This is a genomic window from Homoserinimonas aerilata (assembly GCF_006716125.1).
In the GTDB taxonomy this organism is placed as follows: Bacteria; Actinomycetota; Actinomycetes; order Actinomycetales; family Microbacteriaceae; genus Homoserinimonas; species Homoserinimonas aerilata.
Genome location: NZ_VFOM01000001.1, coordinates 1,717,315 through 1,774,985, shown reverse-complemented (window position 1 = coordinate 1,774,985; position 57,671 = coordinate 1,717,315). Strand labels below are relative to the sequence as shown.

Genomic DNA, 57,671 nt, shown 5'->3' with positions numbered 1-57,671 from the left:
GCCTCTGCGGCTGTCACGGTCATCCGGTGGCCCCCGCGGTTCCTGCTGGCGCGGCGGCGGCTTCTGGCAGCACGGGCCGCGCACTGCGCAGTTCTCGCTCGAGGGCCGCGACGCGTTCGTAGGCGTCGCGGCTGCCGTCGTGGCCGAGGTAGCGCACCTCGTCGAAGTCGGTGGCGCTCGCGGCGAGGGCTGCGCCGTGGTCGGGAAAGACGGATGTCGCCCGGCCGGCGAAGTGCTGGGCGGTCGTGCCGGGGCTCATGGTGACGAGCGTGCGGTCGGAGAGCCCCCGGGCGATGGCGCGGAACATGTCGGCTGTGGCGTCGGCCCAGCGCCCGGCTGCTGCGCTGCGTTCGGCGTCGCGGCGCATGGCTGCCGCGTCGCGGCCGTCGTCCTCGCCGAAGATCTCGCCGGGGATGCGGCTGCGGCGCGATCGCGCGGGCGGCCCGAAGATGAAGAATGCGGCGACGATGACGGCGGCGACGAGCAGCAGCACGAGTACGACGCCGAGGCCCTGCCCGCCTCCTGTGCCGTCGAGGCTGAGCGAGGTGATCCACTCCCACAGCGCGGTCGCGAGGCGGTCGAACCAGGTGGGTTGGGCTTCCTGGTAGATCAGCTTGGAGAGTTCTTCTCGCAGCCATTCGCGCGCCTGCTCGGCGTCGGGGTCGAGGGGCGTGTCACCTGCGGCCAGCCCGAGGGGCCGGAGCAGGGCGGCCGCGGACGGCCCGAAGAGGAGTGCGATCATCGCCAGGGTGAGTCGATCGTTCCGGCGTCTGTCGCCTGCTGCTGCGTGGCGCTCTGGGGAAGGTACGGATCGTCGGCGGTCGGTGCGCCGGCGGCACGGTCGTCGACGTACCTGGCGAGGTCGAGGTCGAGCCCTTCTTTACGCATCCGCAGGTCGATGTAGATGAGACCGTTCGCTGACGACTGGATGATGGCGGCGATGGAGCCGAGTACGACGATGAGCGCGAGCATCACGAGCGTGAAGGCGACGATGACAACGATGGCGGTGACGTTGGCGGTGCCGTTGGGGTCGATGAGCAGGCTCAGCATGGGCAGCACGAGGGAGACGGGGGTGACGATCACCTGCACGGCGATGCCGAGGATGACGGAGACGAGCGCCTGCGTGCCGAAGGTGCGCCAGAAGTGGCCGTCGGTGAGCCGCCAGGAGCGGCGGATGGCGGCGCCGAGTCGCAGTCGCTCGATCATGAGCGCGCTCGGCACGAGTGACACCTTCGTGCCGAGCCAGACGCCGAGGACCAGAAGCCCGAGCCCTCCGAGGATTCCGATGGTGACGCCGAGGGCGATGCCGACGGCGCCGAGTGTGACGCCGAGGGCGATGGCTGCTGCGGCGAGCACTCCCATGGCGATGAGCATGGCCACCACGAGGAGGAGCATCCACCCGATGAGAGCCCACAGCCGACCTTTGGCGTGGCGCCAGAGCTGGCGCAGGCCGAGTTTCTCACCCACTGCGGCGCGGGCGACCTCGATGACGACGACGCCCTGCAGCAGTGCTGCGACGACACCGCTGGCGATGATGGGCACGATGTAGGCGATGACGAGGCCGAGGATCGCGCCCGCGGTGACATCGTCGACATTCTCGGAGGATGCGTTGTCGATACGGGAGAAGGCGAACCACGCGACGAGTGCGCCGAACCCTGCGGAGAGCAGCAGAACGCCGAACTGGGAGAGGAGAGCGAGGCCGAGTGTCGGCCGCGGGTTGCGCCGGAAGGCGCGGAAGGATGCGCTGAGCAGGGTGCCGAGGGTGAGCGGGTGCAGGGGGATCAGGCCGGGGCGCGGCGGGGGCGTCCACTGCTGACCCGCTCCTGCCGGCTGCCCCGGAACATCCGGAGTCGGATGCGGCGCAGCGCCGTAGGCGGGCGTGGCCCCGTAGGCCGGCGCGCTCGGGTCAACGGGCGGCTGCCACTGCGGGGCGCCGGTCTCGCCATCACTCACTGTTTCCCCCTCATGACGGCGTTCGGTTTCGATTACTCATGCTGGCATACTCGACTACTCTTGTGCGAAAGCCTCACCAAGCCGTGCGATCGCCCGACGCACAGGCGCCCCTGAACGAAGACGGGACGATGAACGCTCCTCGCATTCTTGTTGTTGACGACGATGTCGCGTTGGCCGAGATGATCGGCATCGTTCTGCGCGGCGACGGCTTCGATCCCTCCTTCTGCGCAGACGGGTCTGAGGCGCTGCAGGCGTTCCGCGACACGAAGCCCGATCTGGTGCTGCTCGATCTGATGCTGCCGGGCAGGAACGGCATCGAGGTGTGCGAGGAGATCCGGGCGGAGTCCGGCGTTCCGATCATCATGCTCACGGCGAAATCCGATACGACGGATGTTGTGAGAGGGCTTGAGAGCGGCGCCGACGACTATGTGGTCAAGCCGTTCAATCCGAAGGAGCTGGTGGCGCGCATCCGCACCCGCCTGCGTCCGACGCCGGAGTCGACTGCCGAGACGCTGCGTGTCGGAGATCTGAGTCTCGACGTGGCCGGCCACGAGGTGCGCCGCGGAGACACGATCATCAACCTGACCCCGCTCGAGTTCGAGCTGCTCCTGGCGCTGGCGATGAAGCCGCAGCAGGTGTTCACGCGCGAGATGCTGCTCGAGCAGGTGTGGGGCTACCACTACAAGGCTGACACGCGCCTCGTCAACGTGCACGTGCAGCGACTGCGCGCCAAGGTCGAGCTCGACCCCGACAACCCCGCCATCGTCATGACTGTTCGTGGCGTCGGCTATCGTGCCGGTGCCGGAAGGTAACAGCTTTCCGGTCGCCCTGTTCGCGGTGCGCCTGAGGCGTTTCCGTGACCGCCTGGTGCACACCTGGCGTTCCTCGCTGCAGTTCAGAACGGTTGCGATCACGGTCGTGCTCTCGGGCCTCGCCGTGACGATCATCGGCGGTTACATGTCGGCCGTGATCGGCGGCAACCTGTTCACCTCGCGCCGCGACACGGTCGAAGCGGAGCACGCCAAGGCGACGCTGCTCGCCCAGGACTACTTCAACAACGCGCTCGCCGCCGACGAGTCGAGCCAGGTCGACCTGGACCTTCTGAGCATCGACGTGCAGGCACGCATCCTGTCATCGACGACGAGCCCGGGAGGAACGGGCTTCGGGATGCTCAGGGTGCCGGGGCAGACGACGCAGCTGTCGATGCCTGCCACCCGCAGCGGCAGCTTCTCGTCGAGCCTGCTCACGCCGCAACTGCAGTCGCTGGTGCGCGACGACACGGGGCGCGTGTACCTGCAGTCGGTGACGCTGCCCGACGGCTCGCCCGGCATTGTTGCGGGGTCGCTTGTGACGGTGCCGTCTGCGGGCAACTACGAGCTCTACCTGGTGTTTGACCTCAGCGATTCGCAGCAGACGCTGGTGTTCGTGCAGCAGACGCTCGCACTGGGTCTGCTGTCGCTGGTGGTGCTGATCGGCGCGGTCACCTGGATCGTGGTGCGCCTCGTCGTCGCGCCGGTGCGTGTCGCGGCGGAGACAAGCGAACGGCTGGCCGCCGGCGAGCTCGACGAGCGCATCCCGGAGAGGGGCGAGGATGTCATCGCGACGCTTGCCCGCTCATTCAACGGCATGGCCGACAGTCTGCAGCAGAAGATCACACGGCTCGCCGAGGTGTCACGGATGCAGCAGCGTTTCGTGTCGGATGTCTCGCACGAGTTGCGCACGCCGCTCACGACGATCCGGTTGGCCGGCGATGTGCTCTACGACCAGCGCGCCGATTTCGATCCGACCACGGGTCGCACGGTCGAGCTGCTGCATACGCAGGTGCAGCGCTTCGAGCAGCTTCTCGCCGACCTTCTGGAGATCAGCCGTTACGACGCCGGCGCGGTCGAGTTGGAGTTGGAGCCCACCAATCTGGTGCGGCTCGTCGAAGACACCGTCGACTCGATGGTGCCGCTCGCGGATGAGCGCGGTTCCTCTCTCAGGCTGGTGGCGCCCGGCGGCTATTTCGAGGCGGAGGTCGACCCCCGTCGCATCCGTCGTGTCGTGCGCAATCTTCTGGGCAACGCGATCGAGCACGGCGAGGGCGGCCCGATCGTGGTCATGGTCGACAGCAATGAGACGGCGATCGCCCTCACGGTGCGCGATTACGGCGTGGGCATGTCGCCGGCGCAACTGGAGCGTGTCTTCGACCGCTTCTGGAGGGCAGACCCGTCACGCAAGCGGACCATCGGCGGAACGGGCCTGGGCCTGGCCATCTCGCTCGAGGATGCAGGCCTGCACGAGGGTCGGCTCGAGGTGTGGTCGGAGACGGGGGAGGGCGCCTGCTTCAGGTTGACGCTGCCGCGGCTGCGCGGAACCCCGATGGGTGAGTCCCCTCTCGAGTTGCCGCCGGAGGACGGGCCCCAGGTGGAGGTTCCCCGGGAACTTGCCGAGGAACTCGCAGAGCGCCTGCCCGATGATGGAAGGCAGCGACACGAGCAGGAGAACGAGGGGAGGCAGCCGGATGCGTAGCTCACGAATGCCTCGCAGGATCGCCGCCGTCGCGGTCGTCTTCGTTCTGGGCTCCCTGCTGTCGGCCTGTGTGGGCATCCCCAGTTCAGGCGGGGTGATGACGGGCGACGAGGTGAGCCAGCGGGATACCGGCGAGGATGCCGAGTTCGTGATCTCGGGTCCGGCGCCGGGCTCCGACCGGGAGACGATCCTTCGGGGTTTCATCGATGCCTTCAAGAGTTCGGGCGATTACGACGTCGCCCGCCAGTTCCTCAGCTCCAGCTTCGTGAACGAGTGGGAGCCGCGGGGCAGCGTGCTGCTGCGCTCGGGCCCGGAACGCTTTGTCACGATCGATGAGTCGACCATGCAGTATGTGGTCTCCACCCGCGCATCCGTCGATTCGGCCGGGGTGTACACGGCGTTCCCGTCGGCGCCGTCGACGCTGCAGTTCCAGTTCGTGAAGGAGGGCGGCGAGTGGCGCATCAGCTCGGCGCCGAGCGGGATCGTGCTGTCGACGAGCGCATTCGGGCGCATCTTCGGTGAGCACGCCCTGTATTTTCTCGATCCGAGCGGTACGAGCCTGGTTCCGGATGTGCGGTGGTTCCCGGCGGGGACGGCCGCGACGCGCATCGCCTCGGCTCTTCTGGCGGGCCCTCCGGCGTGGCTGCAGGGCGCTGTGAAGACGGCTTTCCCTGACGGCACGCAGCTGTCGTCGCCGAAGCGGGTGGTCGCGGAGGAGGATACCGCGATCGTCGATCTGACGTCGGCCGCGCTCACGGCGACGGAGTCGCAGCGCCAGCTGATGAGGCTGCAGCTGACGGCGAGCCTGGGCACGGTGGCGAGCCTGCCGAATGTGCGCATGTCGGTCAACGGGGCCCCCATGGAGTTGGGTGACCCGGGCACGGGGCTCCCGCAGGCGCATCCGCAGGTCGACAGCAGGCCTCTGCTGTTCCATGACGGCGAGTTCGGTTTTTACGCGAACGGGCAGATTTCTCCTGTCGACACCTTGAGCGCGAAGATCGCCGGCCTGTCGCCGTCGGCGGTGACGCTGGGCACGGGCGGCACCGCTGCGGCCGTGCTCGGCGTGGGCGGCGTGTCGGTTGTGCGCGCCAACCAGGCCTCGCCGGCGCCGCTCGATTCGCGGCCGGGCCTCATCGCTCCCGCTCTCGACAGCTACAACTACGTGTGGTCGGTTCCCGCCGACGATCCGACGGCGCTGCGGGCCTTCGACTTCGAGGGCAGCTCGTTCGCGGTGGCAACGAATCTGCCGGCGGATGCCCGCATCGTGTCGGTCGATGTGGCGCGCGACGGGGCGAGGGTGGCCATACTGCTGTCGACCTCGGTGGGGCCGCGGCTCATCGTGGCGGCGATCAACCGCGATGCGAACAATGCGCAGGCTCCGCTGGCACTGGGCGAGCCGATCGTCGACACCATCGCCTCCGAGGGCACTGCGCTGGATGCGACGTGGCTCGACGAGACGACGGTCGCGACGCTCACTGTGCTCGATGAGACGACGGTCGCGACCGCCTACAAGGTGGGTGGTGACAGGACTTCGCTCGGCAGCCCCGGGAATGCGGTGCAGATCGTCGGCGGCAACACGGAGTCCGGCCTGCGGGCCCTCGGCGCGGACGGCGTTGTGTCGGCGTTGCGTGACAGCGGCTGGCAGTCGACGCAGGCTCAGGCGCAGTTCATCGCGACGCAACGCTAGGCACTTCTCCTCGGGGTGCCGCGTCGCCGTGTGCTGTCCACAGATCGGGGCAACGCGTCGGCTGCAGCGATCATGTCGGCAAGGCTGGACGCGTGCCCGCTCCTCTCTTCGCGCTGCCCGCGCCCTTCTCCGCGATGCTCGCCGGCGCCGCCCTCGATGCCGCCGCCGTGCTCCTGCCGGTGGACTGCGCCGGCTGCGGTGAACCCGACCGCGGGCTGTGCCGCGACTGCCGTGTCGCCCTTCTCCCGGCGCCGAGGGGCAGCCTCGTCGGCGGCTCGCTACCGGTGACGGCGGCGCTCTCCTATGAGGGTGTCGTGCGCCGGAGCATCCTGGCGCTCAAGGAGCAGGGCCGCACCGATGTCGCCCGCGTGCTGGGCGGCGGGCTTGGCGAGGCGGTGCGAGCCGCGGCCCTCGGCACGGGCGTCGTCGAACTCTGCCCCATGCCGACGAGTGACGATTCGTGGCGGCGACGCGGCTACGACCCGGTGGGCCTCCTGCTGCGATCCAGCGGATTGCCCAGGGCGGGCCGGATGCTCCGCCACGCGCGGCACCACAGGCATCAGAAGGCGCTGGGCCGGCAGGAGCGTGCTGAGAACCTCGCGGGCTCCCTCGCCGCACGGCATGCGCTGGACGGCCGCCGCGTGCTCCTCGTGGACGATGTTGTCACCACCGGGGCCACACTGCTGGAGGCGGCGCGGGCGGTGCGGGCGGCCGGCGGGCAGGTCGTCGGCGCGGCCGTGCTGGCCGCCACGCCGCTCTATCTGCCCACTCACAAGGGGTTCGTGGCGAACACCCGGTAAACGCATCGTGACTTACTCGGGCGGCGGCATTACGGTGGGACAAAGAGGCGCGCAACATCGCCTGGTTCACGGGCGGCGCGTCGTCACGAACCGGAGGACGCCATGGAAATTTCCATCAACGGACGCAATGTTGGCATCACGGATCGCTTCCGTGATTATGCGACCGAGAAGGCCGACAAGGTCGATCACCTCGCACCGAAGGCCCTCGCCTTCGAGATCAAGGTGAGCCGCCACAACGAGAAGAACTCCCAGTCCGGAGATGACAGGGTCGAGTTGACCCTCGTGGGTCCGGGGCCTCTCGTGCGTGCGGAGTCGACGGGGTCTGACAAGTACGTCGCCTTCGACCTGGCGCTCGACAAGCTGGTGGAGCGTATCCGCCGCGCGAAGGATCGCACGAAGGTGCATCGCGGCCTGCATCGCCCCGTCTCCTTGCGGGAGGCATCCGAAGATGGATTCAGTGTGGTTGACATCACTCCGGCGAGCCCGGAGGTGATGGAGAGCGTCGCGACCGGCACGATTCCGGTGCAGGCGCCGCCGCAGCCGGGCGATGACGACTGGAGCCCTGTCGTCATCCGCTCCAAGGTGTTCCCGTCCACGTCGATGCGTGCGGAGGAGGCCGTCGACCACATGGAGCTGGTCGGACACGACTTCTACCTCTTCATTGATGCGGAGACCGATCGCCCCAGCGTCGTCTACCGACGCAAGGGCTGGGACTACGGAGTCATCAGCCTCGATTCGGAGAGCACAGCCGAGGAGGTGTCGCGCCGCAGGGCGCGCTGAGCCGGCGGCCCTGGGGCCGTCATCGTTGCGCCGAGGGCGAACGGGCTGAGGCCTGTTCGCCCTCGGGTCGTCGTGTCGAGAGGCCTGACAGCTAGGATTGCTACGGTTAACGGCCTCGCCTGTGCGCGGTCGCACGACGGGATGATCCGACGACATCAATGGGAGTTAATCGGTGGCCAATGTTCTAGAGCGCGTTCTCCGGGTGGGCGAGGGGCGCACGATGCGCCGGTTGCAGCGTTACGCGGCGGCCGTCAACCATCTTGAGGACGACTTCACGGAGCTCACCGACGACGAGCTGCGCAACGAGACCACCGAGCTGCGGGAGCGCTACGCGAACGGTGAGTCCCTCGATGATTTGCTGCCGGAGGCCTTCGCCGCTGTGCGCGAGGCCGCCAAGCGCACCCTCGGCATGCGGCATTTCGATGTGCAGCTGATGGGTGGCGCGGCCCTGCACCTGGGCAACATCGCCGAGATGAAGACCGGTGAGGGCAAGACGCTTGTCGCCACCCTGGCCGCCTACCTTAACGCGATCCCCTCGCGCGGCGTGCACGTCATCACGGTCAACGACTACCTGGCCAGCTACCAGTCTGAGCTCATGGGGCGCATCTTCCGCGCGCTCGGCATGACCACCGGCTGCATCGTGTCCGGCCAGAACCCGACCGTGCGGCGAGAGCAGTACGAGGCGGACATCACCTACGGCACGAACAACGAGTTCGGCTTCGACTACCTGCGCGACAACATGGCCTGGCAGGCCGCCGACATGGTGCAGCGTGGGCATCAGTTCGCGGTCGTCGACGAGGTCGACTCCATCCTCATCGATGAGGCCCGCACCCCTCTCATCATCTCCGGTCCGTCCTCGGGCGAGGCGAATCGCTGGTTCACCGAGTTCGCAGGGCTCGCGAAGCGCCTGATTCCGGATGTCGACTACGAGGTCGACGAGAAGAAGCGCACCGTCGGCGTGCTTGAGCCCGGCATCGAGAAGGTCGAGGACTACCTCGGCATCGACAACCTGTACGAGTCGGCGAACACCCCGCTCATCTCCTTCCTCAACAACTCGATCAAGGCATCCGCCCTCTTCAAGAAGGACAAGGACTACGTCGTCATGAACGGCGAGGTGCTCATCGTCGACGAGCACACGGGCCGAATCCTCATGGGCCGCCGCTACAACGAGGGCATCCACCAGGCGATCGAGGCGAAGGAGGGCGTTGCGGTCAAGGCAGAGAACCAGACGCTCGCCACGGTCACCCTGCAGAACTATTTCAGGCTCTACAGCAAGCTCTCGGGTATGACGGGAACGGCTGAGACCGAGGCCGCCGAATTCATGAGCACCTACAAGCTGGGCGTCGTCGCCATCCCGACGAACAAGCCGATGCTGCGCATGGACAAGTCCGACCTCGTATACAAGAACGAGAAGGTCAAGTTCGACCAGGTCGTCGAGGACATCGTGGAGCGCCACCAGAAGGGCCAGCCCGTTCTGGTGGGCACGACGAGCGTCGAGAAGAGCGAGTACCTGTCCAAGCTGCTGGCCAAGCGCGGGGTCAAGCACGAGGTGCTGAACGCGAAGAACCACGCACGCGAGGCGGCGATCGTCGCGCAGGCGGGTCGCGTCGGTTCTGTGACGGTGGCCACCAACATGGCCGGCCGTGGTACCGACATCATGCTCGGTGGCAACGCAGAGTTCCTCGCCGTTGCGGAGATGAACCAGCGCGGGCTGAGCCCCGTCGACACCCCGGAGGAGTACGAGGCCGCGTGGGATGAGGTCTTCGCGCGCGTCTCGGCGGAGGTCAAGACGGAGGCCGACAAGGTCATCGAGGTCGGCGGCCTGTACGTGCTCGGCACGGAGCGTCACGAGTCGCGACGCATCGACAACCAGCTGCGCGGTCGTTCCGGCCGGCAGGGAGACCCGGGCGAGAGCCGCTTCTACCTGTCGCTCACTGACGACCTGATGCGCCTGTTCAACTCGGCGGCAGCAGAGTCGCTCATGGGCCGCGGCAGTGTGCCGGATGACATCGCGATCGAGTCGAAGGTCGTGAGCCGGGCCATCCGCAGCGCCCAGTCGCAGGTCGAGGCCCGCAACGCCGAGATCCGCAAGAACGTGCTCAAGTACGACGATGTGCTCAACCGTCAGCGTGAGGCGATCTACAGTGACCGCCGCCACATCCTCGAGGGTGACGACCTGCAGAACCGCACGCAGCAGTTCCTGGAGGATGTCGTCACGGAGGTCATCGACGAGCACACCTCCGAGGGCCACGCAGACGACTGGGACTTCGACGTCCTGTGGACGGAACTGCGCACCCTGTACCCGGTCTCGATTACGCCGGACGAGCTGATCGAGGAGGCCGGAACGCGCGGCAAGGTCACGCACGACATGCTCAGCTCCGAGATCATGTCGGATGCGAAGCTCGCCTACGACAGGCGCGAGGAATCGCTCGGCAGCCCCGCCATGCGGGAGCTCGAGCGCCGCGTCGTGCTGTCGGTCATCGACCGCCGCTGGCGCGACCACCTCTACGAGATGGACTACCTGAAGGACGGAATCGGCCTTCGCGCGATGGCACAGCGCGACCCGCTCGTCGAGTACCAGCGTGAGGGTTTCGCCCTGTACCAGAGCATGATGGGGCAGATCCGCGAGGAGTCGGTCGGCTTCCTGTTCAACCTCGAGGTCGAGGTGACGCCCGCGGGCGGCACCGCTGCGGCCCCCGCGGTGGTGGCGAAGGGGCTGTCGGCTCCGTCGACGCCGAACCAGGGCCTCAGCTACTCCGCGCCGAGCGCCGACAACGGCGGCGAGGTGGAGGTGCGCAACCAGCGCGGCCAGATCGACCAGGCCTCGACGGCGCGTGCCCTGAAGGAGCAGCAGGATGCTGTGAGCCCCACATTCGCGGGCGCCCAGCAGGGCCAGCCGCAGCAGGGTGGCCAGCAGGGCCAGCGCGGTGCCTTCGGGCAGCAACAGGGTGGCGGCACCGCCGCGCCTGTGAACCGTGCGCAGCGCAGGGCCCAAGGCAAGAAGAAATAGCACGGGGCAAGAAGAAGTAGCAGCAGCCTGACCGGGGGCGCGGCGAGCGGATGTTCCGCATGCCGCGCCTTCGGCATCCGGGGCCTGTCACGTCTGCCGGGTGGCGGCATCCGGCATTCGTGTATGCTCGGCCCATGATCTCGTCTGTCGTGTTCGCGTGGCCCGCCTCCTAGGCGAGCTTCGGAACCGACACATCAACCGACCGCCTTCAGGGGCGGTTTTCTTGTTCCTGGGGGCGCACGACCCCAGGGAACGACCATGGACACTCTGCTCAGCCGGCTGCTCGCATCCGATGCGCCTCTCGCTCTCATCCGCCGTCATGACGAGCCGTTCGTGCACGTGCTCGGCGGCAGCATCGTCGACGTCGACTCGCTCGACGCGATCCCGCTGGCGCGTGATGGGGTGCCGGCCGATGTGCTGGCGCTGGTGCCGTTCCGCCAGATCGCGGAGCGCGGCTTCGAGGCGAAGGATGACGGCACGCCGCTGCGCTGCCTCCTGGTGGACGAGCGGGAGACGGTCGCCGTCGACGAGCTCCTCGCGCGCCTGGAGGCCCGACCGGGCCGGCTGCAAAACGGGGCATTCGATACCTCAGACGCCGACTACGCGCGCATCGTTCGTACCGTCATCGACGACGAGATCGGTGCAGGGCAGGGCGCCAACTTCGTGATCAGGCGCGACTTCGAGGCGACCAGCGAGCTGCCTCCGCGGGCCGCTGTGCTGGCGTGGTTCCGCGAACTGCTGCTCGCCGAGCGGGGCGCCTACTGGACCTTCGCGGTGCACGCGCCGGGCGGTCTGACCGCGCCGGCGGCATCCGTCTCCCTTGTCGGCGCCAGCCCGGAGCGGCACATCAGCGTCGAACCCGACCCTGCGGGCGGTGCGGCGGTCGCCACCATGAACCCCATCAGCGGCACCTACCGACACCCGGCGGGTGGCCCCGACCCGGACGGCTTTCTGCGCTTCCTGCAGGACGCGAAGGAGACGGAGGAGCTCTTCATGGTCGTCGATGAGGAGATGAAGATGATGAGCCGGATCTGCGGCGAGGGAGGGCGCATCCACGGGCCATTCGTGAAGCAGATGGCGGCGCTCACCCACACCGAGTACGTGCTGAAGGGCCGCACCCGGCTCGCCCCGGTCGACGTGCTGCGGCACTCGATGTTCGCCCCCACCGTGACCGGGTCGCCCATGCAGAACGCCTGCTCCGTCATCGCGCGGCACGAGACGAGCGGCCGAGGCTACTACGCGGGCGTGCTCGCCCTCTTCGAGGCGCAGCCAGACGGCTCGCACACGCTCGACGCGCCCATCCTCATCCGCACCGCCTATGTGAGCGGCCGGCCGGATGGCGGGAGTCGGGTGCGCGTGCCCGTCGGGGCGACGCTCGTGCGGCACTCGGACCCGGAGTCGGAGACGGCCGAGACGTGGGCGAAGGCCACCGGTATTCTGCGTGCCATCGGGGCGTTGCCGCGAGAGACGGATGCCCCGAAACAGACGGTGCCGCGCCTTGCGGATGTTCCGGGGGCGGAGGCCCTGCTGGCCGCACGCAACGAACGGTTGGCCGGGTTCTGGATGGCGCAGCAGTATCCGCGGCCCGGGGTCGGCGGCGCCACACTCGCCGGGCGCAGTGCCGTCATCATCGACGCCGAGGACGAATTCAGTGCCATGCTCGCCCACCAGTTGCGGGCGGCGGGGATGCTCGTGGAGGTGCGGTCGTGGAGGAGCGTCACCGACAGCAGTTTCGCGGGTGCGGACCTCGTCGTTGCGGGCCCAGGGCCGGGCGACCCGAGCGACCTCGCCGACCCCCGCATCGCGCGCATGCACGAGCTCGTGCGCGACCGTGTCGCATCCGGGCTGCCGCTGCTGGCGGTGTGTCTGAGTCACCAGGTGCTGTGCCTGCAGCTCGGGCTGCCGATCGAGCGACTTGCCTCCCCGCACCAGGGGCTTGCACTGCGCGTGCCGATGCCGGGCGGCCCGGCCACCGTCGGCTTCTACAACACGTTCACGGCTCTCGCGCCCGCCGGGGTGGAGCTGCCCGGCGTCGAACTGAGCGTCGACCCGCGCGGGCAGGTGCACGCCGTGCAGGGCGAGGGTTTCGCCTCCGTGCAGGGACACCTCGAATCGGTGCTCTCGCTCGACGGCAACGCCGTGCTCCTCGGACTGGTGGAGAGGCTGCTCGGGGTGCGGGAGGACGCCGTGGTGGGGTGACCGGTGCGTCGCCCGCGGGGCTTGTGGATAACTTTCGAGGCCGTTTCAGGATCTGTCGCATGATTGCGGCATGTCCCAAGCTGTGTCGATCATCACCGAGCGCGTGCGCGAACGCGTGCGACGGGAGGGCATCGACCTCGGCGGAGACCGCGAGCTGGCAGGCAGGCTCGTGCGCGACGAGGTGCGCAGCTACAGCGAGCGGGCGCTCGCCGGCACGCTGCCGATGCTCGCCGACGAGCAGGGCACGGCGCGCGATGTCATCGCCTCGATCGTCGGCCTGGGTCCGCTGCAGCCGCTGCTCGATGATCCGGACATTGAAGAGATCTGGATCAATGCTCCCGACAGGGTCTTCGTGGCCAGGGGTGGGGTCTCCGAGCAGACCGGCATAGTGCTGAGCCCTGCGCAGGTGCGCGATCTGGTCGAGAGGATGCTGCAGTCCACGGGCAGGCGCGTCGACCTGAGCTCACCGTTCGTCGACGCATCGCTGCCCGACTCCTCGCGACTGCACGTGACCATCCCCGACGTGACGCGCGAGCACTGGGCGGTGAACATCCGCAAATTCACGCGGCGCATCGCCCAACTGCAGGCGCTCGTCGAGCTGGGGTCGCTCACCCCACTGGCAGCCGAATTCCTGCGGATGTGCGTGCTCTCCGGTCAGAACATCGTCGTCTCGGGCGCAACCCAGGCGGGCAAGACGACGCTCCTCGGGGCGCTGCTGTCGGCGGCGCGGCCCTCCGACCGCATCGTCACCGTGGAGGAGACCTTCGAGCTCGACGTGACCGCGCGCGACGTCGTTGCCATGCAGTGCCGCCAGCCCAGTCTGGAGGGCACGGGCGAGATAACCCTGAGACGCCTCATCAAGGAGTCGCTGCGGATGCGCCCCGACCGTCTCGTCGTCGGAGAGGTGCGCGAGGCGGAGTCCCTCGACCTGCTCATCGCGCTCAACTCTGGCCTGCCGGGCGCGTGCAGCGTGCACGCGAACAGTGCACAGGATGCTCTGGCGAAGCTGTGCATCCTGCCTCTGCTGGCCGGGCGCAACATCGATGCCTCCTTCGTTGTGCCGACCGTCGCATCCGTCGTCGACATAGTCGTGCACTGCGAGCTCGACCGGCACGGCGCCCGCCGCGTGACCGAGATCATCGCCCCGACGGGCGAGATCGACGACGGGGCCATCCTCTCCACGGGCATCTTCTCGATGCGATCCGGTGAGCTTGCCGCCACGGGAGCCCTTCCGGCGCGGATGGCGAAGTTCCGCGCCGCAGGGCTCGACCCGGCCGTACTGCTGCAGCCGGGCACCGCGGCGGTGGCGCACGCGGTGACACCGGTGCCGGTGGAAGAGACGGGTGCGGCATGATCGACACCTCCCTCGAACGCCTTGTTCTTCCGCTCGCCTTGGGCATCGCCCTCGGTCTGGGGCTGCTGCTCATGGCCTCTCCGCTGCTGTGGCCGGAACGTCAGCGGCGCGACTCCGGCACGTCCAGGTTGATGTCCACGCTCGCGGAACGGCTCGCCCTCGCCGGTCTGCCCTCGGCGACCCCGGTGATGCTCCTCGTGGCGTCGGCGCTGCTCGCCCTTCTCTGCGGCGCGCTCGTGCTGGCATTCGTGCCGGTCATCGCCCTCGGGCTCGCCGCTGCGGTCATCGGCGGGATGGTGCCGATCTCGGTCGTGACCTGGCGGGCCCGCGCCCGACGCAGGGCCAACCGCGCGCTCTGGCCCGACGTCGTCGACCACCTCGTCTCGGCGGTCCGCTCGGGGCTCTCCCTCCCCGACGCGCTCGCAGCGCTCGCTCACACCGGGCCCCTGCATTCCCGCGCCGCCTTCGAGGAGTTCGAGCGCGACTATCGCAGCACCGCGAACTTCTCGCGCTGCCTCGACCGTCTCAAGCAGCGCCTCGCCGACCCCGTTGCCGATCGAATCCTTGAGACACTGCGGATGTCGCGCGAGGTCGGCGGCAGCGACCTCACCGCGGTCCTGCGCAACCTCTCCGCCTATCTTCGGCAGGAGGCCGCGATCCGCTCAGAGGTGGAGGCTCGGCAGTCGTGGGTCGTGAACGCGGCGAGGCTCGGCGCGGTCGCACCCTGGGTGGTGCTCCTGCTGCTCGCCTCGCGGCCCGAGGCGGCCCTCGCCTACAACAGCGCAGGCGGGGTCGCACTCATCGCGGGCGGCCTCGCCGTCACGGTGCTCGCATACCGCATCATGCTCGCCATCGGGCGGCTGCCGGAGGAGAGCAGGTGGTTCCAGTGAGCTCGTTCGCCACCGGGCTCGGCCCGTGGGCGCTCGCCTGCGGGATCGCCCTCGGCGTCGGCCTCTGGACGCTGCTCGGCATGGTGCCCCGCTTCGCCCGCCCGCGCCTCCTCGCCCGTGTCGCACCCCACGTCTCCGACGTCTCCGAAGAGGCCCACGCGATGCAGCGGGCGCGCAACGCCGAAGCGTTTCCGGTGCTGGGTGCACTCCTCGGGCCTGTTCTCGCGCGTCTGCGTCGCATCCTCTCCTCCGTACTCGGAGGGGGCGCGAGCGTCGAACTGCGCCTCCACCAGGCGGGCTCCCGCCTCACCCTCGAGGCCTTCCGTTCGCGGCAGCTCGTCTGGGGCGTCATCGGACTGGGAACAGGAACGGTGCTCGCGACGGTACTCGGCAGCCTTCGGCCCACCCCGCTGATCCTCGCCGTGGCAGTCGTGATCGTCGCCGGCGTCGCGGGTGTGCTGCTGTGTGACTGGCTCCTGCAGCGCCGGGCCGCCTCCCGCATCGCCCGCATCACCGCCGAGCTGCCGCTCGTGCTCGAGTTCCTCAGCCTGAGCCTCTCCGCAGGGGAGGGCATCCTCGACGCGCTCCGCCGGGTGGCGCATGTCAGCCGGGGCGAACTGTCCGGCGAACTGGGCAGTGTGCTGGCCGAGGTCAACACCGGGCTGCCGCTCTCAGAATCCCTGACGCGCTGCGCCCGGCAGCTGCAACTCCCCGCATTCACCCGCTGCGTCGAACAGGTCACCGGCGCGCTCGAGCGAGGCTCCCCACTCGCCGAAGTACTTCGGGCCCAGGCGCAGGATGCCCGTGACGACACCAAGCGCCACCTGCTCGAAGTGGCCGGCAAGAAAGAGGTGACGATGCTTATCCCGCTCGTCTTCCTCATCCTGCCGATCACCGTAATTTTTGCCATCTTCCCTGGGGTCTTCGTGCTCCAGCTCGGCTTCTGAGGCCCCGCATCCGCCGTACCCCTGCCACCCGCCCAACCCCCGAATCGCCGAAGGAACCATCGTGACGACACCCTCCATCATCCCCACCGGTCTGCGCCGCCGTGCCGCTGCAGCACTTGCCGCCATCCGCTCCGACGAACGGGGCGACGTGCCCGGCTGGGTGCTCATAACGCTCATGACGGCAGGTCTTGTGATCATCATCTGGGCGCTCGCCGGGCCGGCCCTCAGCGGCGTTTTCGAGCAGGCCATCCAGCGCGTCTCATCGTTCTGACCCCGGCAAGCAGGTGACCACGATGACTGGCCGTGTGCGGGCGCTGTTCCGCGCCGAACGGGGCTCCGCACCCGCAGAATTCGTCATGGTCGCTGCGCTGCTCACCGTGCTCACACTGTCGGTCATGCAACTCGCCCTCGCGCTGCACATCCGCAACACCGTGCTCGACGCGGCCTCTGAGGGTGCCCGCTACGCATCCCTGGCCGACAACGAACTCTCCGACGGGGCGCGGCGCACACAGGAGCTCATCACGACCGCCATCGGCCCCGGCTATGCGGGCGACGTTACCGTCACCTCGCAGACGCACCTCGGGCATCCGGCCGCAGTCGTCACGGTGCGGGCACCACTGCCCCTCATCGGACTCATCGGCATCAGCCACGGACTGGAGGTGAGCGGGCATGCGGCGCTGGAAACGCTGGAGTGAGGCCCTCGCGGCAGAAGAGGGTTCCGCCTCGCTCGAGTTCATCACCGCAGGCATGCTGCTGCTGGTTCCGCTCGTCTACCTGGTGGTCGCGCTCGGCTCGCTGCAGGCGGCGGCGCTCGCCGTCGAAGGAGGCGCCCGCCAGGCCGCCCGCGTGTACGTCGACTCCGTCGACAGCGCCACCGCACGGCACCGCACCGAAGTGGCCGTGCGTTTCGCGCTCGCCGACTACGGCATCGACGACGCAGCCGCCAGCGTGACCATCGACTGCCTGCCGCGACCGGATGCCTGCCTCACCCGGCAGGGCACGGTCACGGTGACCGTGTCGACCACCGTCGCGCTGCCCCTCATGCCGCCCGTGCTCGGTGGGGGAGGACTCCTCGCCGTGCCCATCGAGGCCAGCGCGGTGCAGCAGGTCTCGCGCTTCGGGCGGGAGAGGTGACACGGATGCGCCGGCTGCGGCAAGAAGAGACGGGCTCCACCCTCCTGCTCACCATCTTCTATTCGATGCTCTGCCTTGTGCTGGCGCTGCTGGTCACCGCCGCCACCTCTCTCTACCTGGAACGCAAACGGCTGTTCACCCTCGCCGACGGGGCCGCGCTTGTCGGCGCGGAGGCGTATGAGCTGGACGCCTTCCTCTCCGCGGCCACCGGCGGTGCATCCGCTGCTCTCTCGTCGCCAGCCGTGGCATCCGCCGTCGACGGCTACATCGCGGCCGTCCCGCACGACTTCGAGGGGCTCGCCGTCGTTCGCGCAGACAGCCGAGACGGGCTCAGCGCGACGGTCGGCCTCTCCGCCTTCTGGCGCCCGCCGATGATCACACTGCTCGTGCCGGAGGGTCTGCGCATCGAGGTCGAGACGACCGCGCGCAGCGTGCTCGGCTGACGCGCGCCCGCCCCTGACTCGCAGCGACCGGCCGCCGCCGCTACCCGTGCCTGACGAACAGCAGCGTCACGCCGATCGCAACGACAGCCCTGCGCTGGGCGCCCCGCCCCCGCGGAAGAGCGCGCAAACCACTCCCGCGCGACCCCCGCGACGACTGCCCGCTGGCCCTGCCGAAAACGAAGGAGATTCGCGCCGAAACGTCCCCGCGGGGCACATCTGTGGCACATTGGGCGCGAATCTCCTTCGTTTTCAGCAGAGCGCCGAGCACCGAGCACACCTCGCGCGGCGCCAGGAGGGGCGGCGGGGGAGCGCCGCCGTCAGCGCGCTCGGGGCACGAAGCGCGGGATGTAGCGCAGCAGCATGCCCGCGCCGACGAGCCCGAGAACACCCATGGCGCCCGCCGCGAGCGACAGCGTCGCCACCGCCGTGATGCCCGAGATGGCGAGCGGGGCCGCCGCGCCGCCGATGCTCGTCGTGAAGCGCCACGCGCCCAGGAACGGCGCAGGGTTGCGTTTGTCTGCCAGGTCGGCGCCGAGCGTCATCAGGATGCCGCTGCCGATGCCGTTGGCGAGCGACAGCAGCATGGCCGCCCCGATGAACCATTCGACGTTCGTCGGCAGCTCGTGTGTCGCCGCGAGCACGAAGTGGCCGGCGGCGAGCCCCAGGATGCAGGGCAGCGCGCTCCACATCCGCCCGAAGCGGTCCATGATCTGGCCGCTCGCATAGAAGAGGGCGAAGTCGACGCCGCCTGCAACGCCGATGATGAGGGCCGTGTCGGCTTCGCTCACCCCGATGCTGACCGCCCACAGCGGCAGGATGACGGCCCGGCTGGCGCGCAGCCCGCTCAGCAGTGTCACCCCGCTGCCGAGTTTCAGCAGCACCGAGCGGCTCGCCCAGATGGTGCGGAACAGCCCGCGCGCCTCGTCGGCGACGAGCGCCTCGCCCTCGTGCAGCCGGCGCCCGTCCTCGGCCCGCACCGTCTTCACGGCGACGAATGCCGCGCTGGGCTCCCGGCCGAGCGTGAGCACGGCGACGCTGGCGAGGCAGGCCACGATGTGGATCCAGAATGCCGTCTCGACGCTTCCGAAGAGGTGGATGACGCCGGCCGTGATGAACGGCCCCACGAAGTAGCCGCAGCGGAACACCCCGCCGAGCGTCGACAGGGCGCGGGCCCGGTGGCTGGCCGGCACGAAGCTGGTCATGAAGGCGTGCCGGGCGAGCGCGAACACGGCCGTGGCGAGGCCGATGAGGAACACGCCGAAGCTGAGCGCCCACGCGTTCGGCGACAGCAGGCAGATGACGAGTCCGACGACGGAGAGCAGCGCGGCACCGATCATGGCCGGCCGTTCCCCGATGCGGCTGACGAGCCATCCGCTGGGGATGTCGCCGAACAGTTCGCCGATCATGAGGATGCCGCCGACGAGCCCGGCGACGGCGAGGCTGGCGCCCAGATTGTGGGCGAAGATGGGGATGATCGGGATGATGGCGCCCTCGCCGATCGCGAACAGCAGCGCCGGCAGCAGGGCGGGTAGTGCGATGGCGCGCCAGCGGAACGGCGGCACAGTGCTCATCCTTCAACTGTAGGCGCGCCGGGTAGGCTGGTTCGCACAATGGATGAACTGGATATTTCGGCGCAGCTCGCCGCCCTTCGCGCCACATTCGTCGAGATTCGTGCCGTCATCGGCGTGGAGCGTCTCGAGGCTGACATCGTGGATCTCAGCGAGCAGGCTGGCGCGCCCGATCTGTGGGATGACACCGAGAAGGCCCAGAAGGTGACGAGCGCGCTCAGTCACCGGCAGGCCGAGCTGGCGAAGGTCACGAGCCTGCAGCAGCGCCTCGATGACATCGAGATCATGGTCGAGCTCGCCAATGAGGAGGGTGACGCGGATGCCGCGGCGGAGGTCCGCAGGGAGCTGGCCGACATCCAGAAGGTGCTCGGCGAACTCGAGATCCAGACGCTCCTCAACGGTGAATGGGATTCGTATCCTGCCGTGATCACGATCAGGGCGGGTGCCGGCGGCGTCGATGCCGCGGACTTCGCCGAAATGCTTCAGCGCATGTACCTGCGCTACGCGGAGCAGCACCGTATTCCGGCGCGCGTTCTCGACACGAGCTACGCGGAGGAGGCGGGCATCAAGTCGACGACGATCGAATTGGATGCCCCGTACGCGTTCGGCAAGCTGAGTGTCGAGGCCGGCACTCACCGTCTGGTGCGGATGAGCCCGTTCAACTCGGCTGGTAAGCGCCAGACGAGCTTCGCTGCCGTCGAGGTGATCCCTCTGATGCCTGAGGCCGAGGCCGTCGAGATTCCTGAGAACGACATCCGGGTCGATGTGTTCCGTTCGAGCGGTCCCGGCGGCCAGTCGGTCAACACGACCGACTCCGCGGTGCGCCTCACGCACATCCCGACGGGCATCGTCGTGTCGATGCAGAACGAGAAGAGCCAGATCCAGAACCGTGCCGCCGCGATGCGCGTTCTGCAGTCGCGCCTGCTGATCGTGCAGCGCGAGCAGGAGGCCGCCCAGAAGAAGGAACTCGCGGGCAACATCACGGCGAGCTGGGGCGATCAGATGCGCAGCTACGTGTTGGCGCCGTACCAGATGGTGAAGGATCTGCGCACGGAGTACGAGGTCAACAACCCCTCGAATGTGTTCGATGGCGACCTGGACGGCTTCATCACGGCGGGCATCCGCTGGCGCAAGCGCGACAAGGACTGAGCGGCGGTTTTCCCGTCAGGCCGAAGGCCCGGGCATGATGCCCGGGCCTTCAGTCTTCTTTCGGGGGTTCTAGCGGAGCGCGAGGCGTCGGCGCACGACGAGCCACGCGAGGGCTGCGGCCACGAGGATCGCGAGCACGATGAGCACGCCCGGCATCAGGCTGGCGGGGCTCACGCTGCTGGCGCCCGCGGCGAGCTCGCCTGAGCCTGCCGCGATCTTCTCGTTGCCGTCGCCGAGCTGGCTCATGCCGTCGCTGAGCGTCTTGGCTCCCGCGTCGAGCTTCTCGGCTCCGGCGGCGAGACTGCTGTTGCCCTCGGCGAGGCTGGCCGCGCCGGTGGCGAGGGTGCCGCTCCCGGCCGCGAGTGTTCCGGCTCCTGCGGAGAGGGTCTGCAGCCCGGTGTTGAGCTTGTTCGCTCCGACGGTGAGGCTGGCGGTGCCGTTCCACAGTGTTCCGGCGCCTGTCGCGAGCTTGGAGGTGCCCGCGGCGAGGCTGGATGCCCCGGCCGAGAGTGTCTGCGCTCCGGTGGCGAGTTTTGCTGTTCCGTCGACGGCCTTGGCGGTCTTCACCCGCGACCGTTCGGTTCCGTCGGCGACCGCCTGGGCCCCGGCCGCGAGCTGTGCGGATCCGGCGGCGGCCTGCGCGATGCTGTCGTGCACCTTCGAGGCACCGGCAGCGACGGCGCTGGCGCCGTACTGGAGGCCGGGCGTCGGGTCACCGGCGGTGGGCTGTTTGCCGATGCCGCCGATGATGGTCTCGGTGCTGGCGCGGGCTCCGGCGATCTGCTGGGCGACCCCGCCGTTCATGGCGTCGAGGGTGGCGATCCGTGTCTTCAGTTCGGTGATCTCTGCGGTTCCGAGGGTCGTTCCGGCGAGGGTTCCGACGTAGCTGTCGAAGTCTGCGAGGTACGCGTCGAGCTGCCCTGTCGTCATCGCGACGTTGGCGGCCGGCACCGCGGAGGAGCCGGTGAGCAGCCCGAGGTAGCCGGAGAGCTGGCCGAGGCCCGTGTTCACGGCGCCGACGCCGGCGCTGACACTTGCGGCGCCTCCCTTGAGCTGGGCGGCGCTCTGCGTCGCGGTCAGGCCGGTCGTGGCATCCGCGTCATTGAATCCGGATGCGAGCTGGGCAGCACCGGCGGCGACAGCAGCGGCGCCGTCGCGCAGGGCGATGGAGAGCTCGGATGAGGTGCGCCCGAGCGCGTCCTCGGGGTCGGGATCGTTGAACCCGGATGCGAGCTGGGCGGCACCCGCGGCGACGTCGGCGGCACCTGCGGCCACCTTTGCGGCGCCGGCTCCGGCGTCGGTGGCGCCCCTGCTGAGGGTTCCGGTTCCGTCGAGGAGGCGCGAGGCGCCAGAGGCGAGGTCGGATGCCCCGGTTGCGGCCGTTCCTGCACCGGTGGCGAGCGCGTCGGCCCCTGCTGCTGCGGTGCTGGCTCCTGCGGCGAGCTTGGCTGCGCCGTCGCTGGCGGATGCTGCACCGTCCTTGAGCGTGCCCGTCCCGGCGGAGAGGGTCTTGGCTCCGTCGACGAGCTTCACGGAACCGTCATGCGCGCTGCCTGCGCCGGTGGCGAGCTGGTTCGCTCCTGCGGCGAGTTTGTCGGTCGTCATGAAGAAGAACGCGAGCAGACCGATGAGGAGGATGCTGAGGATGGTGATGGCGACCTTGGAGCTGTGGTCGCGTCTGGCGGACATGGTGGTGTGGGCGGGACCTGTCATCTGGTGACTCCTTTGTCATTTTCAGGCGCGCCGGTGAGACCGTCGGGTGCTGCTGTCGTTGCTGTGACGGATGACCGGGCTGCTTCGAACATCCGACGCTGGAGTCCGTGCCGGGTCATCTCTCCGGGTGATTTGCGATGAATCTAACAGCGGCGAAGCGGGTCGCGACCCGCTCGGGGAATGTGTGTGGCAACTGTCAATACCCGACGGGCCGAGCTCAGATTATTTGGAGCTATCCCACCAAGCCTTGCGGGCATCCGCTTTGCTCGCATCCTCGGCCTGTCGCTGCTGCCCGGCCGCCTGCTCGCGCCTAGGCTCAAGGGGTCATGATTCGCTTTGATCAGGTAACCAAGCTCTATTCCGGCAACACCCGCCCCGCCCTCAACTCGGTGACTCTCGAGATTCAGCGCGGCGAGTTCGTGTTCCTCGTCGGGGCGTCGGGCAGTGGCAAGTCCAGCTTTCTGCGGTTGATCCTCAAGGAGGAGAACCCGACGAAGGGCGAGATCCATGTGCTCGGCCAGAATGTGGGCCGCCTGTCGAGCCGCAAGGTGCCGTACTTCCGGCGCAATCTGGGCGTCGTCTTCCAGGATTTCCGCCTGCTGCCGCAGAAGACCGTGTTCGACAATGTGGCGTTCACGCTGCAGGTGATCGGCAAGTCGAAGGGCTTCATCCAGGAGGCTGTTCCGGATGTTCTCAAGATGGTGGGTCTTGCCGGCAAGGCGAGCAGGTTCCCGCATGAGCTCTCTGGTGGCGAGCAGCAGCGGGTGGCGATCGCCCGCGCGATCGTGAACAGGCCGGCGCTGCTGCTGGCCGATGAGCCCACCGGAAACCTCGACCCGTCGACGAGCGCCGGCATCATGGCGCTGCTGGAGCGCATCAGCCAGAGCGGCACGACCGTGATCATGGCAACCCACGATGCGGGCATCGTCGACCAGATGAAGCGCCGCGTGATCGAGCTGGTGAGCGGCCAGATCGTGCGCGATGAGCGCCAGGGCGGGTATCTGACCCAGACGATTCCGATCCAGAGGCCGGCTGGCGATGTCGGCGACCAGCGCAGACCCGGCACGTCGGGGTCGGCCAGCTCGGGGTCGGGGGGTCTCTCATGAGGTTCGGTCTGATCATGTCGGAGGTGGGCCAGGGCCTGCGCCGCAACTTCTCGATGGTTGTCTCCGTCGTTCTGGTGACGTTCATCTCGCTCACCTTCGTGGGCACCGCCATCCTGCTGCAGATGCAGATCAGCGAGATGAAGGGCTACTGGTACGACAAGGCCCAGGTCGCCGTGTACATGTGCACGGAGATGACGGACACCGGCAATTGCGACTCGACCGAGGCGTCGGATGACCAGAAGGCGGCGGTCGAGGCGAAGCTGAAGTCGCCGGAGATCGCGCCGCTCGTCGACCACTACGTGTTCGAGAACCACGATGAGGCGTACGAGAAGTACATCCAGTTCACCGACAGCGCTGACGCCGAGTTCGTGACGCCGGAGTTCCTGCCGGAGACGTTCTGGGTGAACATGGTCGACCCCACGCAGGCGGATGTTCTGGTCGAGACGCTCTCGGGCACGCCCGGTGTCGACGAGGTCGCCGATCAACGCAAGTACCTCGACCCCATCTTCGACGCGTTGAATGCGGCCAGTTACACGGCCATCGGCATCGCGGCGCTGATGCTGGTTGCGGCGGTTCTGCTGATCGCGACGACCATCCGGCTGAGTGCGTTCAGCCGTCGGCGCGAGCTGGGCATCATGCGACTGGTGGGCGCATCCAACCGCTTCATCCAGACTCCGTTCATTCTGGAGGGTGTGATCGCTGCGGTGATCGGTGCCGCTCTGGCGGGCGCGGCGACGGTGGCGATCGTGCACTTCTTCGTGCAGGGCTATCTGGGGTCGTTGATGTCGTCGACGTCGTTCGTGGGAATGGCGGAGGCGCTGCTTGTGGTGCCGATCCTTCTCGCCGTGGGCATCGTGCTGGCGGGGATCTCCGCGAATGTGGCGATCAGCCGCTACCTGAAGGTCTGATGCCTGTGGGCATCCGTGCCCGTCGCATCCGGAGCTGTCGCCCGGCAGGATAGACTGGCTGGCTCCCCGCACGAGGCGGGGGATTGGTTTTGGAGATTATCGTGCCCAGGGAGAATGGCCAGAAGGTCGTCGCGACGAACCGTAAGGCGCGCCACGACTACACGGTCGAGGACACCTACGAGGCCGGCCTGGTCCTGACGGGCACCGAGGTGAAGTCGCTGCGCGCCGGCCGGGCGAGCCTCGTCGACGGCTACGCGTTCATCGATGACCGCGGTGAGGCCTGGCTGGATGCCGTGCACATTCCCGAATACACGGGCGGTTCGTGGACGAATCACCCGCCGCGGCGCAAGCGCAAGCTGCTGCTGCACAAGGCGCAGATCGTGAAGATCCACAACAAGGTGAAGGAGGGCGGCTACACGCTTGTGCCGCTCCAGCTGTACTTCTCCGACGGCCGTGCGAAGGTCGAGCTCGCGGTCGCGAAGGGCAAGCGCGAGTACGACAAGCGGCAGACGCTGCGCGAACGGCAGGACAACCGCGAGGCGCAGCGGGCCATGTCGTCGCGAAAGAACATGGGCGAATAGCAGCTGCGCCTGCGGCTTCTAGCTGAGCGGGTAGTCGGCACCCTTGCCTCCGAGCGGCTCATCGATGGGGCCGTTGGTGTCGTAGGCGAAGCAGAGGATCTCGCGGTCGCCGTCGGCCCAGCTGTCGGCGCCGGGCACGAAGTAGCTGTAGTAGAGGCTCGTGTCGAGTTCGGATGTTCCGACGAAGTCCTCGAATTCGGGCAGGCAGCTGAGGTCGGCTTCGCTCATGAGCGCATCCGCGTCGTATTCGGCGAAGTCGGCGTCGCTCACGTCGTAGAGGTGGTAGACCTCGTTGTCGTGGGTCTCGGTGCATTCGGGCATCTTCACGGAGGTGACCTCGTCGGCGTTCAGGTCGCCGTCGTCGAAGCAGTGGCCGAGAGTCAGCGAGAAGACGTCCTCCTTGCCTTCGGTGATGTCACTCAGCTGCTGCATCATGCTGCAGCCGCTGAGGGTGAGGGAGAGTATTGCGGCTGCGGCGAGCACGGCGGCGGGGGACTTCTTCAACAGGATGCGGGGGGACACTCGTCCTCTTTCTCTGAGGTCACGGGTTCGGGTTCGAGAGGGTGCTCGGCGTGACCGATGCCGATTTACCCTCAGAGATACTAGCGAGCATTGGCCCCCCATTCGGGTCACACATGTGGCCTCGGCGCGCCCCGGGCTCACGTGAGCTGTTTCCTCCTTCGCACTGGCGACATCCGCAGTTTCGACATAAGATAGGAGGCTGCATCGGTGACGGTGCATTTTGACAATTCAACAGCGCGCGACAACGAACCGCTCGTCGCGAGCACGCATGGGGATGATCGGTTTCGACATTGCCTGCGTGATTGTGAGAAGCGGGTCGAGGATGCAGCCTTATCTCGTAAACGATGGTTGCAAACTATAAGTGCCAATAAATCACGCACTGACTTCGCCCTCGCTGCCTAAGCGAGCGCACTAAAAAGTCCGTCAGCCCGGGGATGCTCTCGATCCGGTTCCTGACGTCATCTAGAGAGATTGCTCCGTAGTTACGCCTGAGGGCTACGGGGGACTTGCACTCTGGCTGGGCTTGTCGGTTTAGCTGTCAGTGGCAAATTCCGGAGCCGAGTAGAACGATTTCGCTGAATACACCCGTAGAAGGCATATGACCACAGCAGTGGACCGGGGTTCAATTCCCCGCATCTCCACCACCTGTGCTCGTGAGGGCCACGCTCGTCGTCGCGCGCTGTCGAATGCAGGGAGGGGTCGCCCGGTGGGCGGCCCCTCCTTGTCGTTGGTGGCGTGGAACCGGCCGGCGGGGCTGCTCAGCCGGCGATGAGGGCGCCCGCCCAGAGACCCAAGCCCGCGGCGAGTGTGCTCGCAGCCAGCATGCCGAGCCCGTTCGCGACGGCGGCGAGTGGGCGGCGCTGCTGCAGCATCCGCACCGTCTCGAAGCTGGCCGTGCTGAAGGTGGTGTAGCCGCCGAGGAACCCGGCGCCGAGAACGAGATGCCATTCGGCGGGGAGGGTGCCCGCGATCGCCAGCCCGGTCAGCAGGCCGAGCAGCAGCGAACCGGAGACGTTCACGACCCAGGTGCCGGCGGGCATCCGCTTCGAGAGCGGGCGCAGCGCGCCGTCGACGAGCAGGCGGCAGGCGGCGCCGAGCCCGCCAGCGACGGAGACGAGAACGAACAGCAGGGGAGTCACCGGGCACCTCCTGCGGCTGTGCGTCGCGCGCCCACGACGATCCCGGCCCAGGTGGCGAGCCCGCCGAACACGACGGTGGCGCAGGCATACAGCGCTCCCGTGCCCATGGTGGTGCCGGATGCGAGCAGCAGGGCGGTGTCGGTGGCGAGCGCACTGTAGGTGGTGAAGCCGCCGAGCGCTCCCGTTCCGGCGAACAGCCGCAGCCTCGTCGCGGTGGGCGCCGTCGCATCGGCGCGGATGAGTGCCTCGAGCAGCAGGCCCAGAAGGAAAGCGCCGATGAGGTTGGCGACGAGGATCGCGAGCGGGATCGATGCGACGACGGGGAGCGCAAGGGTGAGCCCCTCGCGGGCCGCCGTGCCGATGGCGCCGCCGACGGCGACGAGGGCGATGGAGGAGACGCGCAGGTGCAGCGGCCGGGGGTGGTCGGCTGGTGCGTGAGCTGTCATTCTGGCCTGTTCCGGGCTGCGGGGGCTGGCAGGGCACGGATGCCCACACGCCAGTATCGCAGGGCAGCGCGGCCGGGTGCGGTGTCAGGCGCGGCCGGTCGGCTCCACGTCGACCCATTCGGTGCCGAGCGGCTCCAGCCTGCCCGCCCCGGCCGTCGCGGCGGCCACGATCGCCGCGACCTCCTCGCCGTCGCCGGTCAGCCGCACGACGGCCCGGGAGCCGTACTCCGTGCCCAGCACGCCCACGCCGCGCTGGCGTAGTTCGGCCTCCACACGTCCGGCGTCGGCGTGCGAGAGCGGCAGCGCGAACAGTTCGCGGCGGGCGCGCTCGACGAGCCTGTTCGTGGCGTGCGCTTCGTCGACTGCGGTGAGCACCGCATCCGAATATGCCCGCACCAGGCCACCCGCACCCAGCAGCACGCCACCGAAATAGCGGGTCACGACGGCGACGCAGTCGATGAGGCCGCGGCCCGCGAGCGCGTCGAGCATGGGTGCGCCGGCGGTGCCGGAGGGCTCGCCGTCGTCGCTCGAACGGCGAATCTGGCCGGGGAGCACGGATGCGCCCAGGATGAATGCGGAACAGTGGTGGCGGGCGTCCCAGTGCTCCCTGCGCGCCAGCTCGACGGCGGCCCGCGCCGCCTCCTCCGTCTCGACGCGCACGAGGCGGCAGAGGAAGCGCGAACGCTTCACCTCGATCTCGGTGTCGACGCGGGCGCCCGCGCCGCCTCTGATCGTCGACTCCGCCATCCGACCATTCTTGCCTGTCGGGCGCATCACCGTGTCGGGGCATGACACGATGAATCCCGGGCTGCATCACAGGCCCGCTGAGGAGATGGCGCCAGATGGCATCTGAGCAGTCCGACGAGGAGCACGACGCAACCCAGAATGAGGCATCGCCCGGGCGCGAGCCCTCACCCGGGGTGAACCCCCCCTCCGCCGCTCGAGCGCAGCCGCTTCGGTGGCACCGAGCGGCGGCCATGTGCCGGAGCGGTCGTGGACTCAGCGACTCGAGCGGATGCGCGCATTCCCGTCACAGCGCCAGGTCGCGCAGTTCCTCGACCGCGTCGTGCGCCCCGCGCTCGACGATGTCGCCACCGAGTTCCGCAATCAGGGCTACCAGGTGGAGCAGAGCACCATGGCCGGCTCGACCGGTATCGAGGAGCCGGTGCTGCGGGTGTCGATGGACTCGTTCCGCGCCTTCCACTACCAGGTCGCCGTCGTCGAGGCACCCGTGCCGATGTTCACCGGCCGCATGTCGCGCGAGACCGATGTCTATTTCCGCCTCGAGGTGTTCACGCAGACCGGCTCAGGCGGCTACGACCTCATGGGGCTCACGAGACAGCAGGTGATCGACGATGTACTCGACCGATACGAGGCGCACCTCGCGTTCCTCACCTACTCGACGGAGACCGACACCGCATCGGTGCTCACGCCTCGCATGCCGCCGGCGACGGCCCCGCTGCCGGTCATCCCGGAGGACGCGGATGCCATAGAAGAGCTCGACGACGACCGCGACTGATGCGACCAGAAGAGATCCGGATGCGGTGTCGCATCCGGATCTCTGAAGGGTGAAGGCTCAGACGGTCTTCTGGCTCGACGTGATGAGCAGCTGGCCCTCCGCCACCGAATCGGGCATGATGTCGCGCTCGATGGTCGTCGCGAGCGGCTTCTCCTTCACGAAGAGCAGCAGCACGAAGGCGAGGATGGCGAGCGGCACCATGTACAGGAACAGCGGCGCGAGGGCCTCGTTGTAGCCCTCCACGATCTGCTGGTGGATGGCATCCGGCAGATGCTTGATGCCATCGGGTGTGAGCGAGTTGATGTCGGCAGAACCGGATGCCCCACCCATTCCCGCGAATCGGCGCGTCAGCTCATCGGCCAGGCGGGTCGTGAACAGGCTGCCCACGACGGCACCGCCGAGCGAGCCGCCGATCTGGCGGAAGTAGTTGTTCGACGCGGTCGCCGTGCCGACCTCACTGTTCGGGAACGAGTTCTGCACGATGAGCACCAGGATCTGCATGCTCGTGCCGAGGCCCATGCCCAGCACCGCAAGGTACAGGCAGAACTGCCAGATGGGCATGTCGGGCGTGATCGTGCTGAGCAGCGCGAGACCCACGGCGATGATGGCGGCGCCGACGATGGGCATCCATTTGTAGCGGCCGTAGCGGCTGACGAGGGAACCCGTGGCGACCGAGGTGATCAGCAGCGCACCCATCATCGGGATCATGAGCAGGCCGGCCTGCGTGGCATCCGCACCGAAGGTCATCTGCAGGTATGTCGGCAGGTAGCCGATCGCGCCGAACATCGCGATCCCGGTAAGAAGGCCGGCGCCCGTCGTCAGGTTGAAGTTGCGGTCCTTGAAGAGGTGCAGCGGCATGATCGGTTCGGCAACCCTGCGCTCGACAAGCACGAAGATGACAGCGGAGATGACCGTCGCGGCGATGAGGCCGAGGATGGTGATCGAGTCCCAGGCGAAGTCCTTGCCGCCCCAGGAGCCGACGAGCACGAGGCAGGTCGTGGCGAAGGCCAGCAGCGCCATGCCCCAGCCGTCGATCTTCGGGCGCACGGAGCGGTGCTTCGGCAGGTGGAGCAGGAACACTGCCGCGCCGAGGGCGAGCAGTCCGACGGGGATGTTGATCCAGAACGTCCAGCGCCATCCGACGCCCTCGGTGAGCCATCCGCCGAGGAGAGGGCCCGCAACGGATGACACGGCGAAGACGGCGCCCATGATGCCCATGTACCTGCCGCGCTCGCGGGCGGGCACGACGTCGGCGATGATCGCCTGCGACAGGATCATGAGGCCACCGCCGCCGATGCCCTGCACGACGCGGGCCGCGATCATCATCGTCATGTCGCCGGCGAGGGCGCCGATGACGGAGCCGACCATGAACACGAGGATGGCGGCGATGAGCAGGCTCTTGCGCCCGATGAGGTCGCCCATCTTGCCGTAGATGGGCATCATGATCGTGGAGGAGAGCATGAACGCGGTCATGATCCACAGCATGTGGTCGACGCCGTTGAGCTCGCCGACCATCGTCGGCATTGCTGCGCTGAGCACGGTCTGGCTGAGGGAGGAGAGGAACATGGCGAGCATGAGGCCGATGAAGACCAGCAGGAGGCTGCTCTTGCGCTCGCCGGATTGCGAGGTGGGGGCCGGAGCGGAGGTCTCGGCCGTTTCAGAATTTATTTGCACAAGCTGCAATAATACACGACTGCAGGAATTTTGGAGACAGCTGCCCAGACCGCTTCAGGATGCCTCAGCGCCGGTGGGCTTCACCGCCCGCCCATAGACTGGGTCGACTCCATGAATGACACTCCCGCCGCCCCGGCCGCACCCCAGACCCCCTCCGACCGCACGCGGTGGGAGGCCTTCGCCGTCTGCGCGGCCGTCGCCGCACTCACGATCATGGACCTGTCCAAGATCAACGTCGGGCTGCCCACCATCGAGCACTCGCTCAGCGGCGGCCCCACCGAACTGCAGCTCATCGTCGCAGGCTACGCCCTCGCCTTCGGCCTCGCGCTCGTGCCCGCCGGCAGGCTGGGCGACATCCACTCCCGCAAGGCCATGTTCGTCATCGGCCTGAGTTCCTTCATCCTCGCGAGCCTGCTCTGCGCCGTCGCACCCACCATCGAGGTGCTCGTGATCGGGCGGATCCTGCAGGGAGTGGCGGCGGGCATCCAGATGCCGCAGGTGCTGGGGCTCATCCAGCAGCTGTTCCAGGGGCGCGAACGCGGGCAGGCATTCGGCCTGTTCGGCGCCATCATCGGCCTGTCGACGGCCATCGGTCCGACCCTGGGCGGTCTCCTCATCGCGCTCGGCGGAGAGGCGGATGGCTGGCGCCTGCTGTTCTGGATGAACCTGCCGCTCGGCATCCTGGCCCTGATCTTCGCTGTACGTCTGCTGCCGAGTCATCAGCAGCACGAGCGTCGTCACACCGAACTCGACCTCGTCGGCATCCTCCTCCTCGGCGCCGGCGTGTTCGGGCTCATGCTGCCCTTCGTGCTCACCACGGGCGGCCCCGACGACGACCCCAAGCGCTGGTTCTGGCTCGTGCTCTTCGTGATCGCCGCCGTCGCCTTCGTCATCTGGGAGCGCCGCTATCTCGCCCGCGGCAAGTCACCCGTCGTCGACTTCGGGCTGTTCCGGCTGGGCTCGTACCGCAACGGCATCCTCATCGCCACCGCCTATTTCGCCGCGACCCCCGCGATCTTCCTGCTCACGACGCTGTACGTGCAGCAGGGCCTCGGGCTCGCCGCCGTCTTCGCCGGCATGATCAGCATCCCCTTCGCCCTCGTCTCGGCGTGGACGTCATGGATCGGCGGGAGGCATGTGCACAGGCTCGGGCGCAAGCTCGTGCTGTTCGGATTGGCGCTCGTGTTCGTGGGATTCGTGCTCGCGCTCCCCGTCGCCGCCTACAGCCCGCCCGAACTCGTGCCGTGGCTGCTGGCCGTGTGCATGGGCGTGGCGGGCGCGGGCGGCGGATTCGTGATCTCGCCGAACCAGACTTTGACCCTCACCGATGTCCCCGTCGTGCAGGGTGGCGTCGCCGGATCGGTCGCCCAGGTCGGGCAGCGTGCGGGAACCGCGATCGGTGTCGCCGTCGCCAGCTCCACCTATTTCGCGACGCTCTACCGAGAGAACGGCCTGCACGATCGCATCGAGGTCTACAGCGATGCGTTCCGCAACGGGCTGCTCGTCGCCCTCGGGCTCGTCCTCGTCGCGCTCGTCTTCGGTCTGCTCGACCTGCGCCAGCCGCAGGCTGCGCGCCGCTAGCTGCAGTCGCGCGGGTTACAGCGCTGCGAGCTCAGCCGCGCCCCTCGGCGTCGCCGGCAGCGATCACGTCGAGCACGGCATCATGCAGCAACCCGTTCGTCGCCAGCGCGGAGCCGTGCCACGGCCCAGCCTCGCCGTCGGCCGACGTGAAACGCCCGCCGGCCTCCTCCACGATCGGGGCGAGCGCCGCCATGTCGTACGGCTGCAGGTCGAACTCGCCGGCGACATCGATGAGGCCCTCCGCCACCATCATGTACGACCACATGTCGCCGTAGGCCCGCGTGCGCCACACCTGACGGCTGAGCGCCACCAGCTGGTCGAGGCGGCCATGGACATCCCACTGCTGGATGCTGTTGTAGCTGATCGAGGCATCCGCCAGTGACGACACCCGCGAGACGCCGAGCCTGCGGGTCTCCCCGGCCTCCGGCCCGAACGCATCCCGCAGCCAGGCGCCGCCGCCCGTCGCCGCCCACCAGCGCTTGCCGAGGGCCGGCGCGCTGACGACACCGAGCACGGGCACGCCGTCGATCGCGAGGGAGATGAGTGTTGCCCAGACGGGCACCCCGCGCACATAGTTGGCGGTGCCGTCGATCGGGTCGATGATCCACTGCCTGCTGCCGGAGCCCTGCGTGCCGTACTCCTCGCCGAGCACGGAGTCGTCGGGGCGCTCGGCCTCGAGCAGTTGCCGGATGGCGCGCTCGACCGCCTGATCGGCATCCGACACGGGGGTCATGTCCGGCTTGGTGGTCACCACGAGGTCGGTGGAGCGAAAACGCTCGCGGGAGATGGCGTCGGCCGTGTCGGCGAGCCGCAGCGCAAGCTCAAGGTCTGTGTCGATGGTGGGTTCACTCACCCTCTCAGGCTACCGGGGTTCGCGATTCTGCCGAGTTGCCCGCTTTCGCCCCATTTCGCGCCAGAAAAGGGGCCGAAGTGGGCAACTCGGATGCCGGATGCCGGATGCCGGATGCCGCATGCGGCCGGCTCAGGCGAGCGACGCGAGCAGACGCTGGAACGAGTCGAGCCGCTGCCGCCCGATGTCGCCGAGCTCGCCCGCGCCGACGCGGTCGATGATCTCGCAGTCGGGGGAGCCGGGCAGATGTGTGCAGCCACGCGGGCAGTCCTCCGCGATTTCCGCCAGGTCGGTGAATGAGCGCAGGATGTTCTCCACCTTGACATGGCCGAGGCCGAAGGAGCGCACGCCGGGGGTGTCGATGATCCACCCGTCCGCGAAGCGGTACGACACCGTCGACGACGAGGTGTGCCGCCCTCGCCCTGTGACGTCGTTGACTCGGCCGATGGCGCGATTCGCGCTGGGCACGAGCGCGTTCACGAGCGTCGACTTGCCCACGCCGGAGTGCCCGACGGCCACCGTCGTGTGGCCTCGCAGCAGTTCGCGCAGTCGCTCGGTGGGGGTCGCATCCAGCCCGCTTGTGACGACCGTCAGGTCGAGGCCCGCGAAGTTCGCGAGGAACTCCGCAGGGTCGGTGAGGTCGGTCTTGGTGATGCACAGGATGGGTTCGATGCCGGCGTCGTAGGCGGCCACGAGGTAGCGGTCGACGAGTCGGGGGCGTGGCTCGGGGTCGGCTGCCGCGACGACGATGAGCATCTGGTCGGCGTTGGCGACGATGATGCGTTCGACCTCGTCGGAGTCGTCGGCGCTGCGGCGCAGCACGGTCGTGCGGGGCTGGATGCGCACGATGCGGGCGAGGCTGCCCTCGTCGCCCGAGGTGTCGCCGACGACGTCGACCCGGTCGCCCGTGACGATCGCCTGGCGGCGCAGCTCGCGCGCCCTCGTGGCGGTCAGTTCGTGCTCCTCGACGGTGTCGCCGACCTCGTCGCCGAGCAGCACCGTGTACCGCCCGCGGTCGACGGTGAGCACGCGCCCGGTCACGGCGTCGCCGTGCTCCGGCCGGATCTTCGTGCGCGGCTTGTTGCCCTTCGGATTGGGGCGCGCACGAGCCTCATAGTCCGCGTACTTGTCGTCGCCGTCATCGTCGTCGTCGCTGAGCCAGCTCATCGGTGCGACGCCATGCTCTAGAGAAGCCCGAGGGGGTCGGATGCGACGGCGGGCGCCCGCCCCAGCAGTGGGCCGGTCCACAGCTCGGCGAACTGTGGCAGCGTCTTCGCGGTGGTGGCGATGTCGTCGATCAGCACCCCCTGCACGCCGAGGCCGATGATGGCCCCGGCCGTGGCCATCCGGTGGTCCTCGTAGCTGTGCCAGAGGCCGCCGTGCAGCGGGCGTGGCTCGATGAGGAGGCCATCGGGCAGTTCGGTGACGGCGCCGCCGAGGCCGTTGATCTCGGCGGCGAGGGCGGCCAGACGGTCCGTCTCGTGCCCGCGAAGGTGACCGATGCCGGTCACGCGGCTCGGGCCGTCGGCGAGTGCCGCGAGTGCGACGAGGGCCGGGCCGAGCTCGCCGCCCTCGCTCAGGTCGAGCTCGATGCCGGGAACCTGCGCGCCGCCGATGATGCCGGCACCCCCGTCGACGGTGAGCGCGCCGCCGGAGCGGGTGACCTTCGCCCCGAAGCGGGGAAGGATCTGCTCCAGATGCGCTCCCACCTGTGTCGTCGCATCCGGCCACCCCTCGATGGTGACGGTGCCGCCCGCGACGAGCGCAGCCACCAGGAACGGAGCCGCATTCGACAGGTCAGGCTCGATGTCGACGCTTCTGGCTCTGATCGGCCCGGGTGCAACCACCCAGCGGCCCGGCTCGGGGGACTCGACCTCGACGCCGCGCTCGCGCAGGGTCGCGATCGTCATCTCGATGTGCGGCATGCTCGGCAGGGTGTCGCCCGTGTGCACGAGCGTGAGGCCGCGCCTGAAGCGTGCCGCCACCAGCAGCAGGCCGGAGACGAACTGGCTGGAGGCGGAGGCGTCGATCGCGATCTCCCCGCCCTCCACCTCTCCCGTTCCGTAGAGGCTGAACGGCAGCGTGCCGCGCCCGTCGTCATTCACATCGATGCCGAGGTGACGCAGGGAGTCGACGGTGGTGCGCATGGGGCGGCGGCGGGCCGCCTCGTCGCCGTCGAACGAGACGGGGCCGAGCGCGAGTGCCGCGAGCGGCGGGATGAAGCGCATGACGGTGCCGGCCAGGCCGCAGTCGATGGACGTGCCACCGGTCAGCTCGCCCGGCGTGATCAGCAGATCGGGCCCGTAGGGGCCGGCTCCGACCTCCTCCACGATGGTGCCCAGCCCACGCAGCGCCTGCACCATGAGCGTCGAGTCGCGCGAATGCAGCGGCGCGCGCAGCGTCGAGGCGCCATCCGAGATGGCCGAAAGCACCAGCTCGCGGTTCGTCAGCGACTTCGAGCCGGGCAGCGACAGCGTCGCCGCGAGGGGTCCGGATGCCGTGGGCGCCTCCCAGGGGCCGTCATCACCTGGTTCGACGAGCGAGTCGCTCTCATACGGGTCGAACTCAGGATTGGAATATTTGGAGATCAGCATCGTTGTTACAGAGTATCGGCAGTTCGAGGGATGAGACAGGAGTCATGGTGAGCCTGCTGGCGGAACGCCCCATTTCCCTGCACCCGGGAGACCTACCGGTGTGGCAACTAAGCTTGTCGGCGATGGACATGCCAACCCCCGACCTTCCCTCCGACGCCGATGCGGCCGCCCTCGCCGCCGCATCCGGCGAAACCACTGCCGCCCCTGAGGCGCCGGTCGCGCCCGAGGTGCCGGAAGAGGTCGAGAAGCCTGCGCTCAGCGCCGACGAACTGCGCGACCTGTTCGAGGAGCAGGCGATGCCGTTCATGGATCAGCTCTACGCGGCGGGCATGCGCATGACGCGCAACCCCGCGGATGCCGCCGACCTCGTGCAGGAGACCTTCGTGAAGGCCTTCGCCGCGTACGCCAAGTTCGAGCAGGGCACCAACCTGAAGGCCTGGCTGTACCGCATCCTCACCAACACCTTCATCAACACCTACCGCAAGAAGCAGCGCGAGCCGTACCAGGGCACGATCGACGATCTCGAGGACTGGCAGCTGGGCGGTGCGGAGTCGACCACGTCGACCGCGTCACGCTCTGCCGAGGCTGAGGCCATCGATCACCTGCCCGACAGTGCGGTGAAGGATGCGCTGCAGGCGATCCCCGAAGATTTCAGGCTGGCCGTCTACCTGGCCGACGTGGAGGGTTTCGCCTACCAGGAGATCGCCGACATCATGAAGACACCCGTCGGCACCGTCATGAGCAGACTGCATCGGGGGCGCAGGCTGCTGCGCGGCCTGCTTGCCGACTACGCAAACGATCGCGGCATCAAGGCCGCCCCCACCAGGAGCAGAAAATGACCGACTGCGGATGCGAGAAGGCGAAAGCCGAACTCGAGGAGTACCTGCACAACGAGCTTCGCGGCAAGGACGCCGAGGATGTTCGCCACCACATCGAGGGATGCGACGACTGCAGCTATGAGGCCAGCGTCGGCGTCGCCCTCACCCATGTGATGCAGCGCGCCTGCAAGGAGACCGCGCCGGAGGACCTGCGCTCGCAGGTGATGCTCAAACTGCGCGAGATCCAGTCCACCCACTGACCGTCGCACGGCCCGCCCGTTGGGTCGGGCCTGTGGTCTCGAGACTGGCGCGGTAGACCGCACCACCTCGAGCAGCAGAGTAACCCGCCGGTTGAGGGGCACGAAGTGCCGTCTCGAAACCGCAGCCACAAACAACGCAAGGGGCGGGCATCCATCGGATGCCCGCCCCTTTACGTGTGCTCGTGTCTAGAGCGTGAGCGCGCGGTCGATCAGGTCGGCCTGCTCCTGCGCGCTGCGCTTCGTCGACCCCGTCGCGGGGGAGGCGGATGCGGGGCGCGATGACAGCTTCACCTCGCGGCTGGGCAGGTTGCGCAGCAGCTCCATGCAGATGAACGGCCAGGCGCCCTGGTTCTCCGGCTCCTCCTGCGCCCACAGCAGCTCCGCGTTCGGGTACTGCGAGAGCACCGAGGAGAGCTCGCGCAGCGGCAGCGGGTAGTACTGTTCGACGCGCACGAGGGCCACGTCGCTCTGGCCGCGCTTCTCGAGCTCTGCCTTCAGGTCGTAGTGCAGCTTGCCGGCGTGCAGCACGACACGCTTGACGGCGCCCTTGTCGACGACGTTCGCGTCGTCGATGACGGGCTCGAAGCGGCCGTTCGTGAAGTCGGCAACCTCACTCGTGGCGCCACGCAGTCGCAGCATCGCCTTCGGGGTGAAGACGACGAGCGGGCGGCGCGGGCGCGCGTATGCCTGGCGGCGCAGCAGGTGGAAGTACGACGCGGGCGTCGACGGCCGTGCCACTGTCATGTTGTTCTCGGCGCAGAGCTGCAGGAAGCGTTCGATGCGCGCCGAGGAGTGGTCGGGCCCCTGGCCTTCGTAGCCGTGCGGCAGCAGCAGCACGACGCTCGAGCGCTGGCCCCACTTCTGCTCGGCGCTGGCGATGAACTCGTCGATGACGATCTGGGCACCGTTCGCGAAGTCGCCGAACTGCGCCTCCCACAGCACCAGGGCATCCGCTCGCTCGACCGAGTAGCCGTACTCGAAGCCCATGGCGGCGTACTCGCTGAGCAGCGAGTCGTAGATCCAGAAGCGGGCCTGGTTCTCGCTCAGGTTGAGCAGCGGCAGCCACTCCTGCCCGTTGACGCGGTCGTGAAGCACGGCGTGACGCTGCACGAAGGTGCCGCGGCGCGCATCCTGCCCCGCGAAGCGCACCGGGGTGCCCTCGAGGAGAAGAGATCCGAGCGCGAGCAGCTCGCCGAAGCCCCAGTCGACGTTGCCGTTGCGGCTCATGTCGAAGCGCTTCTTCAGCAGCGCCTGCAGCTTGTTGTGCACGGTGAAGCCGGCGGGCGGGTTCGCGTGCGCGTCGCCGACGGTGGCGATGACGCCCTCCGAGACGGCTGTCGTCTCGGGTTCGCCCGCTCGGTCGTCCTGCTGCGATTCGGGGCGCTCCAGATCGGAGACGGCGTTCGGGTCGACCGTGACGATCGGCATGGAGTTCGTCTGCGCGGCGTGCGTCTCGAGGAACGCCCGCTCGAGGCGATCCTGGAAGTCTGCCTGCGCGCCGGCGTACTCGTCCTCTGTGATGTCACCGCGCCCGACGAGAGCCTCACCGTACAGCGTGCGAACGCTGCGCTTGGCCTCGATCAGGTTGTACATGAGCGGCTGCGTCATCGAGGGGTCGTCGCCCTCGTTGTGGCCGCGGCGGCGATAGCTGATCAGGTCGATGACGACATCGCGGTGGAACTCCTGGCGGTAGGCGAGCGCGAGCTCACCGACACGCACAACCGCCTCAGGGTCATCGCCGTTGACATGGAAGACGGGCGCCTGGATGGTCTTGGCGACATCCGTCGAGTACACCGAGGTGCGTCCCTCGTCCGGCGGCGTCGTGAAGCCCACCTGGTTGTTGATGACGATGTGGATCGTGCCGCCCGTGCGGTAGCCGCGCAGCTGCGACATCTGCAGCACCTCGGCGACGATGCCCTGGCCCGCCATGGCGGCGTCGCCGTGCACCATGATCGGAACGACCTGGAAGGTTCCGATCGGCTTGCGGTCCTGCTTGGCGCGCACGATCCCCTCGAGCACACCGTCGACAGCCTCAAGATGCGAGGGGTTCGCCGCGAGATACACGGGGATCTGCTCGCCGCCGAGGCTCGTGAACGTGCCCTCGGTGCCGAGGTGGTACTTGACGTCACCGGAACCGTGAACGGTGCGCGGATCCTGAGTGCCCTCGAACTCCCTGAAGATCTGACCGTAGGTCTTGCCTGCGATGTTCGTGAGCACGTTGAGACGACCACGATGGGTCATGCCGATGGCGACCTCTTCAAGGCCCGCCTCGGCTGAACCCTGGAGGATCGCGTCGAGAAGGGCGATCGTCGACTCGCCGCCCTCAAGGCTGAAGCGCTTCTGGCCCACATACTTCGTCTGCAGGAAGGTCTCGAAGGCCTCCGCCTCGTTGAGCTTCGCAAGGATGCGCATCTGCTCGGCGTGGGTCGGCTTCTCGTACGGCGCCTCCAGCCTGTCCTGCACCCACTTGCGCTGGGCAGGATCCTGGATGTGCATGTACTCGACGCCGACCGTGCGGCAGTATGCGTCGCGCAGGATGCCGAGGATGTCACGCAGCTTGGCGGAGTTGCGGCCACCGAGCCCGCCCGTGACGAAATCGCGGTCGAGATCCCAGAAGCTGAGACCGTGGCTGGCGATGTCGAGGTCGGGGTGCTTGCGCTGCACGTACTCGAGCGGGTCGATGTCGGCCATGAGGTGGCCGCGCACGCGGAAGGAGTTGATGAGCTCCTGCACGCGTGAGGTCTTGTTGACCGCGCTCGCCTTGTCGACGTGGATGTCCGAGCCCCACTGGATGGGCTGGTACGGGATGCGCAGATCGGAGAAGATCTCCTCGTAGAAGTCGTGCTTGCCGATGAGGCGTTCGTGCACGAGCTTGAGGAACTCGCCGGAGCCAGCACCCTGGATGACCCTGTGGTCGTAGGTGGAGGTGAGCGTGATCGTCTTGCCGATGCCGAGATCCGAGAGCGTCGTCGCCGACATGCCCTGGAACTCTGCAGGGTATTCGAGCGCGCCGGCGCCGATGATGCATCCGGCGCCCTTCATGAGACGCGGCACCGAGTGGACCGTGCCGATGCCGCCCGGGTTGGTCAGCGAGATGGTGTTGCCCGAGTAGTCGGCCATCGTCAGCTTGTTGTCGCGGGCGCGCTTGACGACATCCTCGTAGGCGGAGAGGAACTGGCCGAAGCCCATCGACTCGGTCTTCTTGATGCCGGGCACGACGAGGCTGCGCGTGCCGTCAGGCTTCGGCAGGTCGATCGCGATACCCAGGTTGATGTGGGCGGGCTGCACGACGGAGGGCTTGCCGTCGACCTCGTCGTAGAAGACGTTCTGGCTGGGGAAGTCGCGCAGCGCCTTCACCATCGCCCAGGCGATGAGGTGGGTGAAGGAGATCTTGCCACCGCGGGAGCGCTTCATGTGGTTGTTGATGACGATGCGGTTGTCGATCATCAGCTTCGCGGGGATGGTGCGCACGCTCGTGGCCGTCGGAACGGTGAGGCTCGCATCCATGTTCGTCGCAACGGCCTTGGCCATGCCCTTGAGGGTCGTGACGACGTTCTGCGGCTCCGCCGGCTTCTCGGCGTCGGCCGGCACGGCTGCGGGCTTCGCGGGCGCAACGGGTGCCTCCGCGGGGATCGGTGCAGGCTTGGCCTGGATCGACGTGGTGCGGGCCACAGGCTGGCTGCCGGTCGTCGTGGGCGGCTCAGCACCTGCGGTATCTGCGGCGGGCGCGGCCTGCTGTGCAGGAGCGGCGGCAGCAGGATCAGCAGGAGCGGCGGGGGCAGCCGAAGCCGGTGCGGCCTGCTGCGGCGCGGCCTGCTCAGGCTGCTGCGCTGGTGTCGCCGGGGGAGCCCACTGCTCTGCGGGAGCCTCTGCGGGGGCCTGAGCGGTCTTCGACTGGTGGTAGTTCTCGAGGATCGGCCACCACGACTTGTCGACAGCATTCCTGTCGGCCTTGAACTGCTCGTACATCTCGTCCACGAGCCACTCATTGGCTCCGAACTCGCCGGACGATCCTTCGCCAGGTTCGGTTCCGGTCACTTGGCTAGACACAGCCGCCCACTCTCCGTTGTCTCTGTCGTTGTCTCCGTGTGCGCACGTCTCTGGCCACACACAGACTCAAGCGTAATCGCTTTGGCTGAGCGCTGCCGCCGCCTCGCGTCTGGCATCGCGGTTAAAAAGAGTCAATTTTGATTGCAGGTCGCGGAAGGCCGCATCCGGGGTCCAAGAAGCGACCTGCCATGCCTTTTGCGGGCCAACAGAGCTAGCCTGAATGGATGAAGTTCTACGAGGCGACACCGAGCCATGACCTGACCTATTCGGATGTCTTCCTGCTGCCCAGTCGTTCGGGCATCCGCAGCAGGCTCGACGTCTCGCTTGCGGCGACCGACGGATCGGGGGCCACCATCCCCATCGTCTCGGCGAACATGAACTCGGTGACGGGCCCGCGGCTCGCCGCCACCCTGGCCCGGCGTGGCGGCCTCGGTGTGCTTCCCCAGGATCTGCCGCTGCAGGAGCTCGACGCCGCCATCCGTTGGGTGAAGGATCAGTCGGTCTCCTTCGACACCCCGCTCGACTTCTCGGCCGAGCAGACGGTCGCCGACGCGCTCCAACTCGTTCCCGCCGTCGCAGGTCAGGGAATCGTGCTGCGCGACGGTGCGGGCGAATACCTGGGCTGCCTGCCCGCAGCCCGACTGGCGACGGCGATCCCCGACGCGCGCCTCGGAGATCTGCTGCACGGCGAACTCACCTCCATCGACGCAGACGATGTGACGGATGCACGCGCCGCCTTCGACCTGATGGTCGCCGCCGATCTCGACTTCGCGCCCGTGCTGCACCACGGCAGGCTCGTCGGAACGCTCAGCCGCCGCAGCGCCCTGCGCAGCACCCTCTACGAGCCGGCCGTCGACGCATCCGGTCGCCTGCGGGTGGCCGCAGCGCTCGGCATCAACGGTGACATCGCGACGAAGGCGCGGGCACTCGCCGAGGCGGGCGTCGACCTGCTCGTCGTCGACACGGCCCACGGGCACCAGGAGGGCATGCTGCGGGCGGTCGAGTCGGTGGCCTCGCTCGACCTCGGGCTGCCGATCGTCGCGGGCAATGTCGTGACGGCGCAGGCCGTGCGCGACCTCGTCTCGGCGGGGGCGAACATCCTCAAGGTCGGTGTCGGACCCGGCGCGATGTGCACGACCCGCATGATGACCGCGGTGGGGAGGCCCCAGTTCTCGGCCGTGCTCGAGACGGCGGATGCTGCGGCCGAGCTGGGCGCGCACGTGTGGGCTGACGGCGGCGTGCGGTACCCGCGTGATGTCGCGCTCGCCCTCGCGGCCGGCGCATCGGCTGTGATGATCGGCTCCTGGTTCGCCGGCACCGTCGAGGCGCCGGGAACGTTGCAGGCGGATGACGCCGGCCGGCTCTACAAGGAGAGCTGGGGCATGGCGTCCACCAAGGCCGTGCATGAGCGTTTCGGCAGGCTCGACCCGTACGAGCTGGCACGCAAGGAGCTCTTCGCGGAGGGCATCTCGAGTTCGAAGATCTACCTCGACCCGCTGCGCCCCTCGGTGGAGGACCTGCTCGACATGATCACCTCGGGTGTGCGCAGCTCCTTCACCTATGCGGGGGCGACGTCGCTCGCGGACTTCCACGAGCGCGCGCTCGTCGGCATCCAGTCGGCCGCAGGCTACGAAGAGGGAAAGGCGCTGCCGGTCAGCTGGTAGCGCGGTCTCGCCGCTCTCACCCGACACTTCGCGACACGTCTGTACCTGTGGAGGGGGCGGATGTGTCGCGAAGTGTCGGGTGAGCGGGGATCGAGCCGACTGCAGCGGCTGAGTGGTGTCAGGCGCGCCCGCGGCTCTCCAACCGCAGCCCGGCGGCGAACAGCCTGGCGTGGAGCTTCTTCGGGTCGCGGGCGGTCGCCCAATCCCAGCGGACGACCCTGGCGCCGGTGTTGCGGATGCGATCCTCCCGCCACTTCTCATCGACCAGAGCCCGCTCCGTCGTGCGACCCTGGAGGATCGCTGGGTCAAGATACTTCCCCTCTCCGTCGGACTCGCCCGCGACCTGCTGCCCGGGCCACCAGAAGTCGCTCCAGCCGATGAAGCCGTCCTCGTCATGGAACGGATGCTGCAGTTCCGGCGCAGGGAACCCGAGCAGGTGGATGGTGCACCGGCTGACCGATTCGCCGGGGGAGTCGGCGAGATGCGTCGCGAACGCGAGGGAACGGAGCGCCTGATGAAGGCCGCGCGTTCGACCCGTTGCGAGGATCGACTCCCGTACGCGCTCGGAGAACGCGCGTGCGGCATCACCCGCAGCCGTTGACTCCACGACGGCCCACTCGCCTGGGAGCAGCGCGTCACGCGCGACACGGTGCAGGGCATGGTCGGCGGGCACGACGAAGGCGGCGAGATCGGATGTGAGCGCGAGGTCCGCCAGCGTGTCGGCGAGCGAGGTGCACCAGAGGCCGTCGATGAGCTCGGCAGTGCGCCCGGGCAGAGATCTGTGCCGGATCACGCCGTTACGTGACCGCCCGACCGGATCCGAGCTGATGTGGGCTGCGAGCATCTGTCTGTGGAGCAATGGGAGGCCATGAATGGCGGCTGCCGAGGCGTGGCTGAAGACGGGTTCGCGGATGCGGGTTGCCGCGACGGCGCGCAGCCGCAGCAGGTATTTCGACCGCGGTGTGGCACCGACCCACTTCTCGGCATCCACGAAGACTCCGCGCCTCAGTCGCTGCAGGCTCCCGGCCCGCTGCAGCCGTTGCACCTGCCTGGGCTGTTCACCGAGGCGCAGGATCTCGCTCGTCAGGAGGATGCCGCCGCGCGAGTGGGAATGTGTGTGCATCACTCGAGTGTCGTGCGCGGCGGGCGACCAAGGGAGCGCGCGCCGGCGACCCGTGGCATCCGTCGCCGGAACGAAGCCTGTTGAGGAGCCGTGCGCCGCGCCTGAAAGTGGTGCCCGCAGCCCTTCACCCGACACTTCGCGACACGGCTGTACCCGTGGAGGGGGCGGATGTGTCGCGACGTGTCGGGTGAAGCGCTGGCGGAGTCCCCGTGGCGCGGAGCGGTGAGCACAGGTGAGGGCGGGCGAGGAGGAATGAGCCCGGGGTGGAGGAGCGAGCCCGGGCGAGCACAGCGAGGGCTCACAGCCGCCCTGTCGCCTGCGACGGTTATACTCAGAGCAAATGGACGACCCTCCCTCTAGTTGCCCTGCCGGTTCACCATGCACGAGTTGACTCTGCTGGGCATCGGCCTGGTGCTCACCATCGGAACCGGCCTCTTCGTCGCATCCGAGTTCTCTCTCGTCAATCTCGAACGCTCCGAGCTCGAAGCGCGCCAGGCGCGTGGCGAGACGCGGCTCGGCATGACCATCGCGGCGCTCAGGCACACCTCGACGCACCTGTCGAGTGCGCAGCTGGGCATCACGCTGACGACGCTGCTGACCGGGTACACGCTCGAGCCGGCGTTCAGCGGCATGCTCGCTGGCCCGCTCAGCACGCTCCCGTTCCCTTCGGAGGTGACGCGCGGGATCGCGGCCGTCATCGCGGTGAGCGTCGCCACGCTGCTCTCGATGATCATCGGCGAGCTGGTGCCCAAGAACTTCGCGCTCGCCCTGCCGATCGCGACGGCCAAGCTTGTGGTGCCGTTCCAGACCGCGTTCACCTGGACGTTCCGGCCCGCTGTGGTGCTGCTGAACAACACGGCCAACGTCATCCTGCGCTCTGTCGGCATCGAGCCGAAGGAGGAGCTGTCGTCGGCGCGAACCGCCGAGGAGTTGCGGTCGCTTGTGCGTCGTTCGGCGAAGGAGGGCACGCTCGAGGTCGACACGGCCACGCTGCTCTCGCGCACGCTCGTGTTCAGCGAGCATGTCGCCGCCGACGTCATGACGCCGCGACCCCGCGTGGCGAGCGTGGACCGCACCGATTCGGCCCAGGTGGTCATCGAGTTGGCCAAGAGCACGGGCCTGTCGCGTTTTCCGGTCATCGACGACAGCATCGATGACGTCGTCGGTGTCGTGCACGTGAAGCAGGCGGTCGCGGTTCCGCGCGAGAAGCGGGCGGATGTTCCGGCTTCGGCACTGCAGGGTTCGGCTCTGCGGGTTCCTGAGACCATGAAGCTCGACTCCCTGCTGGGTGAGCTGCGGCAGCGCGGCTATCAGATGGCGATCGTCGTCGACGAGTACGGCGGAACGGCCGGGGTCGCCACGCTGGAGGATCTGGTGGAGGAGCTTGTCGGTGAGGTCGCCGACGAGCACGATCGTGCCCGTGCGGGCGTCGTGCGTTCGCGCGGCTGGTTGACGTTCCCCGGCATGCTGCGCCCCGATGAGCTTCTGGAGCGGGCGGATGTCGTGGTGTCGGAGGACGGACCCTACGAGACGGTCGCCGGCTTCATCATGAGCGAGCTGGGCCGTCTGGCCGTGGTGGGCGACACCGTGCGTGTCGACGCCGGCGAGTTCAGGGTCGAGCGCATGGACGGCCGCCGCATCGACCGCGTGCGTTTCACCCCCGACCCGGATGCGCCGGCGAGTGAAGGGGTTGAGCGACGATGACCGATTGGTGGGGTATCGCCTGGCTGTTCATCCTTCTGCTTGCCAATGCCTTCTTCGTCGGTGCCGAGTTCGCGGTGATCTCCGCGCGGCGATCGCAGATCGAGCCGAAGGCGGAGGCGGGTTCGCGCGCCGCGAAGACGACGCTCTACGCGATGGAGCATGCGACGCTCATGTTGGCGACGAGCCAGCTGGGCATCACGGTGTGCTCGCTTCTCATCCTGAACGTCTCAGAGCCGGCCATCCACCACCTGTTGGAGCTTCCGCTGCAGCTGACCGGCTGGTCGGAGGAGGTCATCGGCACTCTCGCGTTCATCGTGACGCTCGTGCTGGTCTCCTTCCTGCATGTGGTGTTCGGCGAGATGGTTCCGAAGAACCTGTCGTTCTCGCTGCCCGATCGCATGGCTCTGCTGTTGGCTCCGCCGCTCGTGTGGGTCTCGCGCGTGTTCCGTCACGTGATCTGGGCGCTGAACGCCACGGCGAACGGGGTTCTGCTGCTCTTCCGCGTTCAGCCGAAGAGTGAGGCGACCAGCTCGTACACGGTCGACGAGGTCGCCAACATCGTCGCACATTCCACGCGCGAGGGTGTGCTCACCGACCGCACGGGAGCGCTCAGCAACGCCTTCGAGTTCACGCAGAAGAAGGTGCGTGACATCGAGGTGGGTATGGGCGATCTGGTGAGCCTCTCGGAGGCGGCCACGCCGGCCGATGTGGAGCGCGCCGTAGCCCAGCACGGCTTCTCTCGCTATGTGCTCGTCGACGATGAGGGTGAGCCGACCGGCTACCTGCATCTGAAGGATGTCATCGACCTCGACGACACGGGTGAGTTCCTGGAGCCTGTGCCGCCGAAGCGCATCCGCCAGCTCATCTCCATCTACCGCGACATGGAACTCGAGGATGCCCTCGCTGCGATGCGCCGCTCAGGTGTGCACATCGCGCGGGTGTTCGAGGAGTCGGGCGCCACGCGCGGCGTGCTGTTCCTTGAGGACATCATCGAGGAGCTGGTCGGCGAAGTGCAGGACGCCACCCGCCGACTGTAGGGCGCCTCAGGAGTCGACTTCGTCGTGCCAGCGCGCGCGGTTGTACTGCGGTGGCACGAGTCCGCCCGCCGTGTGTGCGTCGAGCCCGAGCTCGATCGCTGCCCTCTGCGGGAAGTTCGGGTCGCGCAGCAGCTTGCGCCCCAGCATGACGGCATCCGCCTGACCGGATTCGATCACCTGTGATGCGTGACGGGCATCCGAGATGAGGCCGACGGCGGATGTGCGCACGCCGCCCTCGCGGCGCACATGCTCGGCGAAGGGAACCTGGTATCCGGGTCCGACGGAGATCTTCACCCCGTCGACGACGCCGCCTGTGGAGATGTCGAAGAGGTCGGCTCCGGCCTCGCTCGCCCAGCGGGCGACCGTAGTGGTCTGTTCGACGTCCCAGGCCCCCTCGACCCAGTCGGTGCCGGAGAAGCGCACGAAGAGCACCTTCTCCTCGCCGATGGCGGCGCGCACGGCGGTGACGACGCGCAGCAGCAGGCGTGCCCGGTTCTCGAGGCTGCCGCCGTATTCGTCGTCGCGCAGATTGGACAGGGGCGACAGGAACTGGTGCAGCAGGTAGCCGTGCGCGGCGTGGACCTCGATGACGTCGAAGCCGGCCTCGACGGAGCGGTGGGCTGCGGAGACGAAGTCGTCGACGACGCCGTCGATCCCGGCGCTGTCGAGCGCGACGGGCGTGTCATAGCCGTCGAACGCGATGGCGGAGGGGGCGAGCGTCTGCCAGCCTCCTTCCGAGACGGGCCGCGTGCCATCCTGATCTCCCCACTCGCGGAACACCGAGGCCTTGCGACCTGCATGGGCCAGCTGGATGCCCGCGGCGGCCCCCTGGGAGTGGATGAAGTCGACGATGCGGGCCCAGACGTCGCGCTGCTCATCCGTGTAGATCCCGGTGTCCTCGGCGGAGATCCGGCCCTCGGGGCTCACCCCGGTCGCCTCCGTCATGACGAGGCCCGCTCCGCCGCGGGCGATGGAGCCCAGGTGCACGAGGTGCCAGTCGGTGGGCACGCCGTCTTCGAGGTCCACGGCGTACTGGCACATGGGCGCGGCCCAGATGCGGTTGCGGAAGACGGTCGAACGGATGCTGAGCGGGCTGAACAGGGCGGGAGTACTGGAAGCGGTCACACTCCAAACTATCGTGGACTGCATGGAAGCCTTCGTGGAGTGGTCGCCGAGTGACGCCGCGACGATGATCGCCAGGCCGGGGGCGCACGACGACAAGTACTCGCGTGGCGTGCTCGGCGTCATGACCGGCTCGGAGCAGTACCCGGGCGCCGCAGTGCTCGGGGTTGATTCTGCGCTGCGCACGGGCGTGGGCATGGTGCGCTATCGCGGGCCGGAGCGGGCGACGAACCTCGTGCTGCAGCGGCACCCCGAGGCGGTGACGGCCGAGGGTCGCGTGCAGGCCTGGCTGCTCGGTTCCGGAATGGGTGAACCGGATGACGACATGAGGCGGATGCTACTGGACGCTCTCTCCGAGAAGGTTCCGACGGTCGTCGATGCCGGTGCGCTGGGCCTCCTGGGGCACGCATCCGGTCCCGTTGTGGCCACCCCGCACGCGCGCGAGCTGGGCCGCCTCCTCGGCGTCGAGCCCGACGAGATCTCCGCAGACCCGGCGCGCTGGTGCGCCGTCGCCGCCGAACGGCTGGGCGCCGTCGTGCTGCTCAAGGGCAGCCGCACCCATGTCGCCGGCCCGCGCGGCACGCGACTGGCGTGCGCCGAGGCGACACCGTGGCTCGCGACGGCCGGAACGGGCGACGCGCTGGGCGGCATCCTCGGCGCGCTGCTCGCCACGCATTCTGCGGGCCTCGCAGGCGGGGGAGAGGAGGCGGAGCGGATGCTCGTGCGACTGGCCGCGACGGCGTCGCTCGTGCACTCGCTCGCCGCACTGCGGGCATCCGGCGGCGCGCCCTTCACGGTGTTGGAGCTGAACGCCGCCATCCCGCAGACGGTGGCCGGTCTGCTGTCGGGGATCGCCGAGTGACGCGCACGACCCTGCGGACGCCCGGCAGGAGATGGCTGTGGCCCGCCTTCCTGGCGGTGAATGTGTGGTTGTGCTGGGTCGCCTACGCGGGCCCCGGCTACGCCCTCGGCGATGTGTACCTGTACCGCTGGTGGGTGGAGCTGGGCCTGAGCGGCGGCCCGTGGGTCGGCATCGACACCGCCTGGGTGTACCCGGTGCTCGCTCTGGCCCCTCTGGTGGCCGCTGCGGTCGCCGGAATCGACGGCTACGTGCTCTCGTGGCTGATGCTCGTCGTGCTGCTGAACGGTGTCGCCCTCGCCGCAGTGACCGGATGGACGGGCCGTGCCCGCAATCTGGGCGCCGGATGGTGGTGGGCGGTGTTCCTGCTGCTGCTGGGCCCGATCGCCGTGGGGCGCGTCGACTCGATCACGGCACCGCTCGCCGTCATCGCGGTCGCGCTTCTCGCCAAGCATCCTGTTGTGGCGGGCATCCTGCTGGCCGCCGCGACCTGGATCAAGGTCTGGCCGGCCGCGCTCATCGCCGCCGTGCTCGTGGTTAGCAGGGACAGATGGCGGATGCTCGCGGGCACGATCGCCGCGAGCGTCGCGGTCGTCTGCGGGTCGCTCGCCCTCGGCGGGGCGAACAGTCTGCTCTCCTTCGTCACCCAACAGGCGGGCCGCGGCCTGCAGATCGAGGCACCGGTGAGCGCACCGTGGCTGTGGATGGGGGTGGGGGGGGTTCCCGGCACGGGGCTCTATTACGACGACGGCATCCTCACCTATCAGGTGCGGGGCGACGGCGTCGATATCGTGGCTCAGCTGATGACGCCGCTCCTGGCGCTCGTCGCCGTCGCGATCGCCGTGCTGGCCGTGTGGCTGCTGGGGAGGGGCGCGAAGCCGGCAGCGCTGCTGCCGCCGTTCGCGCTCGCCCTTGTGACGGCGCTCATCGCCGTCAACAAGGTCGGGTCGCCGCAGTTCGTGGCATGGCTGGCGGCGCCGATCGTGCTCGGACTCGTGGCGCACGCCGCTGGCAGGGCGTCGTCGTTTCGGGTGCCCGCGCTCATCGTTGCGGTCATCGCCGGGCTCACCCAGGCCGTGTACCCGTATCTGTACGGCTACCTGCTGAACCTGGACCCGGTCATCCTGTCGGTGCTGACCGCTCGCAATGTGCTCGAGTTCGTGCTGCTGGCCTGGTCCGTTCGCGCCATGGTGACGGCCCCGCGAGGGCGCCGCGGTGGCGCGTAGCGGGGCAGGAGGGCGCTAGAAGTCGCGCGGGGCCTCGCCACGCAGCAGGATGCCGTCGGCGATGGCGCGCTTACGCAGCGCCACCTTCGTGCCGACATCGATTCCGGCGATGCGGTACTTCTCACGGATGCGCTTGAGGTATGACTTGGCGGTCTCCTCGGAGATGCCCAGCTGGAACGCGACCGCCTTGACGGGTTCGCCGCCGCCGTAGAGCGCCATGACGCGGCGCTCCTGCGCGCTCAGTTTGGGTGCGCCGCCGACCTCTGTCGAGTTGAGGGCCAGGTCGAGTTCCGCCGAGATGAATGACTCGTTCTTGGCTGCTGCCCTGATCGCCTCGACGATCATCGACGCGTCCTCGCTCTTGACGAGGTAGCCGAGTGCGCCCGCCGCGAGCGCCTCACGCACGACGTTCGGCTCGGAGTAGGTGCTCATGAGCACGGTCTTGACGCCCGTCGTCTTGAGCGTGGAGATCTTCAGCGAGATCGGCAGATTGTCTTTGAGGTCGAGGTCGAGCAGTACGACGTCGACGGGGAAGTCGGGGTGTGAGAGCAGCTCGGGCCAGGTGGAGACGGCCGCAACGAGGTTGATGTCGGGAGCTGCGGATCTCACCCATTCGGTCAGCGCTCCGAGCAACATCTTGTGGTCGTCGACGATGGCGAGCCGAAGCGGTTCTGAAGCTGACACAGGGTCCCCTTTTACTTTTTGCGTTACACGCATGTTAACGGTCTGCGGGATTTTCCATGACACACTCGATTTCGACGCGCAGGCTGGCGTCGTGCATCGAGTCGCTGAAATGGCCGACCTTGCCGATGGCATCCCAGATCGCAGGATCGACCCTGTTGCGGGGCACGCCCGTCGATGTGAGCAGGATCGGCACGGTTATGGAGTGGTTGCCACCGGTTCCCGACGGGGTCGCGGCGGGGCCGAGCGTGAGCTGTACGGTCGCGGGGCGCTTCTCCCTGTCGCTGACGAGCAGCCAGACGGCAGCGAGCAGGCCGTCGCGCTGGCGCTGGTCGAGGAGGCCGGCGAGGCTGCCGCGGTCGCTCAGCTCGACGAAGCGGCCGAGCGTCTCGGATTCTGTGACCGCGTGGTAGAGCCAGGTCTCGCGGCGGCCCTCGATGAGGTGCAACCGCAGTTCGGTGGCGAGGGATGCGGCGCGAGAGGCCGTCTTCGGGTCGAGGGGGAGGGGCGTGCGGCCGGTCGCGACGGAGTCGAGCAGCTCCTCAGCGGCGAGGTCGAGACGGGCGAGTTCCTCCGAGGCGAGCATGCCGACGGCGAAGCGCGGTGCCGACACGGTGCTCTGCACGAGCACCCGGTCGAGTTCCGTCTGCACGAGCCGCCGGAAGCGCCTGACCACGTAGACGCCGAAGACGGGCGGGAGCACGGCGAGGGCGACGACCCCCAGCTGCGCGGGCAGGGTCGTCGCCGTGACGGGCGAGTTGACGACGATCGCGACGATGAAGATGAGGGCGATGAGGATGCTCGCCGACAGGATCTCCCATGCGCGTCGCAGCGTGACGGAGACGAGCAGACCCGCGCTGGCGCAGGCGGATGCGGTGGCGAAGCCGGCGATGTTCTCGAGCGGCCAGATCGAGCCGAAATCGAGGGCGATGACCAGCAGGATCGTGATCACGATAACAGTGAACAGCCAGTCGGGCATGCTCTCGCCGCGGGTGGCGATGGAGACGGCGACCCCGCCGAGGCAGAGCAGCAGCAGCAGCCAGGCGACGCCGACGCCGAGCGTGTCGGGGTAGGTGTTCCAGTTGAGGGCGAGCAGCACGAGGCCGTAGCTCATCTGAAGGGCGGCGATGACGCCGGCGCCCACGCCCAGATAGCCGGTGCCGAGACTGGCGCCCATGGCCTTCGCCTGACGCATCGCGCGGTTGGGGGAGCCGCCACCATTGCTCCTGCGGCGCCCCACGACCACACCGAGGGTGTTCTCGCCCATGTCCTGATAACTCACGCCCGCGGTACCTCCAGCACGACGGTCGTTCCCGCGCCGGGCGAGGAGAACAGTCGGGCGTTGCCGCCGACCTCCCTGAGCCTGCCCACAATGGACTCCTTGTAGCCGAGGTTCTGCTCCGTCAGGCTGCCGAGATCGAAGCCGACGCCCGAATCGGTGACCATGGCCCTGATGGTGGTCTCGTCTTCGGTGATGGTGACATGGGCATCCGACACCTTCGCATGCCTGCGAACGTTCTCGAGACACTCGGAGAGGGCGAGGAGGAACGCGTCGAGCACATCGCTCGGCAGCAGAACGTGACCGGTGCCGTGCCAGCTCACCTCGAGGCCCATGCGGCCGAAGCGCTGCTTGACCGACTCGAGGGTCGTGCCGAGCGGGGTCTCGGCGACGGGTTCGAGGTTGTAGCTGCCCGAGGCCGTCGGAGGGGTCGTCACGCCGAGCCTCAGCTGGCGCAGCAGGCGCGCGTCGTCGGCCGCCTGCTGGCGCATCGACTCGGGCGCGACGCCGATGCCGGAGTGGGCGAGCAGGGTGAGCGTCGCGAGAACCGTGTCGTGCAGCAGCCGTGCGCCCTGGCGGCGCTGCGCCTCCGTCTCGCTCGCCCGACGCTCCGCCCTGTGGGCACGTCCGATGCTGTTGATGCGACGGGCGGCCCGAGGCACGCTCGAACTGAGCCAGTAGGCGAAGAGTGTGACGAGGGCCCAACCGAAGACCACAACGATGGCGCTGCGCGCGACGAGCTCGCTGCCCGGTGCGGCCGTGATCATGAGCGTCATGGTGAGGATGAACGCGCCCACGAGCATGATGACCCGCAGTCGGCTGCCCATGAGCACCATCGCGAAGGAGGCCATGGTGCCGGCGGCGAGCGGGGCCATCGCACCCAGCAGCGCTGGCGTCGCCCCCGTGTCGCCTGGCATCTGCACGACGAACAGGATCGCAAGGCCCACGAGGATGCCGGCGGCGATGAGCAGAAGCGAGCGGGAGTTGCCGAGAGTGATGAACACGGCGATGAGCACCACGAACAGCGGGATGATGGCGACGTAGATCTCGGGCTCGAGAAGCCCCGGCACGAGGAAGCACAGGAGCGACACGATCGTGCAGCCCAGACCGATCATGCGTGCGGACCGCTGCAGGAGGCGATCGCGCTCTCGGGCTAGGGGATCCACACGTGCAATAGTCACATACTGTGACCTCGAATGGGGGACAACACCCGGCGCGGCAGCTATTCGGGGCTCAGCCAGCCCTCCCGGATGGCGTGGCGGCGAAGGAGCACCCTCGTGCCGAGGTCGACGCCCGCCCGCAGATACTTGCGCCTGGCCCGCTTGAGGTACGACTTGACGGTCTCCTCGGTGGTGGCCATCAGGGCGGCGACATCCTTGACCGTGCGACCGGTCGAGTAGAGCATGAGCGCGCGCAACTCGCGGGCGCCGAGCCCGGGCGTCGACGGGGCGATCGCGTCGATGGTGGCGTGGGCGACCGAGCGGGGTCGGTGACGGCGGCCCGCCGCGGCCGCACGGATGGCCGTGACGAGTTCGACGGTGTCATCCGATTTGGGCACGAAGGAGAGGGCGCCCGCATGCAGCGCGCTCTGCACCGTGATGGCATCCGAGTGTCTGCTCATGACGACGATCGCGACGCCTGTCGGCGCGAGCGCCTGAACTTTTGTGGCGATGGGGATGCCGTCTCCGAGCGACAGGTCCAACAGCACGACGTCGACGGGGAACTCCGGATGCGCCAGAAGGCCCACCCATGTGGTCTCTGCGGCGACGACACGGATGTCGGGATGGCTCATGTGCAGATGCGACGAGATGCCGTCGAGGACCAGCCGATGGTCGTCGACGATGCCGAGCCGGATCAGGCGCGGCTGAGCGGTGTCGCCGCGAGTGGGCGTCACGACTCGAGGAGTCGCACGAGCTGGGGGCCGACGAGGTCATCCTCGATGAGGAAGCCGTCGTGGCCGAAGTCGGAGTGGATGACGACCGCGTCGTCGCCGTCGATGTTGCCGGAGAGCCCACGCGCGATGAGCCGCTGGTCGGGAACGGGAAAAAGCCTGTCACTGTCGATACCGAGCACGAGCGCCTTGGCCGTCGCGCGGCCGAGAGCGGCATCGATGCCGCCGCGATCGCGCCCGATGTCATGCGAGTTCATGGCCTCGACGAGCGTGATGTACGAGTTCGCGTCGAAGCGGCGGGTGAACTTGTTGCCGTGGAAGTCGAGGTAGCTCTCGACGGCGAAACGACCGGTGTCTCCCAGCGGGCTGATCTCGCTCTGCCAGCTGCGCTGGAAGCGGGCATTGAGTTCGGCGGGGGAACGATAGTTGAGCAGGGCCATGCGGCGGGCCAGCGCGAGGCCGCGGTAGGGGCCCTCTCCGTCGGCGGCCTCGTAGTAGTCGCCGCCGGCGAAGCGCTCGTCCATGCGGATGGCCTCGATCTGCACCGAGTTGAGGGCGATCTGGTCGGCGCTGCTCAGCGGGGGAGCGGCGAGCACCGCAACACGATCGAGCCTGTCGGGGTGGCCGACCGCCCACTCGAGTGAATGCATCCCGCCCATGGAGCCGCCGATGACGGCCGCCCAGCGCCTGATGCCGAGCGAATCGCTGAGGGCGACCTGTGCGTCGACCTGGTCGCGGATGGTGATGTACGGAAAGCGCGGGCCCCACTCGAAGCCGTCGGTCGTGTGCGATGACGGGCCCGTCGTGCCCTGGCAACCGCCGAGCATGTTGGGCGCGACGACGAACCACCTGTTCGTGTCGATGTACCTGCCCGGCCCGACGAGGCCGGACCACCAGCCGGCAGTCGGATGCCCGAGCCCGGGAGGGCCGACAAGGTGGCTGTCGCCGGTCAGGGCGTGCAGCACGAGGATCGCGTTCGCACCGTCGTCGTCGAGTTCGCCCCACGTCTCGAAGGCGACACGCAGGTGAGGGATGTGCCCTCCGCGTTCTAGCGGAAGCGTGCCGAGACTGGCGAAGCGGCGGCGCCCTGCCGGGTCGCCCTCGCGCCAGGCGCCGGTGGCCGGCGGCTTGCCGAGCAGCGCACGGCTGTTCGCCTCTGTGATGAAGCTCGAGGGAACGCTGTCTTCGGGTGTCTGCCAGTCCATGTCTAAGCCCAGTATCCCCAAAACCCCGGGAGCGTGCACACGTATTACGCCGCGGCGCCTTCGCCCGCCCGAAACCAGCGATGCCGGGCCGAGGCGCCGCCTCCGCCGCTCATGCGGCCGAAGGGACGCCCGGGCCCGGCATCGACGATGCTGGAATGACCGGATCAGGCCAGGCGGTTGGCCTCCACGACGGCGCGGGCCGCGGCGAGGCCCGCCTCGAGGTCGGCCTTGATGTCGTCGATGTTCTCGAGGCCCACCGAGAGACGCACGAGGCCCGGGGTGACGCCCGCAGTGAGCTGCTGCTCGGGGGTCAGCTGCGAGTGGGTGGTCGACGCGGGGTGGATGATGAGGCTGCGCACATCGCCGATGTTGGCGACATGGCTGAACAGGCTCACACCGTCGACGAGCGCGCGGCCGGCGTCGACGCCGCCCTTCAGCTCGAATGAGAGAACGGCACCGACGCCATTGGGGGCGTACTTGTTGGCGCTCGCGTACCAGGGGCTCGACGGCAGGCCCGCGTAGTAGACGGTGTCGACGTCGTCGCGGGCATCCAGCCACTCGGCGATCTCCTGCGCGTTCTGCACGTGGCGCTCGATGCGCAGGCTGAGGGTCTCGAGGCCCTGAATGAGCTGCCAGGCGCTCGCCGGGGCGATCGCGGGGCCGAGGTCGCGCAGCAGCTGCACGCGCGCCTTGATGATGTAGGCGATCGCGTCGCCGACGGCGGCCGTGTAGCTGGCGCCGTGGTAGCTGGGGTCGGGCTCGGTCAGCCCGGGGAACTTCTCGACGTTCTTCGACCACTCGAAGCGACCGCCGTCGACGATGACGCCGCCCATGACGGTGCCGTGACCGCCCAGGAACTTCGTCGCCGAGTGCACGACGATGTCGGCGCCATGGTCGAGCGGGCGGATGAGGAACGGGGTCGCGATCGTGTTGTCGACGATGAGCGGCAGGCCGTTCTCGTGGGCGACGCCCGAGACGAGCTCGATGTCGAGCACGTTGATGCGCGGGTTGCCGATCGTCTCGGCGAACAGCAGCTTCGTGTTGGGGCGAACGGCGCGGCGCCACTCCTCGGCGTCATCCTGGTTCTCCACGAAGGTGGTCTCGATGCCGAGCTTCGCGAGCGTGTACTTGAAGAGGTTGTAGGTGCCGCCGTAGATCGACGACGACGCGACGATGTGGTCGCCCGACTGGGCGATGTTCAGAACGGCCAGCGTCGTCGCTGACTGCCCCGAAGCGAGCAGAAGGGCCGCCGAGCCGCCCTCGAGGGCTGCGACGCGCTGCTCGACGACATCCTGGGTGGGGTTCTGGATGCGCGTGTAGATGTTGCCGAATTCGGCCAGCGCGAACAGGTTCTTGGCGTGCTCTGCGTCGTTGAAGACGTAGGCCGTGGTCTGGTAGATCGGCGTCGCCCGCGCATTGGTGACGGGGTCGGGCTGCGCGCCGGAGTGGATCTGCTTGGTCTCGAACTTCCAGTTGTCGCTCATGGACATCTCCTAGAAAAAGGGGTGGTCGGGTGGGTCGTGGTCAGGGCCTGATCCTGAGCCTATGAACCGGGGTGGGCCCGGTCAAAGGCTACAGACATACGGGGTAATGCAGGTATATCGGATGCTGTGGGCATCCGTTCGCTCAGTCGCGTCGCGAACCCGTCGGGTCGACCCGTGACGGCCCGCCGGCACTCGGCTCGGAGGAGGCGAACAGCCAGCGCGGCCTCGGCTCCACGATCGGCCTGAAGATGCGGCGCACCGGCTTCGACGCCAGCAGGATGCTGATGGCCACGCTGAGCAGCACCATTCCGATGAGCCACGGCGTCGTCGGGTTGTCGCGCAGGATCGGCGTCTGCCGCAGCGGGTAGAGAACAAAACTGTGCAACAGGTAGATGTACATGGTCGCCTGGCCGAGCGTGGTCATCCAGGTGCGCGAGCGCGGCACGAGCACGAAGAACGCGGCACACAGCACGACAGCCAGCAGGATGACGCCCAGTCGCATGAGCCCCGCCGTCCACTGGTACTCGCCCAGGTCGTTGTAGGAGGAGTCGTAGAAGAACCAGAACTTCAGGTCGATGGCGCGCCAGTGGTCGATGAACACCCACACGACGGTCAACCAGACGCCGAAGACGGCGACGGCGGCCGCCCGAGCCCACCAGATGACCGGCCCCGCCATCCGCCACTTCTCTATGACGCCCCACTCGTGGATCTTGTAGCCGAGCACGAAGAACGGCAGGATGCCGATGGCCCGTGACAGCGAGAAGGTGCTGTCGACGTTGCTCAGGTATCCGACGCCGATCGACAGCAGCACAGCCCACGCGAGCGGCCAGCGCAGAAGCGCCAGATACGGCAGAACCAGCCGGAAGATGCCGAGGGCGAGCAGGAACCACAGAGTCCAGGAGGGCTTCGAGGGGTTGATCTCCTGCTTGCCCTCCACAAGGAACTGCACGAGGGTCCAGATCGACTCCATGATCAGATACGGCACCAGGATGTCGGTGATCACCTTCGTCATCTGCCGACGCGTCGGAGAGCCCGACTTGGAGAAATAGCCGCTGATGATCGCGAACGCGGGCATGTGGAACGCGTAGATGAACAGGTACAGCACGAGCGCATGATCGTCGTCATAGGTGAGGCGCTGGATGCCGTGCCCGACGACCACGAGCGTCACACAGATGAAGCGGGCGTTGTCCCACAGGGGCACGCGCGGGCGCTTCTTCGCGGTCGAGATGCTCGCCGTGTCGGTCATGAGGCTCCTGCCGTAATCCTGCGCCCGGCCTCGCGGCCGATTCGGTCACCCAGCCTATTCGGCGCGGGTTAGCGTTGTGCTGGAAGACAACAGTGTGGAGGGAACGGGCATGAGCGGAGCAGGCACACGGCGGGTCGTGGTGACAGGGGCGAGCTCGGGAATCGGTGCGGCCACAGTGCGGCTGTTCCGTGAGCACGGCTGGGAGGTCGTCGGCGTGGCCCGGCGCGCAGACCGGCTTGAGGCGCTCGCCGCCGAGACCGGCGCCGACATCTTCGTCGCCGACCTCACCCTGCAATCAGACGTGGATGCGCTGCGCGAGCACCTGCAGAAGCTCGGCCCCGTGCACGCGCTCGTCAACAACGCGGGAGGGGCATTCGGCTCCGCCACCGTCGAGGAGGCCGCCGTCGAGGACTGGCAGCGGATGTTCGAGGTGAACGTCATCGCCGTCAAGCGCGTCGTGAGCGCACTGCTGCCACTTCTGCGAGCAGGCATAGACGAGGGCGACGCGGATGCGGAGCTGCCGCACGCAGACATCCTCACGGTGTCGTCGACGGCCGGCCTCACCCCCTACGAGGGGGGTGGCGGCTACAACGCCGCCAAGTCCGGCGTGCACGCGCTCGTCGGTGCGCTCCGGCTGGAACTCGCGGGCGAGCCCATCAGGGTGACGGAGATCGCGCCGGGCATGGTGCACACGCCCGAGTTCACGCTGAACCGCCTGCGCGGCGACCAGCAGAAGGCCGACGCCGTCTACGAAGGCGTCACGCATCCGCTCGTCGCCGACGACATTGCACGCGTCATCGTTCAGACCCTCGAGATGCCCGGGCATGTGAACCTCGACCTCGTCGTCGTGCGGCCGGTCGCGCAGGCCGCACAGCACAAGCTCGTGCGAGGCGAGCTGAAACCCCGAGCCTGAGGTCCCCTCTCACCACCCGCCACCCTGCCGCGAGTGGCCAAAGATTACCCT

At 68.3% G+C, this 57,671-nt stretch carries 51 protein-coding genes and 1 other RNA gene (1 of these 52 running past the window's edge); 29 read left to right on the top strand and 23 right to left on the bottom strand.

Features of this window, described 5'->3' with window-relative positions:
- The 3 genes in view from FB562_RS08360 to FB562_RS08350 are tightly spaced (each overlapping or abutting the next) and all read right to left on the bottom strand, a layout consistent with a single transcriptional unit that may run on beyond the window.
- A protein-coding gene (locus tag FB562_RS08360; RefSeq protein ID WP_141880679.1) for a DUF4350 domain-containing protein crosses the window boundary here: on the bottom strand, positions 1-23 show its 5' end (the start). Its footprint begins 1,189 nt before the window's first position; the window shows 23 of its 1,212 coding nt (coding positions 1-23); it begins with the start codon at positions 21-23; the stop codon falls past the left edge of the window.
- The gene (locus FB562_RS08355) at positions 20-742 is read right to left on the bottom strand and encodes a DUF4129 domain-containing protein (RefSeq protein ID WP_141880678.1); all 723 of its coding nucleotides are present in this window, start codon (positions 740-742) and stop codon (positions 20-22) included. Before FB562_RS08355 ends, FB562_RS08360 begins: the two co-directional genes overlap by 4 nt.
- Positions 739-1,953, bottom strand: a complete 1,215-nt coding sequence (locus FB562_RS08350; RefSeq protein ID WP_141880677.1) for a DUF7847 domain-containing protein — start codon at positions 1,951-1,953, stop codon at positions 739-741. Before FB562_RS08350 ends, FB562_RS08355 begins: the two co-directional genes overlap by 4 nt.
- 128 nt (positions 1,954-2,081) lie before the next feature.
- Here FB562_RS08350 and mtrA point away from each other — a divergent pair, with 128 nt between their 5' ends.
- The 14 genes from mtrA (at position 2,082) to FB562_RS08280 (ending at position 17,708) form a co-directional block, all read left to right on the top strand.
- The gene (mtrA, locus tag FB562_RS08345; protein WP_141880676.1) at positions 2,082-2,765 is read left to right on the top strand and encodes an MtrAB system response regulator MtrA; all 684 of its coding nucleotides are present in this window, start codon (positions 2,082-2,084) and stop codon (positions 2,763-2,765) included.
- Positions 2,752-4,464, top strand: a complete 1,713-nt coding sequence (gene mtrB, locus FB562_RS08340) for an MtrAB system histidine kinase MtrB (RefSeq protein ID WP_342777290.1) — start codon at positions 2,752-2,754, stop codon at positions 4,462-4,464. Before mtrA ends, mtrB begins: the two co-directional genes overlap by 14 nt.
- Positions 4,457-6,151 (top strand): LpqB family beta-propeller domain-containing protein, encoded by a 1,695-nt coding sequence (locus FB562_RS08335; RefSeq protein WP_185740489.1) that lies wholly within the window; start codon positions 4,457-4,459, stop codon positions 6,149-6,151. The genes mtrB and FB562_RS08335 overlap by 8 nt, the downstream gene beginning before the upstream one ends.
- A 92-nt stretch (positions 6,152-6,243) precedes the next feature.
- Positions 6,244-6,951, top strand: coding sequence for a ComF family protein (locus tag FB562_RS08330; RefSeq protein ID WP_246081401.1), 708 nt, complete (start codon positions 6,244-6,246; stop codon positions 6,949-6,951).
- A 102-nt stretch (positions 6,952-7,053) separates the two neighbouring features.
- The gene (gene hpf / locus FB562_RS08325; RefSeq protein WP_141880674.1) at positions 7,054-7,731 is read left to right on the top strand and encodes a ribosome hibernation-promoting factor, HPF/YfiA family; all 678 of its coding nucleotides are present in this window, start codon (positions 7,054-7,056) and stop codon (positions 7,729-7,731) included.
- Positions 7,732-7,903: 172 nt separating this feature from the next.
- Positions 7,904-10,741, top strand: coding sequence for a preprotein translocase subunit SecA (secA, locus tag FB562_RS08320; RefSeq protein ID WP_141880673.1), 2,838 nt, complete (start codon positions 7,904-7,906; stop codon positions 10,739-10,741).
- 258 nt (positions 10,742-10,999) lie between these two features.
- Complete coding sequence (locus FB562_RS08315) at positions 11,000-12,940, top strand: anthranilate synthase family protein (RefSeq protein WP_141880672.1); 1,941 nt, start codon at positions 11,000-11,002, stop codon at positions 12,938-12,940.
- Between the two features lie 70 nt (positions 12,941-13,010).
- Positions 13,011-14,294 (top strand): TadA family conjugal transfer-associated ATPase, encoded by a 1,284-nt coding sequence (locus tag FB562_RS08310; protein WP_141880671.1) that lies wholly within the window; start codon positions 13,011-13,013, stop codon positions 14,292-14,294.
- A complete protein-coding gene (locus FB562_RS08305; protein ID WP_141880670.1) occupies positions 14,291-15,184 on the top strand; it encodes a type II secretion system F family protein in 894 nt (297 codons plus the stop codon). The genes FB562_RS08310 and FB562_RS08305 overlap by 4 nt, the downstream gene beginning before the upstream one ends.
- Positions 15,181-16,131, top strand: a complete 951-nt coding sequence (locus tag FB562_RS08300) for a type II secretion system F family protein (RefSeq protein ID WP_246081400.1) — start codon at positions 15,181-15,183, stop codon at positions 16,129-16,131. The genes FB562_RS08305 and FB562_RS08300 overlap by 4 nt, the downstream gene beginning before the upstream one ends.
- A gap of 79 nt (positions 16,132-16,210) precedes the next feature.
- The gene (locus tag FB562_RS08295) at positions 16,211-16,402 is read left to right on the top strand and encodes a hypothetical protein (RefSeq protein WP_425459827.1); all 192 of its coding nucleotides are present in this window, start codon (positions 16,211-16,213) and stop codon (positions 16,400-16,402) included.
- Positions 16,403-16,424: 22 nt separating this feature from the next.
- The gene (locus tag FB562_RS08290; RefSeq protein WP_141880669.1) at positions 16,425-16,826 is read left to right on the top strand and encodes a TadE/TadG family type IV pilus assembly protein; all 402 of its coding nucleotides are present in this window, start codon (positions 16,425-16,427) and stop codon (positions 16,824-16,826) included.
- Positions 16,801-17,265, top strand: coding sequence for a hypothetical protein (locus tag FB562_RS08285; RefSeq protein ID WP_141880668.1), 465 nt, complete (start codon positions 16,801-16,803; stop codon positions 17,263-17,265). Before FB562_RS08290 ends, FB562_RS08285 begins: the two co-directional genes overlap by 26 nt.
- A gap of 5 nt (positions 17,266-17,270) precedes the next feature.
- Positions 17,271-17,708 carry a pilus assembly protein TadG-related protein gene (locus FB562_RS08280; protein WP_141880667.1) on the top strand — a complete coding sequence of 146 codons (438 nt, stop codon included), beginning with the start codon at positions 17,271-17,273 and terminating at the stop codon, positions 17,706-17,708.
- 317 nt (positions 17,709-18,025) lie between these two features.
- On the opposite strand, the gene FB562_RS08275 is transcribed toward FB562_RS08280, so the two are convergent.
- Positions 18,026-19,279 carry an MFS transporter gene (locus tag FB562_RS08275; protein ID WP_141880666.1) on the bottom strand — a complete coding sequence of 418 codons (1,254 nt, stop codon included), beginning with the start codon at positions 19,277-19,279 and terminating at the stop codon, positions 18,026-18,028.
- Positions 19,280-19,318: 39 nt separating this feature from the next.
- Here FB562_RS08275 and prfB point away from each other — a divergent pair, with 39 nt between their 5' ends.
- Complete coding sequence (gene prfB, locus FB562_RS08270) at positions 19,319-20,425, top strand: peptide chain release factor 2 (RefSeq protein WP_141880665.1); 1,107 nt, start codon at positions 19,319-19,321, stop codon at positions 20,423-20,425.
- A 69-nt stretch (positions 20,426-20,494) separates the two neighbouring features.
- Here the strand turns inward: prfB and FB562_RS08265 are convergent, their stop codons facing one another.
- Entirely contained in the window at positions 20,495-22,138 is a 1,644-nt protein-coding gene (locus FB562_RS08265; RefSeq protein ID WP_141880664.1) for a hypothetical protein, read from the bottom strand.
- 326 nt (positions 22,139-22,464) lie between these two features.
- On the opposite strand from FB562_RS08265, the gene ftsE reads away from it, so the two are divergent.
- The 3 genes from ftsE to smpB all read left to right on the top strand — a co-directional run bounded on the left by ftsE (position 22,465) and on the right by smpB (position 24,733).
- Positions 22,465-23,244, top strand: coding sequence for a cell division ATP-binding protein FtsE (gene ftsE / locus FB562_RS08260; protein ID WP_141880663.1), 780 nt, complete (start codon positions 22,465-22,467; stop codon positions 23,242-23,244).
- Positions 23,241-24,152, top strand: a complete 912-nt coding sequence (ftsX, locus tag FB562_RS08255) for a permease-like cell division protein FtsX (protein ID WP_141880662.1) — start codon at positions 23,241-23,243, stop codon at positions 24,150-24,152. The genes ftsE and ftsX overlap by 4 nt, the downstream gene beginning before the upstream one ends.
- Before the next feature lie 101 nt (positions 24,153-24,253).
- A complete protein-coding gene (gene smpB / locus FB562_RS08250) occupies positions 24,254-24,733 on the top strand; it encodes an SsrA-binding protein SmpB (RefSeq protein WP_141880661.1) in 480 nt (159 codons plus the stop codon).
- Between the two features lie 18 nt (positions 24,734-24,751).
- Here the strand turns inward: smpB and FB562_RS08245 are convergent, their stop codons facing one another.
- Positions 24,752-25,255 carry a septum formation family protein gene (locus FB562_RS08245; protein WP_185740488.1) on the bottom strand — a complete coding sequence of 168 codons (504 nt, stop codon included), beginning with the start codon at positions 25,253-25,255 and terminating at the stop codon, positions 24,752-24,754.
- 270 nt (positions 25,256-25,525) lie between these two features.
- On the opposite strand from FB562_RS08245, the gene ssrA reads away from it, so the two are divergent.
- Positions 25,526-25,899: a transfer-messenger RNA gene (gene ssrA, locus FB562_RS08240) on the top strand.
- Positions 25,900-26,013: 114 nt separating this feature from the next.
- Here the strand turns inward: ssrA and crcB are convergent.
- From crcB to FB562_RS08225, 3 genes are all read right to left on the bottom strand, one after another.
- Positions 26,014-26,394, bottom strand: a complete 381-nt coding sequence (gene crcB / locus FB562_RS08235) for a fluoride efflux transporter CrcB (protein WP_141880659.1) — start codon at positions 26,392-26,394, stop codon at positions 26,014-26,016.
- A complete protein-coding gene (locus FB562_RS08230; protein WP_141880658.1) occupies positions 26,391-26,840 on the bottom strand; it encodes a fluoride efflux transporter FluC in 450 nt (149 codons plus the stop codon). Before FB562_RS08230 ends, crcB begins: the two co-directional genes overlap by 4 nt.
- Positions 26,841-26,924: 84 nt before the next feature.
- A complete protein-coding gene (locus FB562_RS08225; protein WP_141880657.1) occupies positions 26,925-27,587 on the bottom strand; it encodes an IMPACT family protein in 663 nt (220 codons plus the stop codon).
- Positions 27,588-27,798: 211 nt separating this feature from the next.
- Between FB562_RS08225 and FB562_RS08220 the strand changes: the two genes are divergently transcribed.
- Positions 27,799-28,359, top strand: coding sequence for a BCCT family transporter (locus FB562_RS08220; RefSeq protein WP_221625369.1), 561 nt, complete (start codon positions 27,799-27,801; stop codon positions 28,357-28,359).
- 57 nt (positions 28,360-28,416) lie between these two features.
- Here FB562_RS08220 and FB562_RS08215 read toward each other — a convergent pair whose 3' ends face one another.
- The gene (locus FB562_RS08215; RefSeq protein WP_246081399.1) at positions 28,417-30,033 is read right to left on the bottom strand and encodes an MDR family MFS transporter; all 1,617 of its coding nucleotides are present in this window, start codon (positions 30,031-30,033) and stop codon (positions 28,417-28,419) included.
- Between the two features lie 111 nt (positions 30,034-30,144).
- Between FB562_RS08215 and FB562_RS08210 the strand changes: the two genes are divergently transcribed.
- Positions 30,145-31,614, top strand: a complete 1,470-nt coding sequence (locus FB562_RS08210; RefSeq protein WP_141880656.1) for an MFS transporter — start codon at positions 30,145-30,147, stop codon at positions 31,612-31,614.
- 31 nt (positions 31,615-31,645) lie between these two features.
- On the opposite strand, the gene hisN is transcribed toward FB562_RS08210, so the two are convergent.
- The 3 genes from hisN to aroA form a co-directional block, all read right to left on the bottom strand.
- Entirely contained in the window at positions 31,646-32,467 is an 822-nt protein-coding gene (hisN, locus tag FB562_RS08205; protein ID WP_141880655.1) for a histidinol-phosphatase, read from the bottom strand.
- A gap of 129 nt (positions 32,468-32,596) precedes the next feature.
- Positions 32,597-33,631: a ribosome small subunit-dependent GTPase A gene (rsgA, locus tag FB562_RS08200; protein WP_141880654.1), complete on the bottom strand. Its 1,035-nt coding sequence runs from the start codon at positions 33,629-33,631 to the stop codon at positions 32,597-32,599.
- 17 nt (positions 33,632-33,648) lie between these two features.
- Positions 33,649-35,058, bottom strand: coding sequence for a 3-phosphoshikimate 1-carboxyvinyltransferase (aroA, locus tag FB562_RS08195; RefSeq protein ID WP_141880653.1), 1,410 nt, complete (start codon positions 35,056-35,058; stop codon positions 33,649-33,651).
- Between the two features lie 128 nt (positions 35,059-35,186).
- On the opposite strand from aroA, the gene FB562_RS08190 reads away from it, so the two are divergent.
- Together FB562_RS08190 and FB562_RS08185 are read left to right on the top strand one after the other, a co-directional pair.
- Positions 35,187-35,897 (top strand): sigma-70 family RNA polymerase sigma factor, encoded by a 711-nt coding sequence (locus tag FB562_RS08190; RefSeq protein ID WP_141881155.1) that lies wholly within the window; start codon positions 35,187-35,189, stop codon positions 35,895-35,897.
- Complete coding sequence (locus FB562_RS08185; RefSeq protein WP_141880652.1) at positions 35,894-36,136, top strand: zf-HC2 domain-containing protein; 243 nt, start codon at positions 35,894-35,896, stop codon at positions 36,134-36,136. Before FB562_RS08190 ends, FB562_RS08185 begins: the two co-directional genes overlap by 4 nt.
- A gap of 186 nt (positions 36,137-36,322) precedes the next feature.
- Here the strand turns inward: FB562_RS08185 and FB562_RS08180 are convergent, their stop codons facing one another.
- Positions 36,323-40,186, bottom strand: a complete 3,864-nt coding sequence (locus tag FB562_RS08180; RefSeq protein WP_141880651.1) for a multifunctional oxoglutarate decarboxylase/oxoglutarate dehydrogenase thiamine pyrophosphate-binding subunit/dihydrolipoyllysine-residue succinyltransferase subunit — start codon at positions 40,184-40,186, stop codon at positions 36,323-36,325.
- Between the two features lie 224 nt (positions 40,187-40,410).
- Here FB562_RS08180 and guaB1 point away from each other — a divergent pair, with 224 nt between their 5' ends.
- Positions 40,411-41,850: a GMP reductase gene (guaB1, locus tag FB562_RS08175; protein WP_141880650.1), complete on the top strand. Its 1,440-nt coding sequence runs from the start codon at positions 40,411-40,413 to the stop codon at positions 41,848-41,850.
- Between the two features lie 118 nt (positions 41,851-41,968).
- On the opposite strand, the gene FB562_RS08170 is transcribed toward guaB1, so the two are convergent.
- The gene (locus tag FB562_RS08170) at positions 41,969-42,973 is read right to left on the bottom strand and encodes a type IV toxin-antitoxin system AbiEi family antitoxin domain-containing protein (protein WP_141880649.1); all 1,005 of its coding nucleotides are present in this window, start codon (positions 42,971-42,973) and stop codon (positions 41,969-41,971) included.
- A 378-nt stretch (positions 42,974-43,351) separates the two neighbouring features.
- On the opposite strand from FB562_RS08170, the gene FB562_RS08165 reads away from it, so the two are divergent.
- Both FB562_RS08165 and FB562_RS08160 read left to right on the top strand, forming a co-directional pair.
- Positions 43,352-44,677, top strand: a complete 1,326-nt coding sequence (locus FB562_RS08165; RefSeq protein WP_141880648.1) for a hemolysin family protein — start codon at positions 43,352-43,354, stop codon at positions 44,675-44,677.
- A complete protein-coding gene (locus FB562_RS08160; RefSeq protein ID WP_141880647.1) occupies positions 44,674-45,714 on the top strand; it encodes a hemolysin family protein in 1,041 nt (346 codons plus the stop codon). The genes FB562_RS08165 and FB562_RS08160 overlap by 4 nt, the downstream gene beginning before the upstream one ends.
- Positions 45,715-45,720: 6 nt before the next feature.
- On the opposite strand, the gene FB562_RS08155 is transcribed toward FB562_RS08160, so the two are convergent.
- Complete coding sequence (locus FB562_RS08155) at positions 45,721-46,839, bottom strand: NADH:flavin oxidoreductase/NADH oxidase (protein WP_246081397.1); 1,119 nt, start codon at positions 46,837-46,839, stop codon at positions 45,721-45,723.
- A gap of 22 nt (positions 46,840-46,861) precedes the next feature.
- Here FB562_RS08155 and FB562_RS08150 point away from each other — a divergent pair, with 22 nt between their 5' ends.
- Both FB562_RS08150 and FB562_RS08145 read left to right on the top strand, forming a co-directional pair.
- Positions 46,862-47,698, top strand: a complete 837-nt coding sequence (locus FB562_RS08150; protein ID WP_141880645.1) for an ADP-dependent NAD(P)H-hydrate dehydratase — start codon at positions 46,862-46,864, stop codon at positions 47,696-47,698.
- Entirely contained in the window at positions 47,695-48,921 is a 1,227-nt protein-coding gene (locus tag FB562_RS08145) for a glycosyltransferase 87 family protein (protein ID WP_185740487.1), read from the top strand. Before FB562_RS08150 ends, FB562_RS08145 begins: the two co-directional genes overlap by 4 nt.
- A gap of 15 nt (positions 48,922-48,936) precedes the next feature.
- On the opposite strand, the gene FB562_RS08140 is transcribed toward FB562_RS08145, so the two are convergent.
- The 7 genes from FB562_RS08140 to FB562_RS08110 form a co-directional block, all read right to left on the bottom strand.
- The gene (locus FB562_RS08140) at positions 48,937-49,605 is read right to left on the bottom strand and encodes a response regulator (protein ID WP_185740486.1); all 669 of its coding nucleotides are present in this window, start codon (positions 49,603-49,605) and stop codon (positions 48,937-48,939) included.
- A gap of 34 nt (positions 49,606-49,639) precedes the next feature.
- Positions 49,640-50,884, bottom strand: coding sequence for a hypothetical protein (locus tag FB562_RS08135; protein WP_246081396.1), 1,245 nt, complete (start codon positions 50,882-50,884; stop codon positions 49,640-49,642).
- On the bottom strand, positions 50,881-52,047 hold the full coding sequence (locus FB562_RS08130; RefSeq protein ID WP_141880642.1) for an ATP-binding protein: 1,167 nt from the start codon (positions 52,045-52,047) through the stop codon (positions 50,881-50,883). Before FB562_RS08130 ends, FB562_RS08135 begins: the two co-directional genes overlap by 4 nt.
- Positions 52,048-52,103: 56 nt before the next feature.
- The gene (locus tag FB562_RS08125; RefSeq protein WP_141880641.1) at positions 52,104-52,775 is read right to left on the bottom strand and encodes a response regulator transcription factor; all 672 of its coding nucleotides are present in this window, start codon (positions 52,773-52,775) and stop codon (positions 52,104-52,106) included.
- Positions 52,772-53,977, bottom strand: coding sequence for a homoserine O-acetyltransferase MetX (gene metX, locus FB562_RS08120; protein WP_141880640.1), 1,206 nt, complete (start codon positions 53,975-53,977; stop codon positions 52,772-52,774). Before metX ends, FB562_RS08125 begins: the two co-directional genes overlap by 4 nt.
- A 164-nt stretch (positions 53,978-54,141) precedes the next feature.
- A complete protein-coding gene (locus tag FB562_RS08115; RefSeq protein ID WP_141880639.1) occupies positions 54,142-55,467 on the bottom strand; it encodes a bifunctional o-acetylhomoserine/o-acetylserine sulfhydrylase in 1,326 nt (441 codons plus the stop codon).
- Positions 55,468-55,603: 136 nt separating this feature from the next.
- Positions 55,604-56,707 (bottom strand): acyltransferase family protein, encoded by a 1,104-nt coding sequence (locus FB562_RS08110; RefSeq protein WP_141880638.1) that lies wholly within the window; start codon positions 56,705-56,707, stop codon positions 55,604-55,606.
- Positions 56,708-56,816: 109 nt separating this feature from the next.
- Here FB562_RS08110 and FB562_RS08105 point away from each other — a divergent pair, with 109 nt between their 5' ends.
- Positions 56,817-57,620, top strand: coding sequence for an SDR family oxidoreductase (locus tag FB562_RS08105; RefSeq protein WP_141880637.1), 804 nt, complete (start codon positions 56,817-56,819; stop codon positions 57,618-57,620).
- Positions 57,621-57,671: the final 51 nt, after the last annotated feature.

Coding starts and splice junctions, on each gene's coding strand:
- FB562_RS08210 (WP_141880656.1), top strand. CDS start 30,145: ATGAATGACACTCCCGCCGCCCCGGCCGCACCCCAGACCCCCTCCGAC.
- FB562_RS08185 (WP_141880652.1), top strand. CDS start 35,894: ATGACCGACTGCGGATGCGAGAAGGCGAAAGCCGAACTCGAGGAGTAC.
- FB562_RS08315 (WP_141880672.1), top strand. CDS start 11,000: ATGGACACTCTGCTCAGCCGGCTGCTCGCATCCGATGCGCCTCTCGCT.
- FB562_RS08280 (WP_141880667.1), top strand. CDS start 17,271: ATGCGCCGGCTGCGGCAAGAAGAGACGGGCTCCACCCTCCTGCTCACC.
- FB562_RS08265 (WP_141880664.1), bottom strand. CDS start 22,138: ATGACAGGTCCCGCCCACACCACCATGTCCGCCAGACGCGACCACAGC.
- FB562_RS08190 (WP_141881155.1), top strand. CDS start 35,187: ATGCCAACCCCCGACCTTCCCTCCGACGCCGATGCGGCCGCCCTCGCC.
- ftsE (WP_141880663.1), top strand. CDS start 22,465: ATGATTCGCTTTGATCAGGTAACCAAGCTCTATTCCGGCAACACCCGC.
- FB562_RS08305 (WP_141880670.1), top strand. CDS start 14,291: ATGATCGACACCTCCCTCGAACGCCTTGTTCTTCCGCTCGCCTTGGGC.
- FB562_RS08290 (WP_141880669.1), top strand. CDS start 16,425: ATGACTGGCCGTGTGCGGGCGCTGTTCCGCGCCGAACGGGGCTCCGCA.
- rsgA (WP_141880654.1), bottom strand. CDS start 33,631: ATGAGCTGGCTCAGCGACGACGACGATGACGGCGACGACAAGTACGCG.
- FB562_RS08275 (WP_141880666.1), bottom strand. CDS start 19,279: ATGAGCACTGTGCCGCCGTTCCGCTGGCGCGCCATCGCACTACCCGCC.
- FB562_RS08150 (WP_141880645.1), top strand. CDS start 46,862: ATGGAAGCCTTCGTGGAGTGGTCGCCGAGTGACGCCGCGACGATGATC.
- FB562_RS08110 (WP_141880638.1), bottom strand. CDS start 56,707: ATGACCGACACGGCGAGCATCTCGACCGCGAAGAAGCGCCCGCGCGTG.
- ftsX (WP_141880662.1), top strand. CDS start 23,241: ATGAGGTTCGGTCTGATCATGTCGGAGGTGGGCCAGGGCCTGCGCCGC.
- FB562_RS08310 (WP_141880671.1), top strand. CDS start 13,011: ATGTCCCAAGCTGTGTCGATCATCACCGAGCGCGTGCGCGAACGCGTG.
- FB562_RS08170 (WP_141880649.1), bottom strand. CDS start 42,973: ATGCACACACATTCCCACTCGCGCGGCGGCATCCTCCTGACGAGCGAG.
- FB562_RS08160 (WP_141880647.1), top strand. CDS start 44,674: ATGACCGATTGGTGGGGTATCGCCTGGCTGTTCATCCTTCTGCTTGCC.
- FB562_RS08355 (WP_141880678.1), bottom strand. CDS start 742: ATGATCGCACTCCTCTTCGGGCCGTCCGCGGCCGCCCTGCTCCGGCCC.
- FB562_RS08335 (WP_185740489.1), top strand. CDS start 4,457: ATGCGTAGCTCACGAATGCCTCGCAGGATCGCCGCCGTCGCGGTCGTC.
- mtrA (WP_141880676.1), top strand. CDS start 2,082: ATGAACGCTCCTCGCATTCTTGTTGTTGACGACGATGTCGCGTTGGCC.
- FB562_RS08115 (WP_141880639.1), bottom strand. CDS start 55,467: ATGTCCATGAGCGACAACTGGAAGTTCGAGACCAAGCAGATCCACTCC.
- aroA (WP_141880653.1), bottom strand. CDS start 35,058: ATGCTGATCTCCAAATATTCCAATCCTGAGTTCGACCCGTATGAGAGC.
- FB562_RS08165 (WP_141880648.1), top strand. CDS start 43,352: ATGCACGAGTTGACTCTGCTGGGCATCGGCCTGGTGCTCACCATCGGA.
- FB562_RS08105 (WP_141880637.1), top strand. CDS start 56,817: ATGAGCGGAGCAGGCACACGGCGGGTCGTGGTGACAGGGGCGAGCTCG.
- FB562_RS08230 (WP_141880658.1), bottom strand. CDS start 26,840: ATGACAGCTCACGCACCAGCCGACCACCCCCGGCCGCTGCACCTGCGC.
- metX (WP_141880640.1), bottom strand. CDS start 53,977: ATGGACTGGCAGACACCCGAAGACAGCGTTCCCTCGAGCTTCATCACA.
- hpf (WP_141880674.1), top strand. CDS start 7,054: ATGGAAATTTCCATCAACGGACGCAATGTTGGCATCACGGATCGCTTC.
- FB562_RS08225 (WP_141880657.1), bottom strand. CDS start 27,587: ATGGCGGAGTCGACGATCAGAGGCGGCGCGGGCGCCCGCGTCGACACC.
- prfB (WP_141880665.1), top strand. CDS start 19,319: ATGGATGAACTGGATATTTCGGCGCAGCTCGCCGCCCTTCGCGCCACA.
- FB562_RS08285 (WP_141880668.1), top strand. CDS start 16,801: ATGCGGCGCTGGAAACGCTGGAGTGAGGCCCTCGCGGCAGAAGAGGGT.
- guaB1 (WP_141880650.1), top strand. CDS start 40,411: ATGAAGTTCTACGAGGCGACACCGAGCCATGACCTGACCTATTCGGAT.